The sequence below is a fragment of the Winogradskyella sp. A2 genome (assembly GCF_046762865.1).
Lineage (GTDB): Bacteria > Bacteroidota > Bacteroidia > Flavobacteriales > Flavobacteriaceae > Winogradskyella.
This window is the reverse complement of sequence record NZ_JBKQXM010000004.1, coordinates 341,756-399,426: the sequence shown is the minus strand read 5'-3', so window position 1 is coordinate 399,426 and position 57,671 is coordinate 341,756. Positions and strand designations below refer to the sequence as shown.

General features: G+C 33.4%; 43 protein-coding genes. 18 read left to right on the top strand and 25 right to left on the bottom strand.

Annotated elements, in window-relative coordinates; all coding sequences use genetic code 11:
• Positions 1–1,002 precede the first annotated feature (1,002 nt).
• The 7 genes from ACFWV9_RS10285 (at position 1,003) to ACFWV9_RS10255 (ending at position 10,137) form a co-directional block, all read left to right on the top strand.
• Positions 1,003–1,416 carry an HYC_CC_PP family protein gene (locus tag ACFWV9_RS10285; RefSeq protein ID WP_411895126.1) on the top strand — a complete coding sequence of 138 codons (414 nt, stop codon included), beginning with the start codon at positions 1,003–1,005 and terminating at the stop codon, positions 1,414–1,416.
• Between the two features lie 109 nt (positions 1,417–1,525).
• Positions 1,526–5,233 (top strand): efflux RND transporter permease subunit, encoded by a 3,708-nt coding sequence (locus tag ACFWV9_RS10280; protein ID WP_411895125.1) that lies wholly within the window; start codon positions 1,526–1,528, stop codon positions 5,231–5,233.
• Positions 5,230–6,465, top strand: a complete 1,236-nt coding sequence (locus ACFWV9_RS10275; protein WP_411895124.1) for a TolC family protein — start codon at positions 5,230–5,232, stop codon at positions 6,463–6,465. Before ACFWV9_RS10280 ends, ACFWV9_RS10275 begins: the two co-directional genes overlap by 4 nt.
• A gap of 2 nt (positions 6,466–6,467) precedes the next feature.
• Positions 6,468–7,199, top strand: a complete 732-nt coding sequence (locus ACFWV9_RS10270) for a heavy-metal-associated domain-containing protein (protein WP_411895123.1) — start codon at positions 6,468–6,470, stop codon at positions 7,197–7,199.
• Between the two features lie 4 nt (positions 7,200–7,203).
• Positions 7,204–7,914 (top strand): PepSY domain-containing protein, encoded by a 711-nt coding sequence (locus ACFWV9_RS10265; RefSeq protein ID WP_411895122.1) that lies wholly within the window; start codon positions 7,204–7,206, stop codon positions 7,912–7,914.
• A gap of 6 nt (positions 7,915–7,920) precedes the next feature.
• The gene (locus ACFWV9_RS10260) at positions 7,921–9,693 is read left to right on the top strand and encodes an efflux RND transporter periplasmic adaptor subunit (RefSeq protein ID WP_411895121.1); all 1,773 of its coding nucleotides are present in this window, start codon (positions 7,921–7,923) and stop codon (positions 9,691–9,693) included.
• Between the two features lie 21 nt (positions 9,694–9,714).
• Complete coding sequence (locus tag ACFWV9_RS10255; RefSeq protein ID WP_411895120.1) at positions 9,715–10,137, top strand: heavy-metal-associated domain-containing protein; 423 nt, start codon at positions 9,715–9,717, stop codon at positions 10,135–10,137.
• A 911-nt stretch (positions 10,138–11,048) separates the two neighbouring features.
• On the opposite strand, the gene ACFWV9_RS10250 is transcribed toward ACFWV9_RS10255, so the two are convergent.
• The 4 genes from ACFWV9_RS10250 to ACFWV9_RS10235 all read right to left on the bottom strand — a co-directional run bounded on the left by ACFWV9_RS10250 (position 11,049) and on the right by ACFWV9_RS10235 (position 19,073).
• Positions 11,049–11,684 (bottom strand): hypothetical protein, encoded by a 636-nt coding sequence (locus ACFWV9_RS10250; RefSeq protein ID WP_411895119.1) that lies wholly within the window; start codon positions 11,682–11,684, stop codon positions 11,049–11,051.
• Between the two features lie 183 nt (positions 11,685–11,867).
• The gene (locus tag ACFWV9_RS10245; RefSeq protein ID WP_411895118.1) at positions 11,868–15,050 is read right to left on the bottom strand and encodes an SIR2 family protein; all 3,183 of its coding nucleotides are present in this window, start codon (positions 15,048–15,050) and stop codon (positions 11,868–11,870) included.
• A gap of 457 nt (positions 15,051–15,507) precedes the next feature.
• Positions 15,508–17,079, bottom strand: a complete 1,572-nt coding sequence (locus tag ACFWV9_RS10240) for an alkaline phosphatase PhoX (protein WP_411895117.1) — start codon at positions 17,077–17,079, stop codon at positions 15,508–15,510.
• Between the two features lie 287 nt (positions 17,080–17,366).
• Entirely contained in the window at positions 17,367–19,073 is a 1,707-nt protein-coding gene (locus ACFWV9_RS10235; protein ID WP_411895116.1) for a toll/interleukin-1 receptor domain-containing protein, read from the bottom strand.
• 276 nt (positions 19,074–19,349) lie between these two features.
• On the opposite strand from ACFWV9_RS10235, the gene ACFWV9_RS10230 reads away from it, so the two are divergent.
• The gene (locus ACFWV9_RS10230) at positions 19,350–22,607 is read left to right on the top strand and encodes a WD40/YVTN/BNR-like repeat-containing protein (protein ID WP_411895115.1); all 3,258 of its coding nucleotides are present in this window, start codon (positions 19,350–19,352) and stop codon (positions 22,605–22,607) included.
• A 19-nt stretch (positions 22,608–22,626) separates the two neighbouring features.
• Here the strand turns inward: ACFWV9_RS10230 and ACFWV9_RS10225 are convergent, their stop codons facing one another.
• The 3 genes from ACFWV9_RS10225 to ACFWV9_RS10215 are packed head-to-tail and all read right to left on the bottom strand — an operon-like array spanning position 22,627 to position 25,599.
• The gene (locus tag ACFWV9_RS10225) at positions 22,627–23,385 is read right to left on the bottom strand and encodes a GNAT family N-acetyltransferase (RefSeq protein WP_411895114.1); all 759 of its coding nucleotides are present in this window, start codon (positions 23,383–23,385) and stop codon (positions 22,627–22,629) included.
• Between the two features lie 9 nt (positions 23,386–23,394).
• On the bottom strand, positions 23,395–24,435 hold the full coding sequence (locus ACFWV9_RS10220; protein ID WP_411895113.1) for an NADP-dependent oxidoreductase: 1,041 nt from the start codon (positions 24,433–24,435) through the stop codon (positions 23,395–23,397).
• A gap of 27 nt (positions 24,436–24,462) precedes the next feature.
• The gene (locus ACFWV9_RS10215) at positions 24,463–25,599 is read right to left on the bottom strand and encodes a hypothetical protein (protein WP_411895112.1); all 1,137 of its coding nucleotides are present in this window, start codon (positions 25,597–25,599) and stop codon (positions 24,463–24,465) included.
• A gap of 262 nt (positions 25,600–25,861) precedes the next feature.
• Here ACFWV9_RS10215 and ACFWV9_RS10210 point away from each other — a divergent pair, with 262 nt between their 5' ends.
• Both ACFWV9_RS10210 and ACFWV9_RS10205 read left to right on the top strand, forming a co-directional pair.
• Entirely contained in the window at positions 25,862–28,048 is a 2,187-nt protein-coding gene (locus tag ACFWV9_RS10210; protein WP_411895111.1) for an amino acid permease, read from the top strand.
• 109 nt (positions 28,049–28,157) lie between these two features.
• Positions 28,158–29,246: a serine hydrolase domain-containing protein gene (locus ACFWV9_RS10205; RefSeq protein ID WP_411895110.1), complete on the top strand. Its 1,089-nt coding sequence runs from the start codon at positions 28,158–28,160 to the stop codon at positions 29,244–29,246.
• Here the strand turns inward: ACFWV9_RS10205 and ACFWV9_RS10200 are convergent.
• The 4 genes from ACFWV9_RS10200 to ACFWV9_RS10185 all read right to left on the bottom strand — a co-directional run bounded on the left by ACFWV9_RS10200 (position 29,243) and on the right by ACFWV9_RS10185 (position 32,577).
• A complete protein-coding gene (locus tag ACFWV9_RS10200) occupies positions 29,243–29,974 on the bottom strand; it encodes an NAD(P)-dependent oxidoreductase (protein ID WP_411895109.1) in 732 nt (243 codons plus the stop codon). The genes ACFWV9_RS10205 and ACFWV9_RS10200 overlap by 4 nt on opposite strands.
• Positions 29,975–30,009: 35 nt before the next feature.
• Positions 30,010–30,864: a CPBP family intramembrane glutamic endopeptidase gene (locus ACFWV9_RS10195; protein WP_411895108.1), complete on the bottom strand. Its 855-nt coding sequence runs from the start codon at positions 30,862–30,864 to the stop codon at positions 30,010–30,012.
• 66 nt (positions 30,865–30,930) lie between these two features.
• Positions 30,931–31,986 (bottom strand): serine hydrolase domain-containing protein, encoded by a 1,056-nt coding sequence (locus ACFWV9_RS10190; RefSeq protein WP_411895107.1) that lies wholly within the window; start codon positions 31,984–31,986, stop codon positions 30,931–30,933.
• Positions 31,987–32,385: 399 nt separating this feature from the next.
• The gene (locus ACFWV9_RS10185) at positions 32,386–32,577 is read right to left on the bottom strand and encodes a cold-shock protein (protein WP_411895106.1); all 192 of its coding nucleotides are present in this window, start codon (positions 32,575–32,577) and stop codon (positions 32,386–32,388) included.
• 415 nt (positions 32,578–32,992) lie between these two features.
• Between ACFWV9_RS10185 and ACFWV9_RS10180 the strand changes: the two genes are divergently transcribed.
• Entirely contained in the window at positions 32,993–33,787 is a 795-nt protein-coding gene (locus ACFWV9_RS10180) for a sterol desaturase family protein (protein ID WP_411895199.1), read from the top strand.
• Between the two features lie 119 nt (positions 33,788–33,906).
• On the opposite strand, the gene ACFWV9_RS10175 is transcribed toward ACFWV9_RS10180, so the two are convergent.
• The 7 genes from ACFWV9_RS10175 to ACFWV9_RS10145 form a co-directional block, all read right to left on the bottom strand.
• The gene (locus ACFWV9_RS10175; RefSeq protein ID WP_411895105.1) at positions 33,907–35,391 is read right to left on the bottom strand and encodes a glycoside hydrolase family 30 protein; all 1,485 of its coding nucleotides are present in this window, start codon (positions 35,389–35,391) and stop codon (positions 33,907–33,909) included.
• A 240-nt stretch (positions 35,392–35,631) separates the two neighbouring features.
• Entirely contained in the window at positions 35,632–37,086 is a 1,455-nt protein-coding gene (locus ACFWV9_RS10170; RefSeq protein ID WP_411895104.1) for a transglycosylase SLT domain-containing protein, read from the bottom strand.
• A 130-nt stretch (positions 37,087–37,216) separates the two neighbouring features.
• Positions 37,217–37,828 carry a hypothetical protein gene (locus tag ACFWV9_RS10165; protein WP_411895103.1) on the bottom strand — a complete coding sequence of 204 codons (612 nt, stop codon included), beginning with the start codon at positions 37,826–37,828 and terminating at the stop codon, positions 37,217–37,219.
• A gap of 97 nt (positions 37,829–37,925) precedes the next feature.
• Positions 37,926–38,525, bottom strand: a complete 600-nt coding sequence (locus ACFWV9_RS10160; protein WP_411895102.1) for a hypothetical protein — start codon at positions 38,523–38,525, stop codon at positions 37,926–37,928.
• 80 nt (positions 38,526–38,605) lie between these two features.
• Positions 38,606–39,148: a pyridoxamine 5'-phosphate oxidase family protein gene (locus tag ACFWV9_RS10155; protein ID WP_411895101.1), complete on the bottom strand. Its 543-nt coding sequence runs from the start codon at positions 39,146–39,148 to the stop codon at positions 38,606–38,608.
• Positions 39,149–39,175: 27 nt separating this feature from the next.
• Positions 39,176–40,177: a metal-dependent hydrolase gene (locus ACFWV9_RS10150; protein WP_411895100.1), complete on the bottom strand. Its 1,002-nt coding sequence runs from the start codon at positions 40,175–40,177 to the stop codon at positions 39,176–39,178.
• 29 nt (positions 40,178–40,206) lie between these two features.
• Positions 40,207–40,959: a helix-turn-helix domain-containing protein gene (locus ACFWV9_RS10145; RefSeq protein ID WP_411895099.1), complete on the bottom strand. Its 753-nt coding sequence runs from the start codon at positions 40,957–40,959 to the stop codon at positions 40,207–40,209.
• A 206-nt stretch (positions 40,960–41,165) separates the two neighbouring features.
• Here ACFWV9_RS10145 and ACFWV9_RS10140 point away from each other — a divergent pair, with 206 nt between their 5' ends.
• A complete protein-coding gene (locus ACFWV9_RS10140; protein ID WP_411895098.1) occupies positions 41,166–41,978 on the top strand; it encodes a T9SS type A sorting domain-containing protein in 813 nt (270 codons plus the stop codon).
• 38 nt (positions 41,979–42,016) lie between these two features.
• On the opposite strand, the gene ACFWV9_RS10135 is transcribed toward ACFWV9_RS10140, so the two are convergent.
• The 5 genes from ACFWV9_RS10135 to ACFWV9_RS10115 form a co-directional block, all read right to left on the bottom strand.
• The gene (locus ACFWV9_RS10135) at positions 42,017–42,703 is read right to left on the bottom strand and encodes a protein-L-isoaspartate(D-aspartate) O-methyltransferase (protein ID WP_411895097.1); all 687 of its coding nucleotides are present in this window, start codon (positions 42,701–42,703) and stop codon (positions 42,017–42,019) included.
• Positions 42,704–42,768: 65 nt separating this feature from the next.
• Positions 42,769–43,569, bottom strand: coding sequence for a hypothetical protein (locus ACFWV9_RS10130; protein WP_411895096.1), 801 nt, complete (start codon positions 43,567–43,569; stop codon positions 42,769–42,771).
• Positions 43,566–43,988, bottom strand: coding sequence for an ABA4-like family protein (locus tag ACFWV9_RS10125; protein WP_411895095.1), 423 nt, complete (start codon positions 43,986–43,988; stop codon positions 43,566–43,568). Before ACFWV9_RS10125 ends, ACFWV9_RS10130 begins: the two co-directional genes overlap by 4 nt.
• 140 nt (positions 43,989–44,128) lie before the next feature.
• Positions 44,129–46,621: an ABC transporter permease gene (locus ACFWV9_RS10120; protein ID WP_411895198.1), complete on the bottom strand. Its 2,493-nt coding sequence runs from the start codon at positions 46,619–46,621 to the stop codon at positions 44,129–44,131.
• A gap of 26 nt (positions 46,622–46,647) precedes the next feature.
• The gene (locus tag ACFWV9_RS10115) at positions 46,648–47,337 is read right to left on the bottom strand and encodes an ABC transporter ATP-binding protein (RefSeq protein WP_411895094.1); all 690 of its coding nucleotides are present in this window, start codon (positions 47,335–47,337) and stop codon (positions 46,648–46,650) included.
• Between the two features lie 26 nt (positions 47,338–47,363).
• Here ACFWV9_RS10115 and ACFWV9_RS10110 point away from each other — a divergent pair, with 26 nt between their 5' ends.
• On the top strand, positions 47,364–48,119 hold the full coding sequence (locus ACFWV9_RS10110; RefSeq protein WP_411895093.1) for an arylesterase: 756 nt from the start codon (positions 47,364–47,366) through the stop codon (positions 48,117–48,119).
• Here the strand turns inward: ACFWV9_RS10110 and ACFWV9_RS10105 are convergent, their stop codons facing one another.
• On the bottom strand, positions 48,120–49,172 hold the full coding sequence (locus ACFWV9_RS10105; protein ID WP_411895092.1) for an NAD(P)-dependent alcohol dehydrogenase: 1,053 nt from the start codon (positions 49,170–49,172) through the stop codon (positions 48,120–48,122).
• A 164-nt stretch (positions 49,173–49,336) separates the two neighbouring features.
• On the opposite strand from ACFWV9_RS10105, the gene ACFWV9_RS10100 reads away from it, so the two are divergent.
• Positions 49,337–51,529: an amino acid permease gene (locus ACFWV9_RS10100; RefSeq protein WP_411895091.1), complete on the top strand. Its 2,193-nt coding sequence runs from the start codon at positions 49,337–49,339 to the stop codon at positions 51,527–51,529.
• 93 nt (positions 51,530–51,622) lie between these two features.
• On the opposite strand, the gene ACFWV9_RS10095 is transcribed toward ACFWV9_RS10100, so the two are convergent.
• Positions 51,623–52,219: a hypothetical protein gene (locus tag ACFWV9_RS10095; protein WP_411895090.1), complete on the bottom strand. Its 597-nt coding sequence runs from the start codon at positions 52,217–52,219 to the stop codon at positions 51,623–51,625.
• 414 nt (positions 52,220–52,633) lie between these two features.
• On the opposite strand from ACFWV9_RS10095, the gene ACFWV9_RS10090 reads away from it, so the two are divergent.
• The 4 genes from ACFWV9_RS10090 to ACFWV9_RS10075 form a co-directional block, all read left to right on the top strand.
• A complete protein-coding gene (locus ACFWV9_RS10090) occupies positions 52,634–53,089 on the top strand; it encodes a hypothetical protein (RefSeq protein WP_411895089.1) in 456 nt (151 codons plus the stop codon).
• A gap of 266 nt (positions 53,090–53,355) precedes the next feature.
• Positions 53,356–54,684: a hypothetical protein gene (locus ACFWV9_RS10085; RefSeq protein ID WP_411895088.1), complete on the top strand. Its 1,329-nt coding sequence runs from the start codon at positions 53,356–53,358 to the stop codon at positions 54,682–54,684.
• Between the two features lie 64 nt (positions 54,685–54,748).
• Entirely contained in the window at positions 54,749–56,212 is a 1,464-nt protein-coding gene (locus ACFWV9_RS10080; RefSeq protein ID WP_411895087.1) for a gliding motility-associated C-terminal domain-containing protein, read from the top strand.
• A 1-nt stretch (position 56,213) separates the two neighbouring features.
• The coding region (locus ACFWV9_RS10075) for a PorP/SprF family type IX secretion system membrane protein (protein WP_411895086.1) at positions 56,214–57,671 on the top strand (1,458 nt) is incomplete at its 3' end.

Sequence of the window (57,671 nt, the reverse complement as noted above, 5' to 3'; positions counted from 1 at the left end):
TGGATGATGATATGAAGATACAGAGTGGACGTTACATGACTTGTTCTTTATAAATACTATTTTACATAATATAAATTATAGGACAAATGCTATTATTTGTTATTTGAGAAGAACATACCATTAGTCAACTATAATGATATTATGTAAAATATCCCAGAAGCTTAATTATTAATGGTTTTAATGTGCAGTACTTGGGCATTAAACTAGAAACGGTTTGCTTCGCAGCGTTAAAAAAGCACATGTCCTATAATTTGCCGTTATGTCAAATGTCCGCTGCCAATCGCTCGATTGTTTATATAAATCAAATTGACAATACAATTTATTTATAACTCAATTTCCAGCCGCTTGCCAGCCGCACAATAAAAGCTAACTTTTTACTTCTATTAAAAATCGCGTAAACTACAAAATGTACGTGTTAAAAAATTTTAGACGATTCTCGTGGATTGCCACAAGAGCATAAATTTTGAAAAAAAACAAAATTCTATTCACTTGCTATATTTATAATTTCAAATAATCTTTTTTTAGTTTCTAATATCTTTTGTCTTGAAACACTAATAATTTAAGATGTCTGGTAGACATTTTAAATTATTACTAAAACAAAAATTCTTTATTAGGTATTTTAAAAATTGATAATCAATCAATTCTTTAAAATAGTATATAATTTTGGAAACAATTAACGGCTCATTCGCTATATTTTAGACTATTTGCTGTTAAGAAAATGTACAGTGCACATTTTTAGGTAAATACGATTTGAAACAAGTATTTAATAAAGCGTTGTATCCAATTACAATCATCCTCAGGATAATTGCATTTGTATAGCCTAAAATATGTACGCTCATTTCGCCTATTGTTTTGACCAAAATTTTATGAGGCCAAGCTAAACATTGAGATTCTATTTTACATAATAACAGATTAATAGCACTTGCAAATTGTTGTAATACTATTTAAATTAACAAGATATTGTCATTAAAGCCTAGAATATTTTTACCTTTGTATACAAATATGAAACAAGTATTCCATAAAATAATGTCTTTTGCAATGGCTTTTGTAGTGTTGTTCTCTACAATGTCGTTTACAATTAACATGCATTATTGTGGTGATACTTTAGTTGAAACTGCAATTTTCCAAAAAGCAAAAGGATGTGGAATGGAAATGGAAAAGCCTTCTAGTAAAGGTTGTGCAATTACAAAAAAGGATTGCTGTAAAAACGAACAATCATTAGTTGATGGTCAAGACGAATTACAATTTCAAGTTGACAACATTACTTTTGAGCAGCAACTATTTATAACTTCATTTGTTTACACTTATATTAATCTTTTTGAAGGTTTAGATAAGAATGTAACGTCCTACGAAGTATATGAACCACCACTCGTCATAAGGCAGCTCTACAAGCTAGACGAGACGTATTTAATTTGATTTTTAAACAATAGACTATGTTATCCTATAACTGTAATGTTATAAGGATAATTTGTTGTATTCGGTGTTTTCTTAACGCCAATGTCTAACTGTTTAATAATCAAAGCTAATGCTAAATAAAAGCATCAAATTTTTAATAGAAAACAAACTCGTTGCAGTACTCCTACTCTTTCTTTTTGTAGGATGGGGAACTGTTAATGCACCTTTTAATTGGGATACAGGGTTTTTACCAAGTAATCCTGTGGCAGTAGATGCCATACCAGATATTGGCGAAAATCAACAAATCGTATTTACGAAATGGGATGGCCGTTCTCCTCAGGATATCGAGGATCAAATTACCTATCCTCTAACCACTTCCCTATTGGGAATTCCTGGCGTAAAAACTATTCGTAGTTCTTCTATGTTTGGGTTTTCAAGTATCTATATCATTTTTGAAGAAGATATAGAGTTTTACTGGAGTCGTAGTCGCATCCTAGAAAAACTAAACTCATTACCAAGCGGATTGTTACCTGAAGGTGTTAATTCTGCTTTGGGACCAGATGCCACAGGTTTAGGGCAAATATTTTGGTATACACTTGAAGGTCGTGATGAAAACGGAAATGTTACTGGTGGATGGGATTTACAAGAGTTACGTAGCATTCAAGATTACTATGTAAAATATGCGTTATCGTCTGCAAGTGGTGTATCTGAAGTGGCTTCTATTGGTGGTTACGTTCAAGAATATCAAGTAGATGTTAATCCAGAATTGATGCGTCAATATAATATTGGATTGCATCACGTAGTAAAAGCAGTAAAAGAAAGTAATAATGACATTGGTGCTCAAACCTTAGAAATTAATCAAGCAGAATATTTAGTACGTGGTTTGGGCTATGTGAAATCTATAGAAGATATAGAAAATGCAGTCGTTATTTCTGAAGATTTTACATCAATACGAATTAAAGACATAGGCAAAGTATCGTTAGGTCCCACAGCACGTAGAGGATTATTAGATAAAGAAGGTGCAGAAGTTGTTGGTGCTGTCGTAGTAGCACGTTATGGTGCTAATCCAATGGAAGTCATTAACAATGTAAAAGAAAAAATAAGCGAATTAAGCGCAGGATTACCTTCTAAAGTCTTAGCAGATGGAAGAACTTCTCAAGTTACTATTGTACCTTTTTATGACAGGACAGAACTGATTCAAGAAACATTAGGCACACTAAATGAAGCCTTAACATTAGAGATTTTGATAACCATACTCGTGATTATCATAATGGTATTTAATCTTCGAGCTTCTATACTAATATCGGGCTTATTACCAGTTGCTGTGCTCATGGTATTTATAGCTATGAAGTTGTTTGGTGTAGATGCCAATATTGTAGCACTTTCTGGTATTGCTATTGCTATTGGTACAATGGTCGATGTTGGTGTCATACTTTCCGAAAATATTATTAGGCATTTAGATGAAGATGATGGAAAACTGCCAATAAATTCAGTAGTATATAATGCTACCTCAGAAGTATCTGGTGCTATAGTTACTGCAGTAATGACAACGATTATTAGTTTTATACCAGTCTTTACTATGATTGGTGCAGAAGGGAAATTATTTAGACCATTAGCCTTTACAAAAACCTTTGCTTTAACTGCTTCAATTATTGTGGCGTTGTTTTTAATTCCACCATTTGCAGCGTTTCTATTTAAAAGAAAAAGTATTAAAAAGAGTTTTAGCTACATTTTAAATACAGCTTTAATTGTCGTTGGAATAATCGGTATTATATATGGTTATTGGTTTTCACTAATCTTGATAGGCTTTGGAATTACAGGTGTCTTAAAACTTCAACAAATAGTTAATGAAAAACGTGCTAACCTTATCAATATCATCATTTCCGTAACTGCAATAGTAATTTTGTTAGCTGATTATTGGAGACCTCTAGGAGTTGATAAAAGCATCTTTTGGAATCTCATTTTTGTGAGTGTTATATGTTTTGGTTTATTAGGTGTTTTTACTTTATTTAGAAAATATTACACGCGTATTTTAAGATGGTGTTTAGATAACAACTTGCTATTCTTATCTGTGCCAACTGCCATTGTTATTGCTGGTTTTTTTATTATGAAAAACACAGGTAAAGAATTTATGCCATCTTTAAATGAAGGCTCTTTTCTATTAATGCCAACCTCAATGCCACATTCTGGTGTTGAAGAAAACAAACGTGTTTTGCAGCAATTAGATATGGCTGTTGCTAGTATTCCTGAGATTAAAACTGTTGTTGGAAAAGCTGGTCGTACAGAATCGGCTCTAGATCCTGCTCCACTATCTATGTATGAGAATATGATTCAGTATAAATCTGAATATATGCTGAATACAGATGGAGAACGTCAACGCTACAAAATCAATGAGGATGATTTGTTTGAATTGAAGGATGGCAGATTAATTGCAAATCCGAATAATTCAGAAAATGTCTCTTTAAATGCAGTCGAAAGGTCTCAATTAATAAAAGACGATGATGGCGAGTTCTATCGTAATTGGCGACCAGAAATTAAATCACCTGATGATATTTGGAAAGAAATCATAAGAGTAACCAAATTACCAGGTGTGACGTCAGCACCAAAGTTGCAGCCTATTGAAACCAGACTAGTAATGCTTCAAACAGGAATGCGAGCATCAATGGGAATAAAGGTAAAAGGTCAAGACTTAAATCAAATTGAAGCGTTTGGTGTGCAATTAGAAAACATTATCAAGGAAGCTGAAGGCGTTAAAAAGGAAGCTGTTTTTGCAGACCGAATTGTTGGTAAACCCTATTTGTTAATTGATATTGATAGAGAGAAAATTGCACGTTACGGAATTTCTATACAGGATGTGCAAGACGTATTAAAAGTCGCAGTTGGTGGTATGGTTTTAACACAAACGGTTGAAGGTCGTGAGCGCTATGGTGTTCGTGTGCGATACCCAAGAGAATTAAGAGCAAATCCAACAGACTTACAACAGATTTATGTGCCAGTTGAAAAAGGCAGTCCTGTTCCATTAAGCGAATTGGCAACCATTCGTTACGAACAAGGGCCACAAGTCATTAAAAGTGAAGACACCTTTTTAGTAGGTTATGTTTTGTTTGATAAATTAGATGGTTTTGCAGAAGTAAGCGTTGTTGAAAATGCACAAGCACTGATCCAAGAAAAGATAGATTCTGGTGAGCTAATAGTACCAAAAGGTATCAACTTTGCATTCACAGGAACTTACGAAAATCAATTACGAGCAGAAAAAACCTTATCTGTTGTTGTGCCATTAGCATTGGCAATCATCTTTTTGATACTGTATTTCCAATTCCGTTCTGTGGCAACCTCATTAATGGTATTTACAGGAATAGCAGTTGCTTTTGCTGGTGGATTCATAATGATATGGCTCTACGGTCAAGATTGGTTTTTAAACGTCAATTTCTTTGGCGAAAATCTGCGAGACTTATTCCAAATGCATCCGATTAATTTAAGTGTAGCGGTTTGGGTTGGGTTTATTGCACTCTTTGGTATTGCAACAGACGATGGTGTGGTTATGGCGACCTATTTAACGCAAACATTCGATAGAAATACACCGGAAAACAGGAAAGAGATTAGAGCATCAATAGTTGAAGCAGGTGAAAAACGAATCAGACCCTGTTTAATGACAACAGCTACGACCATATTAGCATTATTACCAATACTCACATCTACAGGACGCGGAAGCGATATTATGATTCCAATGGCAATACCAAGTTTTGGCGGAATGCTCATAGCCTTAATAACCCTATTTGTAGTGCCAGTATTATATAGCTGGAAATCCGAAGTTCAACTTAAAAGAGCAACAAAATGAAATACATAAAAATCAATATAAAAACGGTCTTTGTTCTTTGTGCTTTATGCTTCGTGCTTTCTGCGCAAAGTCAAGAGTTAGAAAAGCTTATTGATGTAGCATTGACTAACAATCCAGAAATTCAAAAATTTGAGTTGCAATACAAAAGAGTTTCTGAAAAGGTAAACGAAGTCAATACAATTCCTAATACCGAATTTGGTGTAGGTTACTTTGTGAGCGAACCAGAAACACGAACAGGAGCGCAACGCTTTAAAGTATCGGCTAATCAAATGTTACCGTGGTTTGGTACAATTACTTCACGAGAAAATTATATCAGTTCATTAGCGGATGCAAGATATGAAGACATTGTTATTGCAAAGCGAAAATTGATGGCTTCTGTATCACAATCCTACTATAATTTATACACCAACAAAGCGAAACAAAGGGTGCTAATAGAAAATATTAAACTATTGGAAACCTATGAGACATTGGCTCTAACATCGGTTGAGGTTGGTAAAGCATCTGCTGTAGATGTGTTGCGATTACAAATGCGTCAAAATGAAATGCAACAATTAAAAGATGTTTTAAGTCAACAGTTTTTAGCAGATCTAACGAATCTTAATAATCTTTTGAATAGAGAAAATGATGTTGCTGTTACTGTGGTAGATAGTTTAATGATGCCTTCAGAAGACTTTGAAATCATAACTGAAAATTTAGCATTACATCCCGAATTGTTGAAGTATGATAAACTATTTCAATCCATAGAACAATCAGAATTACTTAACCAAAAAGAAAGTAGTCCTATGATTGGTTTTGGATTAGACTATATCAATGTTTCTGAAAGACCAAATATGAATTTCTCGGATAACGGTAAAGATATTGTGATGCCAATGGTTTCGGTGTCAATCCCAATTTTTAATAAAAAATATAAATCTCAAACCAAGCAAAATGAGTTAGAACAGCGAGAAATAGCAGCTCAAAAACAAGAACGATTAAACACTTTGGAAACACTTTTAAGCAAGGCAATTAATGAACGTATTTCGGCAAGAATAAGTTATGAGACTCAAACCAAGAATTTAAAACAAGCTAAAGATGCAGAAGACATCTTAATCAAAAGTTACGAAACAGGAACGATAGATTTCAATGATGTTTTGGATATTCAGGAATTGCAACTAAAGTTTCAAATGAACCAAATAGAGTCTATTAAGGGCTACTATGTGCAAAGCACAATTATTAATTATTTAATACAATAGTAATGAAACATACATATAAAATTACAGGAATGACTTGTGGCAGTTGTAAAGCATCTGTAGAAAAAAGTTTAGAAAACATAGAAGATGTAACTAATGTTGAAGTTAATCTCGGAAAAGGTGAAGTAGAAGTAAATATGAATAAACATATTTCAACAGATATATTACAAAAAGCATTACCAGAAAAGTATACCTTATCAGAAAAGCAAGAAAAGAATGTGTTTGCATCTTCAAGTATGACGACAATGCCAATGGAAGAAGAAAAAAGCAAACTACAACAATTAAAGCCCTTACTATTAATCATCTTTTATATAGCAATGGCAAGTGTATTATTACATTATAAAGACTGGAGTTGGGGTAAATTTATGCTCGACTTTATGGGCTTATTCTACATCGTGTTTAGCTTCTTCAAAATGTTAGATTTAAAAGGTTTCCCAGAATCTTTCAAAATGTACGACCCATTTGCAAAAAAGGTTCCTGCTTATGGTTGGATTTATCCATTTATTGAAACTGCTTTGGGTCTAATGTTTTTAATGCGCTTTAAAGTAGAAATTGCTTTAATAGTAACACTTGTTGTTTTAGGTATTACAACTGTTGGAGTTACAAAAACATTATTGGATAAAAAATCTATTAGATGTGCTTGTTTAGGTACAGCTCTGAAACTTCCTATGACAGAAGCCACGTTTATTGAAAATGCCATTATGATTGTAATGGCAGTATTAATGCTAATAAATTAAAACAATGGTAAACAGACATACAGCATTAAAGATTAGAAAAACCCATAGATATTTAGGCTTGTTTTTAGGTATTCAGTTTTTGTTTTGGACAATTAGTGGCTTGTACTTTAGTTGGACGAATATCGATGATATTCACGGCGACCATTTCAAGAATTTAGATTATCGACCACAAGCTTTCAATAATTTAATTAGCCCATCACAACTCAATGTTGCTAATGGCATCAATACTATTGAATTGAGAGACATTAACAATACACCTTACTATTGGGTAAATAAAAAACAATTATACAGTGCTATTGATGGAAGCCCAAAGAATAGCATCACAAAAGATGAAGCACTTTATATAGCAAAAAACTATATGAAAAGTGATTTGGTAGTTGAAAATGTAGAGCAAATTAATGAGACTGGAAAGCACCACGAGTATAGAGAAAAGTTATTGCCAGCTTATGTGATTTCTTATAAATCTGACGAAGCATTAAAAGCTTATGTGTCCGTAAAAGATGGAAAATTTCAAACTGTAAGACATCGTAGTTGGCGTTGGTTCGATTTTTTATGGATGACGCACACAATGGATTATGAAGGTAGAGATAACTTTAATACAGTAGTTTTAAGAGCATTCTCGTTGTTAGGTTTAATAACGGTTTTGAGTGGCTTTTTACTATGGTACACATCGTCACCATCAATCAGAAAAATATTAAAAAAGAAGAAAAAATAATTAGAGATGAAAAAATATATAATTTATATCGGAATATTAGCTGTGGGACTTCTAATGGGATGGTTCCTTTTTGGTGGTTCATCAAATACAGAAACAGAGCACAATCATGATACAGTAACAGAAACTAATCAAATGTGGACGTGCTCTATGCATCCACAGATTATGCAACCAGAAATAGGCGATTGTCCTATTTGTGGTATGGATTTAATTCCTGCTGAAAATAGCTCTGATGGTTTATTAGTAGACCAATTCAAGTTAACAGAAAATGCTATGGCATTGGCAAATATTCAAACAACCATAGTCGGTAAAGGAAATGTTGATGGCAACACAATTAAATTATCTGGTAAAATTGCTGAAAATGAAGAAGCTAATGCAGTACAAGTAAGTTATTTTTCGGGTAGAATAGAACGTTTGAATATCAGTTTTACAGGAGAAGAAGTCCGTAAAGGTCAATTATTAGCAACCATTTATTCGCCAGAATTGTATGCAGCACAACAAGAGTTAATTACAGCATCATCTTTAAAGGAATCACAACCTGCATTGTACAAGGCGGTTCGTAATAAATTGAAGTTGTGGAAGCTATCTGAAAATCAAATCAATCAGATTGAAGAAACTCAAAAAGTAAAAGAAAACTTTCCAGTTTATGCAACCGTTTCAGGAACAGTAACCGAAAAATTAGTAGAACAAGGCGATTACATAAAACAAGGCCAACCATTGCTTAAAATTGCAAATCTCAATACAGTTTGGGCAAACTTTGATGTCTATGAAAATCAAATCGATTTATTTAAAAAGGGACAAGAAGTTTTAGTGACTACAAACGCTTATGCTAATAAGGAATTTAAAGGGAAAGTAGATTTCATTGAACCAATTTTAAATACTAAAACAAGAACAGTAACCTTACGTGTGGTGCTTAATAACAAAAACGATGTATTTAAACCAGGAATGTTTGTAACCGCAAATATTGAACGAGTTTCAAGTAGTAATAATGAGGTATTAACAATTCCAGCATCTGCTGTACTTTGGACAGGTGAACGTTCTGTTGTCTATTTAAAAACCAATCCAGACCAAACCGTTTTTGAAATGCGTGAAGTTGTTTTAGGCAATCAAATCGGTAATGAATATGAAGTTTTAGAAGGATTATTTGTTGGCAATGAAATCGTAACTAACGGTATATTTACGGTTGATGCAGCAGCACAATTACAAGGGAAAAAGTCTATGATGAATAAAGATGGTGGTAAAGTAATGACTGGACACGAAGGTCATTTAGGTATGGATAACAATGCATCTAACAAAGAAAGTGACCATACTAATATGAACCAAAGATTGACAGTATCAGAGAAATTCCAAGAACAATTAAAAGTTGTTTACAATGATTATATCAATTTAAAAGATGCTTTAGTTAAAGAAGATTCAAAAAACACTTCAGTTAATGCAACAAGTTTATTAAACAATTTAAGTAAAGTGGATATGAAATTATTATCAGACAATAATGCTCACACACATTGGATGTCATTAGCAGGCGACATACAATCTTCTGCGACATCTATTTCTAAAACCTCTGTAATAAAGACTCAAAGAGACCATTTCAAGCATTTATCATCACATCTAATCAATGCGGTTCAATTATTTGGTGTCAATGAAAAAGTGTATGTAGAGTTTTGTCCAATGGCAGATAATAACAATGGCGCATACTGGTTGAGTAAAGAAGAAAAAGTAATCAATCCATATTTTGGTGATGCAATGCTTACCTGTGGAGAAGTAAAACAAGTAATAGAATAATAACAATTAAATTTTTAAACAATGAAGAAAGTAATTTTAAGTGTAGCTGTAATAATGGCTATGGGTTTAACAAGTTGTAAAAATGAAAACAAACAAGAAAAAGAAGTGACAACAGAAGCATCTAAAGAAATGGCTATGGCAGACATTTCATTTGGTGTAAGAGGAAATTGTGGAATGTGCAAAAGCACCATTGAAAAAGCGGCGAACAAAATTGAAGGTGTAGCTAATGCAACTTGGGATGTAGACAAAAAGAAAATAGATGTGTCTTTTGATGATACCAAAACAGATGCAATGGCAATTCATAATGCAATCGCAGAATCAGGTTACGATACTGAAAAAGTTGTAGGTGATTTAGAAGCTTATGATGGTTTACCAGGATGTTGTAAATACGATCATGCTATGGAAATGAATCAATCTGGTGAAACGAAAGAAGATGATCATTAAAAACTATAAATTAGAACCTATTGAAATCAAATATTTTGATAGGTTCTTATTTTAAATTACAATAAACATATTCCATTCCACACACATTTTCCACCACTCCTCTGCCCTTTTCTAAAAAGAGTGTTCCATTAACTGAGTAAAGAAACTATTAGATTAAATTTTTCTACAATAAGAAGACTAACATGAGCTTTTAACCAAAGCCCATGTTGTACATAACGCAAGTACATTATAGGACACTTGTATATAAAAGCGTAATACCGCCCTTGGGCGATATTTAACATACTTTCAATATTTAATTATCCATTGGATGATTCAATATTGAAACAAATTGATGCTTGATGAATTAATTTATAACCTAAACACTAACGTGGCTACATATCTATAATCTGCGTAGCTGTTATATATCGAACGTGATTATGATAAGCGTAAATTATAGGACACTTATATATAAAAGCGTAATAGCGCATAATTGCGATATTTGACATAATCTTAGTTCTAGCGACACGCAGTGTCCTATAACGTGAAAGATTATGTACAAGCTAAATGTGGGTTTAAAACTAAAACCACTTTCACTGCGTATTAAAAACTAATCATCCACTGGATAATTAAATTATAATAGTGTTTCAGCCTAATTGTGATATTATAAAAACTATTCATTGTAGCCTTTTAATAATAACCTGATTAGGACAAGCCTTATAAACACAGCTTCTATAATTGCGTAATTCTGCACTAGTCTAAAGAAATTTTGAAATACGCGATTTATAGCGCCTAGCGTTGAAACGTAACATGGTATGTTTAATATTATGTAAAATAGAACTTGTAAAATGAATACAGTTTATAAGCTCCATGAATTCTTATTTAAAAAATAAAAATGAGATGAATAAAATTTATGAGGCCAAGTTTAAATAGGATCAACCATATTTTTTATACAACAAAAAGACACAAATTGATATTAAAACTAAGACTATCAATAGTATGACAATAGTTTTAGTAGAAATAATAGGGTCAGTTTTTATATTATCGTTACTGATATTTTTGCTAGGACTTTTTGTATAATCAATCGCTCTATGATCCAAAAGATGCTGTTCCATACGCTTCTTAAAAACAGTATCTAATGGTGCTTTAAAGGCAACTTCAAATGAATCTATATCTTTGGCTTTTAAAGAATCTATAAGTTCTTTATTAGTCATAGTCTTTTTATTGATACTGTCTATTTTAATTATAGAATCTAATAATTTAGTCAATTCATTCGTGTTCGAATCAATGCTTAAATTTTGATCATTAATGAGTTCAAGTATAAATTTGTAGATTCTTTCCTTTTCTTTTTTGTCTCTATTTTCCCTAAATTTTATAATTTGTGCAAGTCTATCAAAAACCCCCTTTTGCTCTTTACTAAAGGTCAAAGTATCATTAAGATCTACCGGTAAAGGAGTAACTAATTTATCTTGAGCAAAGTTGACGGTTGGACATAGATTGAAAACAATAAGCAATAACATTACGAATTGCATTTTTAAAGAAGAATTCCCTTTGTGTAAATAATGTTTCATATCTAATTCACAAATTTAAAGTAATGTTTACAACATAAAAGAAATCCTCTCTACTATTGTTTGAGCCAAATCGCAAAATGAGATTCGATTGAGCTTGCGAGGTCAAATTTCTCATTTAAGATTCATGAGCTCACTTTATAAAACAGAAATGCTTGTGAATAAAATTTTATGAGGTCGAGAGCTTTAAATTAACTCATTTTCTTTTTCTTTAATAATTTCAGCTTTTATTCCATATAAATAAAAATGCAATTTTATCTTTACATTTGTTCCTAGTTTATAATTTTTATAATTACCTTTTATTAATTGTATAAACTGTTGATATTGATTTATTTTGACAGCCTTATATTTGGTTTTATACCATTGACTAATAGTACCATCAAATATTAATTCTTCTCCATCTGAATCCGACCACACGTAATGAAAAGAGGGATTTAGTCCATAAAATTTACCTTTAATTTGTTTTAAATATTCTATACCATCTCTAAAATGTAAATTATATGACTCAGCTATAAAGTTGAAATAGTAATATCTTAAAGGTATTTCATCTTCTAAAAATGAATTTTTTCTACATAGTCTTAAAAATTTAATTCTATTATTTACATCAAACAAACGTCTACCATAGTATTTAACTAAGAACTTAACGACTTCATTATTTTCTGTGTAGTTTGACATTTCATTAATTAATTCTTCACAATTAACAAACCAATCATCAATTTTCTCCTTATTATCCTCATTATAATTATACAATAAAATGCACGCATACGGTCTTAAATTCTGGTCAGCATAAATTCCATCTAAATATTCTTTATATTCATTTAAATTTACTGAATGTCTAACGGTAGAAACATATTTAGCTTTTAATTCTAAGATTCGATTTATATCATCTGTTACTGTGTTTTCAGCTAATTCGAATAATTCTTCTATTTGTATTCTTTGAGCTATTTTATCTACATCATCAAAGTTTAAGTTTTTCATTTCCCACATCAGCAATACAATATAGCTAGTATAACTATATGGTGAAAATGGATCCATTAACTGTTTAATATTGAAAAGTTCTTTAGCCTCATTTAAATAAATACTAACAAAACTTGTTACTTCTTCATTTTCATCAAACAATAGCTTTGCTAATTCATAATTTATAGACGCTCTGCGGTGTATAAAACGATGATTTCTCCTAGACAATAATGATTCCGCATAAACTAATACTTCAAGTGCCTTTCTTAAAGATTTTTTAGTTCTTCTTCTTTGTAAATTGATAGAGTAATTAAGTAAAAAGTGTGGGTCATCTGATAATCTTGTATATCCTAAATCAAATAATTTTTCTATTTTAGAATCAGAATAATAATCAGACCTTACAAGAGTTTTTAGTAGATTATTTATTAGGTAAGAATTAGATTTTCCAAAGTCGATTGAATTCAACATCTTTTCAAATAACTTAAATTGTTTATCCTTATTTGGTTCTATTTTTTTTATTAATTCTTCTGCTATTACCGAATGTTTTGTTCTAAAAAATAGGTCAGGTTCAGTTCCATAGGAGTTAACATATTCTTGAACCAGTATACCTTTGCCTTCAGCTTGAACTACATTTTTTATAAAATCTTCCCAGTTTTGTGACACTAAATTCTTTAACCAACTAGCAGGCATCATTAATTTAAATTGGTGTAGTAAAGCTGTATAAAGAAATGCTTTTTGGGAATCAGAAGAAAGTTGGTTATAAGCATCCAATAAGTCGTTTATATGTTTACCATTTGTAACTAATTTTAAAAGAGAAACAAACGAATCATTCTTATATATATTCTTAATATTAGATAAAATTTCATTCTTTTGTGAGGCATCACGATAGTTTACTAATCCAACATTTTTTAGTTTAGTTAGTAATTCAGATATCTCATTATCTGAAAAATTTGCGGAAACGGGAATCTCATAAGTTCTTTTAAAATCTCTTTGCAGCTTATATTTTTCAAGAATATTTTCTCGAATAGGAACTAAGAAAAACACATTAAAATCATTAAACTGTTCAATACTCAATTCTCTTCTAAGCTCTATCATCGCCTTAAAAGAACTTTCAACTTCTAATTCATCGCAAAATAGAATAATGTTTTTTGCATTACTGATGTTAAATAAACTAATTAAATCTTCCTTTTTAAGTTTTAAAAAATCTAGAATTTCGAATGCAACCAATTCTAATTCTGAATCATTAGAAAGTTCATTTATTAATCTTAAAGTGAAAGTTGATTTACCAATTCCAAAATCACCTTTTAAGAAAAAAATCGGAAGAAAAGGATCATTAGCACCACTAATATTAGTTTCTATCTGAGTTCTTACCTCTTTATACAAATCCTCTTTTATGACATCTACACCTCTTCTAATTATATCATAATTAGGCTCTTCTCCTTTATAAAAATCAACATCTTTCAAAAAGGCACTAGTGTTTTGAGAATTTAATTGCCTTAATACATTTTCTAAGTCAATTGCAAGTCTATGAGGTATATTAATTCTCGCTTGTTGAGAGTTTGTGAATGATATTCTTTTTCTCTTAACAACAGCTTCTAATTGTGAATTATTCCATTCTTCATATTTCTTAAAAAATTCTTCAAAAGAACATTTGATAATACTTATTCTTTTTTGTTTATAATAATGTAAAGCGTTTTCATTTGGATAAGGGTCTATATTATAAATCCATTTCCTATCTCTAAAATTATAAGAATCATATTTTTCTAATAAATCATTTCCAAAGGAATCACTAAAAGAATATCCAGCTGAGATAAAAGATATTCTATCCGATAAATTTTTTAAATCATTTAAAACTACTTTGTAAAATTTGTTTACTCTGTCAAAATCATCAGTAGAAAAAGCAAATGGATATTTTCTTTTATCTTGTAAACAACCATTAAGTTTCACATATTTAATTTCTGAGTTACTGACTCTATAATTATAATCTTTATGCTCTTTAATTGGAACTAAATCATGAGCATAATTAGTTGAACTTTTAACTTTATCAAAAGCTTGTTCAACTAGTAAATCATAATTTGTGGTAATTATTTCTCTCCAAACTATAGATGCCATTGTCAAATGACCATCTGTAGGCTTATATTTTGAAAGCATATTTACAACTTCTCTATCAAAATGATCTCTATCAAATTCTGGGTCTGCAGATAAAATGTCAACAAATTTTGTGATATCAGGCTGATTATATTCTTTTCCTAAATAACTTTCGTAATTATCAATAATTTCTTTACTAAGATATTTCTTCTCACTTATTGAAGCACCAGCACCAAGAAACAGTATAGAATTACCTTCAGATATTTTTTTGAATAATTTAATAAGTTGTTCACTCTGTTTTTCTAAATCTAAAATATGCTCCATAAAATGACAAATAAAATTGCTGATTAGAGACTATAAGTCATACTAACCTAAATGATTAATAGTATAAAATTAATTAATTATAGGGAGAGCTTAAATTTACAAAATTATGTAGGAAATTAGGTAAGGGAAAACCGTAAATGTTTGAGTAATAGTTTATTTAAATTCATTCCACAAGCATTTACTCACTCAACCCTTCTATTAATTAAATAGGTGTTCGTGAATCTTATTTGAGCTATTTGGTTTCGTTATACTCTAACTTATTAGAAGTAACTAGTCTTATTACACTCAACCGAATCTCAAATTTCGATTTGCCTCCACTACTCTACCCTTTACTCATTTGTTTAATATTTTGGTAAATAGGCATTCGTGAATCTTCAGAAAGATTTGCCTTAAGTCAATCTTTCCTAGATTTCTGAAAAAGAATGTTTACTCGCTCTAATACTATGGTTTTTTAAAATTATTCAATCAATATTTTGCGAGTTGTTTTGTTGTTTACTTTAATAAGATATAAGCCAGAATTCATAGTTTTAAGATCTAATTGAACCTCATTAACCGCATGATAATCAACATCTAATAAGGTTTCTCCTAGTAGCGAATAGAGCTTAATATTGTTAATCTCGCTTCCTTTTATTACCAAATTATTAGAGGGATTCAATGGATTTGGAAACATATTAAATGCGTTTAAGGCTTCATCTTCAACAGATAAAGACGGTCCTAAATTTTCAGCTAAAGCAACTACTAATGTGGTACCTAAATTAAAGTCTACCTCATTACCAGCTATGTCCATCTGATTGGCATTGTTTGTTACACTAGGATGCTGAATTGACATAAATAAATATTTATAATCAGGCGTAAATGTAATACCTGTAGGTTCAGAACCTGTGGGAACAACTCCAAAAATTTCAACATCTGGCGTTGCTTGTGAATGTCCGTTTTTAACAACCCAAATGTAACTGTTGCCACTGTCTTGAAATACCCATAAATTGCCCTGACCATCAAATGCTAGATTGTCATTTCCATTAGCCCATGGTACACTTGTTGTACTGGTTCCATCAAATATATCGTAACTAGCGCCACCTCCTACAAACGTCTCCATAGTTACTGTGGATGCGGTGGTTTCTAATGCATCAGAATCGGTAAATCGATATACTGTACCTTCACCTTTTACGGCAAAATAAATATAGCCATCTGGTCCAATTTCCACATCTTCAATACCATCAAATACAGTGGCATTAACACCTGTTACACCACTTTGAATTAAGGTGCTATTTTGTTCTGCTTGGTTTGAGTTATTCAAAGCAAGCCATGCTCCTGCGCCATTTTTAAGGCCTTGAAAAACATAGAGGCTTCCGCTACTTAAATCTTGAGCATTATCTGCTACAAATTTGTACAGATAACCTGGATCAGAATCTGCACCTTGATAGACTGTGCGATTATTGCTGTGTATGGCTACATTTTCATGAGCAAAGTTGCCCATTTCATAATGTTTTGCCAGGACCGTTTTTGTAGCTGGGTCAATCTCTATATTCCATCCAAGATCATTATAACCATCAAAAGGAGGAAATATATCAGGTACGCTACCTTCTTCACAAGTGATAACCGTTCCCCATGATGTTACTGTACCAGAACAATTTGCGGCTGTACCACCAACACTCGAAAAATCGAGGTCTTCAGAACTTGTAGTGTCCCAAAGTTGCGTTGTTGCATTAAAATTTATATCAAAAACCATAACACCACCACCGCCATCAGTTAGAGCACTGCCTTCTGAATTGATGCTTAAATAACCATTAGTACTACTATTGGCAATTGGCACATAAGCTGTAAAATCTGGTTTGGGTTTAAAAGTTCCTCCTTGAGTGAGTGGGTCACCTACTTCAGCTATCTTTTGAAAAACATGACTCGATGCTATTACAAATTCATCGGTTTGCGCAACTGGAGTAATTGAAGTGAAATCTGCAATATTCTGTGTATGAACAGCAGTAAAGAAGGTTAAGATACAGGGCAGAATAGTAATTTTTAATAGTCTCATAATTTATACTTTTAAAATTAATACTGAAAAGCGTATCCAAATAGTGGTATTATTCTAAAAGTACTAAATACAATTTAAAAAATGTCTTAAAACTATGATTATTAAATGTTTGGAGTAACAATTTCGAAAGTTAAACAAGCATTAAGAACACATAGTGATACAGGTAAATAACCACCATAGTCCTGCAAAGAAGATGAGTATTTCACTTATTTATACATAGATAACTTGGGAATAAGGCCCATGTTTACATATTTCTAGTGCATTATAGGACAAATACATAGTTTCTATTATTCTATTAAAAATCGCTTTTTATCTTCTTCAGTTAACTCAGCCATTTCATCTGGAAGAAACATTGTATTTAGGCGATGAATAATTAATTCTGGGTGAAGCGGAAAAATAAAGCGCCTTTCGAGCTCAGGTATTTCTGGCGCTACAGGGTAAAAATCTACATAAAAGAATTGATTGTCTTCAGAAAACCCAAACCTGTAATTTGATGTTAAATCATCCATGGGCATGTCAAACTTAAATAATCGCTCACCATTCTTTAAGTACACACCTAAATTATTGGCATACATAATACTATCAGTACTATAAAATTTTATGGGGCTCGAAACCCTTGTTTTTATATCTAATGGCCATCTTATATTTAATTTTTCAGGTAAAAGATCACCAAAGAGTAAGGTCTTTAATCCACTATCAGTCATTTGATTCTGAAGGTCCTCTATATAGGGCCAAGCCTCCGTTTTATAGCTATGGTAATAAAACTCGTCATGTCCATCTGACATTGGCCTAAATTCTTCAGGATCCCATGGCCAGTATTGACTTTCGGTTAGGACTTTGTCGCCATTATCAAGAAAGAATAAATTAGTTACCGGATAACGGTTGTTCATAAATGTCTTTCGTTTTCGTACCGATGGAAAAAAATAATTCCAATACTTATACAAAGCAGGTTCAATCAAGACACCACGATTATTTCGGGTTATAAGTGCATATTTTTTATCTAAGGAGTGCAAAATATCATTGTTAGATATTGGGATTCTTGTATTATCATAAACATCTTTATCTAATGGTGGTTCTGCGAATAGTTTTCTATCTGTGGTAGGCTTTTTGTTTTCATCAAAAGTCAAATAAAAATCGTTACCACTATAGAATACTTGAATGAGTTTTGTGGTAATATCTTTTCGAGGTAATTCATTGTTTTTGGCAAACCTATATGCATATTCCGCTAATCTTAACGCTTTAGTAGGGTCCTCACCCATCTCGGTTTGCACTGCTGATATGTAGTTTCCCAACAATGCTTTATTAGCTTGTTTTTTGGCCTCTTGGCGTTGTAATTCTGCTATGTTCATTTGATTAAATGCAAAAACAGCCAGTGCTATCGCTGCAATAAGTAAAGTAGATAATCCGGCGATGACTGAATTTCTAATTCGTAAGGTTTTATTGTGTTGCAGTGTTGCCTCACCAACCATATCGCCAATGGATTTACCATGAAGTGTCGCAGCAAGTAAAATGATATTGTTCTTAAAATTAGGATTTTCGAGTGATAATTGCTCTTCCTTGCCAAAGCCTTCTCTAAAATCTACATAAAGAGGTTCATTATTAAAGGCACCAGATAAGTTTTTAGGTATGGCTGTAGTTCTAGACCAATTAAAATCATTAGTACTTTCGTCCCAAACTAAATCACCTTGAGTGAGAACAACCAAGAAATTATTCATGGATTTCGTTGCCTTCCAGTGCTCTACTTCTTTCTTGCACCATCTTGATTTGGCGGCCCTTTCTGATGCCATGAAAATGAAATATTCAGATTCATCTAGGCCATCTTCAATTTTACCCCATAAATCAGGTGATGCAGACAGATCATTGGCATCACGAAATATTTCGAGCGCTCTTTTCTTGAATAGTGGTTTTGCGAACTTTTCTAGCGCACTTTCTATACGTGGTGCGAGTACTGAATCTTTTGAATGACTATAGGAAATAAAGGCGTTGTATTTCATAAATTAGAAGTAACAATATAGCTCTGCGATTGATTCTTATCGTTTATATCCATGTGTATTATAAACTATTCTAAATATAATGAAATTTAAAACATAGAAGTTTTAAATCCATTCTTGCCTATAGTCTTCAGAAAGCACTTCAACCCAAAAATAAACTGATAGTTTATTTGGCGATTTTTAATATACTATCAATTTATTTAAAAATTAAATACATTTTCACCCTTAATTAGTTATAAGATTTTCTTTAACTTTATAGACTAACCAACCAATCAAAAAATGAAGCTATTATCTCGTATATTTTGCACATGTATCCTATCATTCCTCGTAACTTTTTTGGTTTCAGCCCAAAAAAAGGATGCTACAAAAAAAGATCCATTTAAAGGCCTCGAACTTCGAAGTATTGGTCCTGCATTTATGAGCGGTCGTATTGCAGATATTGCCATTCATCCTCATAACGAAAATATTTGGTATGTAGCCGTTGGTTCTGGTGGCGTATGGAAAACCTTAAATGCTGGAACCACTTGGACACCCATTTTTGATAATGAAACCGTCTACTCTATCGGAGCAGTTTCTATAGACCCTAATAACCCAGATACCATTTGGGTTGGCACTGGTGAAGATGTTGGTGGTCGTCATGTTAGTTTTGGTGATGGTGTTTATCGTAGTGATAATGGTGGTAAAACATGGACTAATATGGGATTGAAGAACTCACAGCATATTTCTAGAGTCATCATCCATCCAGAGAATAGTGACATTATATGGGTTACAGCACAAGGCCCACTTTGGAATAAAGGCGGAGAACGTGGTCTTTACAAAAGTATAGATGGCGGTAAATCGTGGAAAAAAACATTAGGTGATGACCAATGGACAGGTGCAACAGAATTAGTTTATGACCCAACAAATCCAAATCGAATGTATGCGGCGACATGGCAACGTCATAGAACTGTGGCCGCTTATATTGGAAATGGACCAGGATCAGCACTATATCGTAGTGATGATGGTGGCAATACTTGGGAAAAACTCACAAATGGCTTACCCAAAACTGCCTTGGGTAAAACAGGCTTGGCCATTTCACCTCATAATCCAGATGTGTTATATGCGGCTTTAGAGTTGGATCGTAGAAAAGGTGCCATTTACCGTTCAGACGATGGTGGTAGTTCATGGACTAAACAGTCTAATACTATTTCTGGAGGTACAGGACCACATTATTACCAAGAATTATTTGCATCTCCACACCAAAATGATCGTTTGTATTTAATGGATAATACCATGCAGATTTCAGATGATGGCGGGAAAACTTTTTACAGAATGAACAATAAAAATAAGCATGGTGATAACCATGCTATTGCGTTTAAAAAGAATGACCCTAATTACTTATTAGTAGGTACAGATGGTGGTTTATACGAATCCTTTGATCTAACCAAATCTTGGAAATACATAGAAAATTTACCAGTTACACAGTTTTATAAGCTTGCCGTAGATGATGCTGAGCCATTTTATAACATCTACGGAGGAACACAAGACAATAGTACAGAAAGAGGTCCTTCACGTACTGATAACCTTCACGGTATACAAAACAGTGATTGGCGCGTGGTTCTCAATTGGGATGGTCACCAGCCAGCAACAGAACCAGGTAATCCTAATATAGTGTATGCAGAACGACAAGAAGGCACATTGTCTCGTTTAGATATGAAAACTGGAGAGGCTGTTGATATACAACCACAACCAGCTGTCGGTGATGCCATTCAACGTTACAATTGGGATGCACCAATACTAGTAAGTCCACATAAAATTTCTACAATTTATTTTGCATCACAACGTGTTTGGAAATCTGATAATCGTGGCGACTCATGGACACCAATATCTGAGGACTTAACAAAAAACGAAGAACGTATTACCCTACCAATAATGGGAAGACAACAATCTTGGGATAACGCTTGGGATGTCTATGCGATGTCTAATTACAATACCATCACATCACTTTCTGAATCACCTAAACAAAAAGGTTTACTTTATGCAGGTACTGATGATGGCTTCATAAATGTAACCGAAAACGATGGTGAAAGTTGGAGACAGATAAAAGTAAATCAATTACCAGGTGTACCTGAGACCGCTTTTGTTAATGATATTAAAGCAGACTTGCATGATGCGAATACGGTCTATGTAGCTTTAGATAATCATAAATATGGCGATTTTAAGCCTTATTTGTACATGAGTACTAACAAAGGGAAATCATGGGAGTCTTTATCTAGCTCAATTCCAACAAATCATTTGGTTTGGCGATTAGTGCAAGATCATGTCTCCCCTAACCTCTTATTTATTGGTACAGAATTTGGTTTGTTCTTTTCGGTAAATGGCGGAAAGTCATGGACGGCTTTAAAAGGAAATGTCCCGACTATATCTTTTAGGGATTTAGCAATACAAAAACGTGAAAACGATTTAATAGCCGCCTCTTTTGGTCGTGGGTTTTTCATTTTAGATGACTATTCTGCTTTGAGAGAAGTATCTCAAGACCATTTAAATGCTGAAGCTATATTATTTCCGGTACGTGATGCTTGGTGGTATATACAGCAATCTCACTTAAGTTTTGAAGCAAATAAAGGCAGCCAAGGAGATTCTCATTTTGTGGCGCCTAATCCAGATTTTGGTGCTGTATTTACATATTACCTCAAAGAAGTGCCACAATTGAAAAAAGAGAAGCGTAAAACAAAAGAAAAGAATTTTAAAAATCAGAACATCCCTTTCCCAGGATGGGAATCCTTAGAAGCTGAAACCCTAGAACAAAAGCCGCAGTTGGTTTTTGTAATTAAGAACCAAGCTGGTGAAGTGATACGTAATATATTTAAGGACCCTAAATATGGAATAAATAGAACAGCATGGGATTTACGCTATCCTAGTCCAAATCCAATAGACTTAAACGAAAGCAATATTTCAATTGATTTTGAATCACCTAAAGGACTATTAGCGCCTCCAGGAATCTATAGCGTTACCATGTATCTATCTCATAATGGAGATTTAAAACAATTAGACGCTCCTATGGAATTTAATTTAAAGCCACTTTATAAAAACACCCTAGAAGGATCCTCTCCTGAGGTTGCTTCAGCGTTTTGGAGAAGTTACGAGAACGCATCACGTTTGGCATCTACAATTGATAAATCTATAAGCAAAGTTGAGAAAAAGACTAAAGCATTACACAAAGCATTAATGAACAGTACGGCCAATACAGAATCTGGTATAAAGCAATTAAATGAAATAAGAGCTAAAATCAATACTTTAAAATCTTATTATTATGGCAACCAAGCCAAACTAGAAATTGGTGAAAAGAATCCGCCGTCTGTAAGTGATAAGATGTTTACTATTTATTTAAGTTTAGAGCGCTCTACTTATGGTCCAACGGAGACCAACAAAATACAAATGCAGATTATTAATACTATGCTTAATAAAGCTGAAAATGAATTGAAAGCCATTAAAATTTCTATGGACAAATTAGAAGCCTTATTAAAAAATGCAGGAGCTCCATATATTGATGATTAATTGATTTTAATTATTATGTCTATTTACTGCTGAGTTCTTCTCTCAAAATATTCTTAAAGCGGGTAGCACTGAGATAATGATCGTCTAGCAGTTTGCCATTATACAACAGGTTAAAGACACCAAAACCAGATGGTGCCTTTTTAGCCTGTTGTACGGTGTTTATTTTAGAAACTTTTAAATCTATACCATAATCCATGGCCACATTAAGAAGTGCTGATGCAGACTTTTCATTCCAAGGACATTGATCTGCATAGACCAAATGCCAGCCCTTATACTTTTTTTGCTGTTGCGACCAATCATAAAACTGAGGTGGTTTGGCACCTTTTGTCCAGGTTTTGGCTAAGAGCTCAAAGCGATCTTTGGTTGCAATTTCCTTAAACCCATTTTTTTCAAACAAGGATTTATCTGCCAACCAACCACCTTTGCTGGTCATAACACAAATGCCATCCATACCCTGTGCTTTGGCATCTTTTTCGGCATCTTCTATCATCATGGCGCCATAGCCTTTCTGTCGTTCCTTTTTAGAATAGATATAGGTACAATGGATAAACATATAATTTTCAGCATCAATAGGTCGCCAAGCTTTACTGGCTGGCACATATTCTATAAAGCCCAGCATTTTATCATGTTCATTCTTTAGAATTTTAATTCTTAGACCTTCTTTATAACGCTTTTTAAACCAAGCCTCTTTATCCTTAAACCCCTGTATTTTAGTGTTCTTAATACAAAAAAAGGTTTCTTGCAATACATTCTTTGGTGTGACCTCTACAAGTTTCATGTTGCTCTTCTATGTTACTTTTAAGACCAGTTTACCTAATTTCTTGCCTGAGAACAATCTTAAGAAGGCCTCATGGAAATTCTCTATACCTTCTACTACATATTCCTTAGAGCGTAATTTGCCCTCCATCATCCATTGTCCCATATCTCGTCTGGCCGTTGCACTTTCACTAAAGTAATCAATAACAACGAATCCTTCCATCTTGGCTCTGGCCGCCAATATCATATAATAGTTGTCTGGTCCTTTTGGTTTTTTGTTGTACTGCGAAATAGCACCACAAATAACAATTCTCGCATTCCTGTTAAGACGCGTTAAGGCATGGTCTAAAATTTCGCCACCTACATTGTCATAGTACACATCAATTCCCTTAGGGCAAAGTTCCTCTAGACGTGCAAGGATGTCCTCGTTCTTGTAGTCTATAGCACCATCAAAGCCGAGCTGGTTTATAATGTAATCGCATTTTTCCTTGCCACCAGCAATACCTATAACGTGGCAACCCTTAATCTTAGCAATCTGGCCAACTACACTACCTACGGCTCCTGCAGCACCAGATACCAGTACGGTCTCTCCTGCTTTAGGTTTCCCAATTCTAAGTAATCCGAAATATGCTGTTATCCCAGGCATACCCATGACACTGAGATAGGTTGTCAGTGGCGCCATATTAGGGTCTATTTTGAATAGACCATTACCATCAGTAACTACATATTGCTGTGCACTGCTTAAACCTGTATAATATTCGCCTACCTTCATATTTGGGTTCTTGGACTTGATGACTTTACCTACTATGGCAGCTCGCATTGGTTCACCCAGTGGAACTGGTGGTAAGTAGGATTTTGCATCTCTGATCCAACCACGCATCGCAGGATCTAAAGAAATGTATTCTGTTTGTATTAAGGCCTCGCCTACTTTTAATTCAGGAACAGGTAGCTCCTCTAATTTCCACGTTGATTCATCTGGCAAACCTTTTGGTCTTTTTGCCAATAAGACGCGTTTGTTTATAAGTTGAATCTTGCTTGAGGTCTTTTCTTTTACTACTTCTATTGTTTTCATGTCTTTCTATTTATGATGAGATGATATTTATACTACTTCACTGCTTAAGCGTTCTTTCTTGGCTCTGAAAATCTGCAAGGTCAGTGCACCATAGGCAACTGCAAGAACCACGACAGATATTAAGATGCCTAAATAAGGAATCATGGTTAACAAACGCAATACGATTGTAAGTGCCAAGGCCACGAAAGTCACTTGCCAGAAGCCCCAATTCTTGTTGTATTTACCTCTTAAGTAATAGGCTACTAAAATGGAAGCTATGGTATGACCAAATAACAGGCTGAATACAAAAACAGCGGCTGCAAATAGACCAAGCTTAAGGCCTATGAGAATTAGGAAGGTGACGAGGATTAGAAAAGGTATTCCTATCAAGTATATTAAACCAAAACCAAAACTTTTCAAGAGGTTATTCTCCAATCCTTCAACCGCATTGGAGAAGGCATGTTTAAAAAGGGTATGAAATACCAGAATCCCAAAAAGTGCTGAAAGTACATAGAATATCCATGATTTTAATGACTTGGTACCATAGGTAATTATGGACATTTGTGCTTGCTCGTCTGCCAAGTCTTCATTGTATTTTGCTTCGGCATTTACTAAAGCATTATTAAAGTTGATTTCACCATCACTTTCCCAGTACTCTACATTTCCATGGAATTTTGCTTCGTTACCTAATATAATATCATCAGCCAATAGTTTGGAAGTGCCACGAACAATTCCGTTAATTGTTACATCTCCACCACTTGCTTCAAGATTACCCATAACTTCACCATTCATTTGTAATGTGCCTGCGCTACTTTTTAAATTGCCATGTATTTTAGCATTTTCTGTAACAATAACTTCGCCACCAAAAACAACTAGGTCGTCGCCTATTTCAGAATCAACGGTAATTTTACCGCCTGCAACCCTAACATCATCTATTACCTTACCTTCAAGTGAAAGTTCTCCTCCTGCACTTGTTAAGTCACCATAAATGCTGTCATTGACAATGAGCTTCCCTCCTGCCATAATCAAATCACCTTTTATTGTAGCATTTACTATGATAGTTCCTCCAGCATAATAAGAGTCATCTGGTTGTGTGTTATTTACAATAATTTCATTGTTTGCCTCAGACTGGCTGTACGATAGCACAGTAAAGAGGACGAGAATTAAGGTTGATAAATTCTTCATTTGTGCAAAGTTTTAAGATTAAGGTTAAAATTACTGGCTGTCAGCAGTTTATAAAATGATATTGGTCATTCTAGATGTAATAATTTGCCTCATAATTATAAATATTTTAAAAAATATCTCTTCTAAACATGACGTTTGCGACATAATTAATCTTGTAATACCATAAGGAATAACAACCTGTCCTAGATCAAAAACCTTGATAGAATAAAAAGAATAATTATATTGTTGCACTAAATGTCCTTCAACTAGGACGATCGCTTAAATGCCACAAAAAAAGAAATTCGGAACCTTTGCTGGTGTCTTTACACCTTCTATTTTAACCATACTAGGTGTAATCATGTACATGCGATTGGGCTGGGTTGTGGGTAATGCTGGTTTAATTGGTGCTATTATTATAATTGTTATTGCGCATGTCATATCTGTTGCAACAGGATTAAGTGTATCATCTGTAGCTACTGATAAAAAAATTGGTGCTGGTGGAATATATTATGTGCTTTCAAGAAGTATGGGCATACCTATTGGTGGTTCTATTGGTATAGCCTTATTCGTTGGTACAGCATTCTCCATAGCATTATATTTAATAGGTTTTGCCGAAAGTTTTAATGCATACCTAGGGTTTGGTACTGAAATTAATGATCTCAGATTAACAGGAACTATTGCGCTTTTAGGACTTACTGTTTTGGCGCTTATAAGCACCTCAGTGGCACTTAAAACCCAATTTATAATTCTTGCTGCAATTTTGGTGTCTATAGTTTCCATATTTTTTGGTTCAACAGAATTTGCGCCAACCACAATAGATTTGATTCCATCAGAAAATGCCGTGCCTTTAGAGGTGGTATTTGCTGTATTTTTTCCGGCAGTAACAGGTTTTACGGCTGGTATAGCCATGAGTGGTGACCTTAAGGATCCAAAACAATCGATTCCAAGTGGTACGCTTTATGCTATTGGTGTTGGTCTTGTAGTCTATATTATTCTTGCCGTTTTTATGGCATTTACCATTAATTCTGAAGTCCTAAGAACCGATTATAATATCTTAATGAAAATCGCACTCTTTGCACCTGCAGTTGTTGCTGGTATTTGGGGTGCAACCCTCTCCTCTGCCATTGGCGGTATTCTTGGTGGTCCTAGAATATTACAGGCTATGTCTATTGATAAGGTCACACCTACCTTTTTTAGTAAAGGAAAAGGTGCTAATAATGAACCTGTGAACGCCCTATTTCTTGCTTTTATCATTGCAGAATGCGGTATCCTTATTGGTGAACTTGGTATAATTGCACGTGTCGTTTCCATGTTTTATTTAACGGCTTATGGGTTTATAAATATTTCATTCTTTTTAGAAAGCTGGGCTAATCCTGATTTTCAACCTACGTTTAAGGTTAAGCGATGGGTTGGTCTAATTGGGTTCATCGCTTGTTTTGTGGTGATGTTTAAGTTGGATATGATTGCTATGCTGGTGGCTTTAGCGGTTATTAGTGCCATGTATTTTGGGTTGCAGCGGAAAGAAGTGAAATTACAATCTAATGACGTTTGGAAAAGTGTATGGGAAAATGTCGTTAATAAAGGACTGAAAAAAATTGATGCACAAGTTGAAGAAAATACCAATTGGAATCCCAATATAATCTTATTTAGTGGTGAAAGTGATCATCAAGCGTATCTTTTAGAGCTCTGTAAAACCGTTTCAGGTCGTACAGGCATTGTGACTAATTTTAAACTCATTTTAGACAAGAATAACAGCAAGCCACCCTTAAAAAAAATTGATCAAATCGTAAGAGATGAAAAGTTTAAAGAGCTTGGGATTTTTGCAAGACAAATAAAGGTGAGCAATATTTATAGTGGGATTACCAGTATAGCATCGACCTTCGGGTTTTCTGGTGTTGAGCCCAATACCATTATGATGGGTTGGCCAAAGGGATTAGAGAATTCTGAAGAGTATTCTAATATGACCCAAACCCTACTCCATCTCGATTATAATTTATTGTATTTAGATTTTGACATAAAAACAAAATTTGGAAATTATAATACAGTGGATTTTTGGTGGCGTGAAACCGATAGTAAAAATGCAGAAATGATGCTAAACATTGCACGTTTCATTATCGCCTCTCCAAAATGGAATAACACCAGTGTAAGAGTACTTTTTGTAAATAATAATAATGTTGATGTAACTGTAATTCAATCAAAAATCTCAAAACTAGTTGAAGATTTAAGGGTTCTGGTCGCTATAAAAATTATTAATAATGCCGTGGAACAGAAGACCTTTTATAAAATTATTGAAGAAGAATCAATAACTACAGATCTCACTATTGTAGGTATACCGGACTATGATATTGAAAAGCAAGCTGAATTTGTACTGAAAACCAATAAATTATTTGATGCCATAGGAAGTACCCTTTTAGTTAAAGCCGCACATAATTTTAACGAACTCGACTTAGATTTAGGAGATACAAAATAAGACTTCTATAATTTAATTATAAGGGCTCTCATTTTTTGTGCTAAAAAATCCTATCTTATAGGAACAAAGAATATACTATAACCTTGTTAGTGAATATAACGGCAATTAAATGATATTTAATAAATTACAACTAACATTCTACCTTGCCTTGCTTATTGCAATTGGTTCAAATTGTCATGCACAAAAAAGTAATGATAGTATAAATGCTTATTTGGATAGTGTGGTGTTAAGGGATAACATTCCAGGAATTTCAGCAGGTATTTTGGTTGATGGCGAATTGTATTGGACTGGAGCTAGTGGTTATGCTGATGTTGAAAATAAAATTGAAGCCAAACCAGAAACACTTTTTAGAATCGGCTCAATTAACAAAGTACTTACAGCCACTGCAATTCTGAAGCTTTCAGAAAATGGAAGTATAGATTTACAAGCACCTATTCAAACTTACCTACCTGATTATCCAATAAGTAAAAAAGGAGAAATTAAAACTATTCATTTGTTGAACCATACCTCTGGAATTGCACATTATAAGGGTAAGGAAAACCGCTCTTTTGTTAAGTATGACAACCTACGTGATGCTTGTAGAATTTTTGAATCCAGGACGCTTAAATTTAAACCTGGCACACGTTATATGTATACCTCATATGGTTACACTGTACTTGGTGCTATAATGGAATCTGTGACCAAAAAAAGCTACTATGACGCCATGAAGGAACTCATATTTGATCCTGCTGAAATGACCTCTACGTTTTTGGACAACCGCACAAAATCAAATACTGATTTGGCAAAATTGTATACAAAGAAAGGTGACCAGATTAAACCAGATGTTAATAATGATTTGAGCAATATTTATCCTGCTGGAGGATTAGTCTCTACAACAACCGATCTTCTGAAATTTGTAGATGCCTGGAAGAAAAATATTCTTTTGTCAGAAGAAAGTAACAAAATGATGTTAGAAACACCATTATACAATGGGAAAGTCTTGGACGAAAACGCAGGGATTGGATGGAATATATGGCAACATAATAAATACGGATTGGTGTACCATCGTATTGGAGGTCAGTCTGGTACAAGTGCTTTACTGCTATCGTATAGTGAAACTGGTGTGACGGTAATATTGCTCAGTAATCAGGCCGTCTTAGATCCTATCTGGGAAATTACCAATAGATTGATTGGTTTTGGTTTATCATCAAAAAACTAAGCTTGATAGGATTTACTATAGATTACTGGCATTTGTCCTTTCCATTTACGCCATAAATTGTCATCATTAATTAAACTCGCCATAAAGTGCGCTACATTAATGCGACTAACTTTGCCATCGTTAAAAATGGCACTTCTGGTTGGTGATTGATGGATTTCATATTCGGTGACCTCGTCTTCGTTTATTAAACCATCTGGTCTTACTGCAACCCAATCAACCGCACTATTGTTTTGACCAATTTGTGTTCGTAAATAATCCGCCGCTTTTTCATTATCTACATGAGGTGGTAATAACAAACGTAACAGTCCTATCACGCATTTCTGACCAAATGAAATAGGTTCATTTAAATCACGATTGCGATTCCAAGTGGTATTCATTAAAACAAATTTTGTTTTGCTATTACTATTGTTTGATTGTATGGCATTACAAAGTCGTTGCGTCGCATCTGTAACTAGCCGTCGTGGTTTACCATACAAACCTTTAAAAGTCATGTTATGTCCAAGACAAGACGCAACAGCACCAGAATCTTTAACAAGGGCACGCATTTCTTCATCACTAAGATCTAATATACTTGCAGTAATAATCTGTAAGTCAGCATTTGTTGTCCATGATACTGGTAACTTTTCTGGTGATCGTACAATGACTTTTACTTTGTGATTTTTTATTAGAAGTTGCTCTACTAATTTACTACCTGTTTCTCCACTTGCTCCTACTACTAATACTGTCATACTGTTTTATTGATTGATTGATGGTGTTTTTATTTCTATAAATTCTCCTTTACTGCCTTTCTCCAAAAGTATAACCCAAAAACAAATGTTACTATTGCAAACATAATTCCGTTTTCACCGAGCCAATATTCTGTTCCTTCCACTTTAATTGTTAGAGGAGGCATTATTTTTTGAATATATACATTACTTACTGCATGAAAAATGACAGCTGGCCAGAGGCTTTTGGATTTAAACGTGTAATAAGTCATAATAAATGACATAGATACAATTACAATAGTGAAAGTTGTAAATTCTAATAGCACATTATTACTATAGTATACTAACAATGGCCAATGCCAAAAAGACCAAATCAATCCACTAAAAATTGCTACTCCAGTAAAAGACAGTACCTTTCTCAATTCATAGATAAAAAATCCTCGCCATCCAATTTCTTCTCCTAAAGTTGTTGCAGAGGCTCTTATCACTTCAACAGTGCCCAATAAAATAATAGCGATGATTGTTATTGCTGTCGGGTTTAAAGTTCCTATTCCAAACAAACCAAGTTCTTTTCCCCATTCTATAATTGCTTCCTCATTAGCTAAGCTTCCGAATCCAAATATCCAGATTAATATATAAGTGATTACTCCATATAAGGCAGGAACAAAATAAGACCATCTGATATATTTCCAATTTCCCCAATTCCAAGGTAAAGATGAAATTTTACGTCCTTTTATTTTTAAAGTAATAAATGCCGCTATTGCAGGACACCACATGATTGCTCCAACATAAATTCTTGATGGATATAAATTTACTATTGCATAATGAAATGGTGAAGTAAGAGCAATTACAAGCCCGAGAAATATGAAGATTGTTATCCAGGTTTGTTTTTTACTTTCTATTGAATTTGACATAATTTGGTTGGTTATACTATATGCGACGAGATGGATTTAAACTTGTTACAATCTTTAATAACTAGTTTAAAGATCCTTGGCTTTACGTAAGATTTTAACAACTCGACTATGAGTAATTTCCAACAGATTCCATTGGTAACCATTAAAATCAGTAGTATTCATAAATTGAATAACAACAGCATCAATATCTTTATGATATTCTGCCATACATTGGTAACCTGGTGCCAATCCTCCATGGTTAAATTCATAAATAGATGAATAGATTTCCATCTCCTTTTCATTGAGTAATGAACCATCATTTAGAGCTCTTAGAAAGATGCCAACATCTTCTGCTGTAGCTATCATCATTCCATTATTCTCGTTTTTGAAGTCCTTATCAATCCCGACATAATAACCACTCATAACATCGTCTAGATTAACGTCATCAAGAGATCCATATGTGTTTTTCAATCCAAGAGGTATTAAAATTTCTTTTTTGAAATAGTCTTGACGACTGCCACCTGTAACTTGCTCTATGATTCTTGAAAGCAATAAATAATTTGTATTAGAATAGCCATAATCTTCGTTTGGCTCAAACGTTGCTGGTAAATCAAGTGCATAATCCAACACATCTATGTCTTTGTTGGGTTGATTTTTCCAAAAATCAGGATTGTCGGTGAAATTAGGAATACCACTTCTGTGTTGCACCATCATTCGTAAGGTAATTTCTTTTGCATTTTCAATTCTATCTGTGAGTTCTGGAAAATAATCAATGAGCGGTTGATCTAAAGACAATTGATTGTTATGTGCTAATTTGGTGATAGCAACTGCAACATAAAGCTTGCTTATACTTGCTATTTTGAATAAGGCCTTTGGTTTGGCTGGTATCTTCTCTTCTTTGTTATGATAACCAGCGGTATACCATGTTGGTGTTTTGTCAGCTTCATCAACATATACAATAACGCCATCAAAGCCATGGCTCAACGTCTGATCAACCTGTTCTTGTACAGTATCTGGTAAAGGTAGTATCCATGCTTTAACTAGAATCCACGGTACAAACCATAACGAAATGAATGTCCCAGTAAGTAATAGTACTCTAAAAATTTGCTTTCCCTTACTTGCCTTAACCTTTTTAGTTTTCATTAATCTAAGGTATTATAATTATAGTCGTTTTTAAATTGATGGTACAATTATATTTTAGATTGAACTATAAATAAATAGTGAATTACTGAACTGTAGTTTAATATGGATAAATTGTTGTTTTATCTTATAATCCAATAAAACTTTAAAAGCTCTTGAGAACCAAGAGCTTTTAAGTTTGATGAGTACTGAATGTTTCTTTTTAATGATTTTTAAAAATCAATTACTTTATGTTTCATTCAATTGTCTGGTTTCAAGGTAAAAATTATGTCTCCCTAATAAAACAACATATTTAACGCATTGCTATACTATTTTAACATGTTTAGGAACTATTACAAATACCAAACAAAAAAGCCCATCACTATGGATGGGCTTTGGTTTAAAAACTTGAAAATGTATAGGTTAAATAACTTTTACGTTTACTGCGTTTAATCCTTTTTTACCTTCTTGTAAATCAAACTCAACTTTATCGCCTTCGCGAACTTCATCAATCAATCCTGAGATGTGTACAAAATGGTCTTTTTCTTGTCCTTCTTCTGTGATAAAACCGAATCCTTTAGATTCATTGAAGAACTTTACTGTTCCTGTGCTCATTGTATTTTATTAAATATTAGACTGCAAAGATGCGACTACTTATTGAATAAATACCATTTTAAGTACTTTATTTCCAATTTATTACTCTTTTGATTCTATGTTCATTGAGGTTTTCGCCCATTTAAATTGTGTTAGAAATGACAAATGCATTAATAATAGCTTCTACTATCGTTACTATACTATTTCTTCACACAAAACAATAATTCATTCTTATTCACGGTTTGTTTTAATAATGAATACGTAAATTGCAGTTTTTACGTTATAAGAATATCAGCGATGCAGTATTTGTTGCATTAATGCACAATTATTAGATCAATACCCTTAAATTCAAACTAGCATCGAAAACAAGAAACTTACTCTCGACACCCTACTACAATTAGATTTTAATACTATTATTTGGATTGCGGCTCCTGTGATGTTTCTTCTTGTGGCTATTGAATATTATTTATCAACAAAGCAAAACAAGAATCTCTACCACGGTAAAGATTTCTTGGCCTCGGCGACTATAGGATTCGGTAATTTATTTGTTAATGCGCTTACCAAGGTTGGCGTTTTTTATATTGTAGTAATCTGCTATAATATAACACCATGGAGTATACCCCATACTTGGTGGTCTTATTTACTTTGTTTTATATGTCTTGATTTTGTGCGGTATTGGTCGCACAGAATATCTCATTTTCAGCGCTTTTGGTGGTCTACCCATGTAGTGCACCACAGTTCTGAATATTATAACTTCTCAACCTCTTTTAGATTGTCTTGGGTACAGAATCTGAAACTTGTTTTCTTTTTACCTGTAATTATGTTGAGTTTTGATCCGATTGTTTTTATTATAGTACATCAGCTAGAGATTCTTTATCAGTTTTGGATTCATACTGAATTAATAAGAAAATTGCCAAAACCCATTGAGTACATATTCGTAACACCTTCTCATCATCGTGTACATCATGCTGTGAATGAAGATTACATTGATAAAAATTTTGGTTCTACCTTGATTATTTGGGATCGTATGTTTGGCTCTTTTAAAGCAGAAAATGAGCAAGCTATTTATGGTATTACAAAACCTGTAAATTCTTTTAACCCAGTGTATTTGGTATTTCACGCTTGGGGAGATTTATTTGTTGATATTTGGAAACGCCCTAGAAAAACATGGAATATTCTATTTGGTAGTCCTACACTATGGGAACGACAACAAGTTAAAAACAGAAAATAAAAAACGCCTTAACCAAGTGGATAAGACGTTCTGTTTAATTTTCAGTATTACGGTTCTATAGAGTTTCGATTATAATACTTATAGCATTGACATATAGTTTTATGTTTTTACTTATCGTATTAATACAAAATAGATTGCATGGCATGTGCAGGTATATCTAATACCACTTCACTTTCTCCAACAACGAGTTTATAGGCTAATGGCTCGTCAGTTTTGTTCATTACCACAGTTACAATATGCCCATCAGGATTTTGGAATGATGAACTCTCGATGGTACTTCTACTCGCTGTTGTACTAATACGCTTGGCATTTGGTTTTACAAATTTTGAGAAATGACCTATGTAATAATATGTTGGTGTATAAATAAGTTCATTGTTTTGTGTATCTGCATGAATTGGTGCGAAACAAAAATTCTGCACGTGGTTTGGCCCACCGTTTTCATTTAATAGAATATTCCAGTCGGTCCAACCCACAGTACCGCTATTAAAATCGTTAATCATAGAATTGCCATAGCGTTCTGCATTAGACCAACGTTGGTATTGGGTAGGGTCGAATTTCTCTTGACAACCTTCTGTAAACAATAAGTTTTTAGATGGAAAGGATTCTTTAATGTTTTTTAAATTATCATATTTTGGGTCACCACCTGTCCATGTTTCATACCAGTGAAAACCAATTCCCCAAGCATACTTGAAAGCTTCTGGGTCTTCAAAAATAGTATTGGCTCTATGAGAAATTAGGTCCCTGTTATGATCCCAAACTACTATGTTTTTATCTTCAAAGCCATTAGATTCAAATGTTGGACCTAAATAGTTTTTAAGAAAATCGCGTTCTTCTTCAGCTGTATAAATACAAGATTCCCAACGTTGCACTGCCATGGGCTCATTCTGAATAGTCACACCCCAAACTGGAATACCTTCTGCCTCATAGGATTCGATAAACTTCACAAAATAATCTGCCCATGTTTGGTAATACTCTGGTAACAACTTACCGCCTTGTAGCATGTGCTTGTTGGTTTTCATGAATGCTGGTGGACTCCATGGGCTTGCATAGAATACCAAATCATCATTAATAAGAGCTTGCGCACGTTTTATCATAGGAATGCGCTTTACCTTGTCCATCTCAATAGAAAACGTTTTAAGTGCCTTATCACCTTCTTCTATATAGGTATGACTTCCGAGTCCAAAATCGCTACTATGAATACTCGTTCTTATGATATTGTAGTTTATACCTTCATCAGAATAATAGGCATTAAGCAATTCTTCTTGCTTGTCTGCACTTAATTTTGAAAATACCTCAGCTGCCGCATCTGTAATGGCACCACCTATTCCCAAAAACTCTTGAAATTGTTTTTCAGGATTTACGAAAACTGCAATTTCGGTTTCTAATGGTTGCTTTGCTTCAGAAAACTGTTTTTGTGAATCTAGAGACAATCGCATGTCTGTATCCTTAGCGGTAGTATATATCGTTAAATCTTTACCCAAAAAAGTAGTTATATCTTGGGTTTTGGCAGTTTCAGAAATTGCCATTTCATTCTGGGTTTTCTCAGTATTACATGAGAAAACTAATAGTGTTATTGTAGTGAAGTAAATGATTTTCTTTATCATTTTTTATAGTTTTTGGTTAGAAAAATAAGCTCTAATTGCTTAAGTAATAAATATACTAATTATTAGTACTAAGTACTAAAAAAAGCACCATTACTGGTGCCTTTAAAGAGTTACTAATATAAGGGCCATACCTAACTATTAGATTAGTTTGGTTTGTCAAAATCACCCTAACTCATTTTGACATTGTAAAAATAAGAAAATATTAGATTGAGTGTAGGAAAAACTCTTTACTAATTTTGTTTATTCCGGTTTAATTAATTGGGTATATTGATAATAACGCTCAAAAATTTGCTCAATGTAGTTTACTGGTTCTGAGCCGCGTACATAACCATATTTAATAATTGGCTTGTTGTAATTTTTTGGTAATCTTAGATCCAATAGCGCATCTTCAACATTATCTTCCCAGAGCGTCGGATCAAGTCCATTAGCTTCGGCCAATCGCTGTGCATCCAAAACATGTCCATAGCCACAATTATAAGAAGCCATTGTGAATTTAATTCGATTTAGAGAATCTGGTATCTGATCGAAGCGTTTATAAATTTGTTTTAAATATGTAGTACCTCCTCTAATGCTTTGTTCTGGATCCGATACATCTTCAATACCTAATGCTTCAGCTGTAGCAGGCATTACCTGCATTAAGCCCTCTGCTCCTGCCCAAGAATTTGCCCCAGGATCAAAATGTGATTCTTGATATACTTGAGATGCCAATAAACGCCAATCCCAACCCAATTTATTAGCATATGTTTTAATAAGGTTGTCGTATCTGCTTATCTGATTATTATTTAAGCTATAATAGTTACTCTTTAAACGACGTTTAAACGAACGTTTGTTTTTAAAGTATTTATTATAAATGATATTATAGCTTTTCTTCTTACGTTGTGATAATATCCATTTATCTACTTCTGTCCTTAATTTTTTAGATTTTTTCCGTGTAACCCAAGCAATTCGTTGCGAAAGAGAAATTGGAACGTCTATGTCTAAAATAGGACTATAGGAGGCGTTAATCTTGGCGAGGTTTTCATCTGCTATAGTATATTTAATCTTTCCGTCAACTACCATATCAATAATCTCTCCTGTAGAAAGTGTACTTTCTAATGTATCTATAATGATGTTCCCTCCAATTTCATTGGCTAAACTCAAAAGGCGTTCATAATATGCAGAATTTTTTCTAACGGATACGGTATCATTAATGAGTTCTATTGGATTTTTTACCAATTGTTTTTTTAATGATTTATAAGATAATTTGCGGTAATTGTCTGGTTTTTTCTGAACTAATACTTGTCTTGTTAAATAAAGGTATTCAGTGAAATCGACTTCCCATTTGCGTTGATTGGTAATGGTCATACCGTGTGCAATTATATCTACATCACCTCTATTTAAAACTTCAAACTGATTATCTAAATTATTAGAAACAACAATTTCTAATTTGAGGTTAAGATGATCTGCAAGTCGTGTAAGCAGTTCGTATTCAAAACCCATAGCTTGCCCTCTATAAAGAAAATAGCTAGTATTACTATAGACCACTAATGCTCTTAAGACACCTTCTTCCTTTATAGCATCTAAATCACGATCTGAAGAATTTGCGACAATAGGATTAACAAATACATCTCCTTCTCCTGTGTTGTTGCTCTTGCCACTTTCACAGGATAGGGATGATATTGCTATTAATAGAACTAAAAATGATTTAAGTCTCATAATCAAGTTCTATAAATATAGGAATATTTGATTAACGTCAGTTTCACTTAATAAATTGAGTATAACATCGCATCAAAAACCCAACAATATGTCAAAATATTGTTGGGTGTATAAGTTATGTGTTTTTCTACTAATGTGTACCTCTACAATTATCTTGTAATGTTACTGATATACGTTCTAACTCAACTGCACTGTCTGGTATTTCAGAAACTTGCAAGCCTTCATAATCATCTGCCTCTTTCCATTTGGCAATAGTATCACTGAAAAACTTAGAAGCGACCGAATCCGTCTCAACAACAACTAACTCGTATTTCTCGCCAGCATCGCCACCAAACCTTGTCACAACTTGCCATTCGCCATTAAGTTTATAAGAGGTATTTGTATAATCACTTTGTGGATAATATTTATCATCTGTAGGTTTAAGTAGTACCCAAATATCGTCTGTATGAGATTCTGGATAAACTCCCATTGTTAAAATTCGGCATTTAACGGTATCCTTATCTATTGGCGAAATGACCTGTACGCGATCTACAGGGTATTGTACCATTAATTTATTACCTGTATTAAAGGTTTCCATATACGGTATGGGTTGAATAGTACCATATGTGTATCCGCCATACATCAATAGCAGTGCGCCAATACTTGCTATAATAATTCTAAAATTTCTATTTTTTTGATAAATAAATGCAAATAAGACACATACTAAACCTGCAATTACCGTAATTAATACTTCATTTGTCATACGAGAAACTATTTAAATTAAACCTAGGTCAATATATATAGGAGCTATTATAAAGTTACAAATTATCATAAACTTAGTCAAGTAAGCCCTTATCATTTTAATCTTGTTGCATAGACTTAACATGTGCAAAAATTGGAACACCATTAATAACACCCTCTATTTTAGTACTGAGCATTTTTAACCCTTTTACATTATTAACCCTACCTTCAGGAGAGATAGATATAATATTATAAAACAGCCCATAATCTGCTATAGCCCTAATGTGAACAATGTTTCCTGATCTACTTACACCTTTAACATCTAGTATTTCCCCTTCCTCAGTAATAGCCTTGATATCAATAAGGTTACCATCTTTATCTATACCTTTTAAGGGATGAAATGCCTCTCCTTTCATATCAACTAATTTAATTGGAAGGCGCTGTCCATTCATTATTAATTTTACATCTAATAGACTTGTGTCTTCAGAGTATTGAATGGCCTTTACATCGTGCATATTGCCATCTTTATCAATGGCTTTCACCTTTAGCAATTCCGCTTCAGGTCTATAGGCTTTAACATCCCAAAAAATCTCAGGATGCAGTTCAGTTTCTGGTTTGTTGACATTTTCTTTTTGTTCTTGGGCGTTAATACTAAATACAAAAAGTATTAGTAATACACATAAAATTGATTGTTTGAGGTATTGTGCAGTTGTCGTCATCTTATAAAGTATTAGTGACTTAAAAGTAGTATTAAAACTTTAGGATTTTTATGACAAAAATCAGTGTTATACTAATAGTATCAAGGAACGATGAACTGACCTTTCCAGTCTGTACCTTTCCCAGAAAACAGAATACGTAAATGATTAGGTCGTTTTAGTTGAAGATACTCAATAGTATGAGGCACAATATGAATTACACAAAAGTTATGTGCTTCTAAATTATAAGATACATTATCTGGATTTTTAATAATACTACCTGGTTTTAAATACGTGGTGTAATCTTTTTTTGAATTATCATTGATATTTTCCCAGTAGTTGTTTAAAGTTGATTCATCTGAAATAATTTTGGCCTCACCTTCTACTCTGATTTGAAGTAATTTCTTGGGATGATAAAAAAGCGCACTAACACTCTTATTGTTTTTAATATCTATAACCTTTTGTGATCTTGAATCGGTGAAGAAGACAAAAGTAAAATCATCAAGCAATTTTCTAAGTACTACGGTTCGCTGTCTGGATATTCCATTGTTTGTAGTGGCTAAACTAAAATACCGAAACGGATGTCTATTTTTGGCATACCCATTAATAAGTTCTCGTTTGCATGATCGTAAAAAACTTTGTTCCATTTTATTAATTAAATTCGTTTACAAAATCTAGTTACCTTTAAAACGCACCCATAGACTAGATAATAAGAATTTAGCATCACTACGAGTTTTTGCAACCTCGGTGGCAATTATTACACCATCATTATCTTCAAGAAGATAGGAAAAAACAAACATTGGAATTTTATTCTTTCTCGGTATAAGACCAAATCGTAAATCATTAAAAAACCAATTATTGTCTTTTTGTTCTAAAATATACCAGCCTTCACTAATAGTTATAAGGCGCTGCACGTTAGTTTTTGAAAGTAACTCTTTTGATTTCTCCCTGTTCTTTGGGAAAGACCTAAAAGTAATAGGCTGGGTATCAAAAAATGAAAAATCAGCAATTAAATAATTGTCCTTTGCATCTATATTGGCATTCCACAATATTGTATTTAAAGGCGATGGCCGTGTACTTATTTCATTGTAACTAATATTTTGAGCTTTTAAGGCTTGTTCAAATTTCGTTGTAGCATAGGATTTTAAAATAAGGGTTAACAATAAATAACTAGTTGATATGGTAAGACCAATTTGGTTAATCCGTTGTCTTTTTTTAGAACTACGACTATAAAATAATACAAGAATAACACAAATGAGAAAGGGTAAAGTATATAGTGGATCGACGACAAATATAGAATTTAGAGCTACGCGCCAATCAAACGGCCAAAATAGTTGCGTTCCCCAAGTTGTAAATGCATCAAGTAAGGGATGAGTAAATAGTCCCCAAAAAAAGAGCATGGCCCAAGGTTTCCAACCCAGATTTAATTTTCGTTCAAATTTATTAATTAGATAGCCCAGTAAAGGCGCCATAATTATACTAAATACTATCGAATGACTAAAACCACGATGCCATTCCGTAGCGGTGATGGTATCAGTTAGTTTTCCAATAAAAACATCTAAATCTGGAATAGTTCCTGCAATAGCACCATATAGCAGTGCTTTATTACCTACTTTTTTTCCCAAGGTTGTTTCACCTACAGAAGCACCAAGAACTATTTGGGTCAGTGAATCCAATTCAAATACGTTTTTGCAAAAATAAAGATTTAATGCTGTTGCACATATTTTGAAGGTCTAATACCATAGGTTTTCAAAAAGCTATCTGAAAAATGGGTAGTACTTTTAAAGCCAGTTTGCTTTGCCACTTGGGCGATATTACCATGATGCTTATGAAGCAATAACATAGCCTTGTGTAACCTATAATCTTTGATGAAACGTTGTGGTGTAGATCCCGTAAGTTTGTTCAGCCTCCAATATAATTGGGCATAAGTAAGTTTCAAGGCCTTTGTTATTTTACTAATATTTAGTCGATCATTCTGCCAATTGGACTCTAAATAGTCCATAAACTGGGTTAAAAAGGTTTCTTCATTTTGCTTTAAGGTTCTAATTAAAGTTTTATCTATTTCGGCATGCGCATTAACACTTTCATATTGTTCTTTAATTTTTGATGTAATGACCAATTGATCTTTTACATTTTCACAAAATCTAATACAATTCTTCACACTGTTGTCATTATAATTACTGGCATGAACAATGGCAATATTCAGTTTTCTACTAAATGACTTATGCTTTGGAGTAACATACTTAAATTTATATTGAACATCTAATGCGCATTGTATAGCATCAGTTACGGACGTAAATGTGGTGATGTAATTATTATTATCTTTTTTCTTTATTACAGCATTATATTTTGAAAGTGTTTTAGATACACTAGAATGAAATTTCTGAGTGAATATGGTATACTGAGATGCCTCAACTCTAGACATAAAGTCACTTATCTCAATAACCATTATTACCATAATCTCTAATTTGTATGAAGTTAATGAATTATGACCATAAAGCAAAAAACAATTAAAGTATTGATTGATCAATCATATAACGAAATGTATTTGTCAAACTATAATTATAGCGTTTAGATTATAGAAAAAAAATGCATTTGACCGAATAAATAAAAAAAATAAAAATGTATTTTATTAATTCACACAAAAGTTAACAAACGAAAACTATGAAAATTAAATTACCTTCTTCATTACTATTCTTTTTGACGTGTTTAATCACATTTTCTCAAAATTCACTTGAAACCACATTTACTGGTGGTAATTCAGGAAATGGTGCTATATTTGATATTGTAGCCCTTAATGATGTTACTATTGAATCTTTCGGTGTTAGTGTAGCTAGTCAAGTTACTTCAGGAACCATGGAAATATACTATAAAGAAGGTACTTTTGTAGGGTTTACTTCAGATCCGAATGCATGGACGTTATTAACTACAATAACTAATATATCTTCAAGTGGTGATAATGTTGAAACACCTTTAAATTTAGATTTAAACCAAGAAATCCCTGCAGGTACGACAGGAGCGTTTTGGATTACATTTAATGATGGTAGTAATCTAAGGTATACAAATGCAGCCAGTAGTGACGTTGGCAATGTATTTTCAGAAGATAGTAATATTCAATTTTTGTTGGGATCAGGTTCAATTGGTGGATTTGGTGGTTTGGTTTTTAATGGCCGTATTTTTAATGGTGTCATAAACTATAGTGAAGGTTTATTAAATATAAACGAATATGAAAATAGATTGAATCTTGCATTGTCTCCTAATCCATCAGATCGAAGAATTTCTATCAAAAATATTGAAATTGATGAGATAGATCGCGTTCTTATTTATGATTTTACAGGTAAAGTTGTTCGAGAAATTGAATCAAAATATTTAACAAATTTAACAATCGATGTTTCTAAATTGCCTGCCGGTATGTATTTGTTAAAAGTTCAAGGTTTTAATGGACAAGAAGCAGTCAAGACCTTAATTAAAAAATAGTATTGCTATTGTAGTTTTTAAAACTCAATTCCAGATTATTATCCTCTAATAAACGGAACGAAGGAAACTGCTAATCGTTCTTTCTGTTTTATTTTGCCATTCTTTTTAGTGTACAGCATTAGATGCATATTAAATGTTGTACCTAAAGGAATAATTAGCCGTCCTCCTTCAGCCAACTGATCTAATAGAGCTGGAGGTACGTTTTTAATACCTGCAGTAACTATAATCGCGTCAAAAGGTGCATGCTCTAACCAACCTTGGTAACCGTCACCAATTTTTGTTATAATATTATCATAACCTAAACGGTCTAAGCATTCTTTAGCCTTAATTCCGAGAGGTTCAACAATTTCTATGGTATAGACTGTATCTACAATTTCTGCCAATACTGCAGCCTGATAGCCAGAACCTGTTCCAATTTCTAATACTCGATGATGGGGTTTAGGTTTTAATTGTTGCGTCATATAGGCAACGATATAAGGTTGCGAAATTGTTTGTGCGTGCCCAATGGATAATGGACCATCGGTATAAGCTAAATGTTGCACGCGTTTTGGAACAAACTCATGACGCTTTACCGTTCCCATTGCTCTTAAAGTATTACTATCAGTAATGTCTCTGCCTTTTAGCTGAGTGGTTACCATATCTTTACGCAGATAAGCAAAATCAGTCTGTCCACTTGATTGAATGGTCATAAAAACTACAATTATTAGTATTCCTGCTTTTAACATAGAATCAAATTATTGAAACAAAAGCTAATTTGTTTTTTGAACTACACAATGATTAATATCAGTGGTTATAGCTTTATAAACGGTAATCCTTCACTAGCTTGATAAAAGGTGTAAAAAATAAATGAAGCAAAAACTAGAGCAAAACCAGTAACTACTAAAATGAGAGTGTTAGTTTTTATAGTCCATTTTTTTTGAAGTATCCATGCAAACAAGGGCACAATTTGAATACTGTGAAGACCAAAGAAATGTGCCACTCTTAAATCGCCAGCTATTGTACTCCAATTTAATAAAGGAATGCCTTCTCCTCCATCAGCTATACCAACATTATGTGCCATTTGACCAATCATTTGTCCTCCTACCCAACTTCCAAATATTGTAATTAGCCAACCTAAAAATATAGCGTACTGAATAGCCTTTGATAGTTTTAATTTAAGTCTAATAGTTTCGAAGGCAAAAAATACCATAATGACTACATTTATTCCAATTAAAATGCCCATCACACCAAATAAAACACCATCAAAAACGGTAGACATATTATAATGCGACTGTACACCTCTACCTGCTTGAAATGTTACTATGACCATTTCTAAAAACATTGTCCAAGACACTAAGTTTCTAATAATGTGCTTTTTTAATTTAGAGAATGGATAGAAGGTAATTAGATATCCAACAGTGAGGGTATATATACCCGTAGATATAAAGAATTTAAAAGGTTTTATCCAAGCATTGATTCCCATGATTTGCCTACTGTCAATAAACAAAGCAGGAATACATAGCATAGCACCAGCAAAAAGTATTAATACAATATAATATAGTATTGGACTTTCTTTTTTTACTATACCAAAAATAGAGCTTAAATATTTCACTGGTTACGTTTTTTAATGGCTCTAATTATCATAAAAAGTGCAAAACCAATTGGTCCTAACATAAATGTACCTATAAGACAAGGTGCCATTATTAAAGGATAGATCTTTAAGTCTTTATTTTCATCGAGCATCCACATACCAACCACAAGATCAAAAGCTAAATAATGTACCCAACCTGCCAAAACAGCATTTTCAAAAGTGAATAAATGCATAACTGATTCTAAACTACCAAAATCCATTGGAGGTCCACTTAACATTGAGGTAATTATGTAGATTGCGTAGATGATAGATAGAACTAAGGGTATAACTTTATAATCGATTAAAACACGTGTGATTTTCCATTTTGGTAAAACGATCATGAGTAGCCACATTGGCATGGCTACCATATTTGCAATTGAAAATACTTCTGGCGTAGACATAAATATTGATTATGAGTGAAACTTAGCTAAAGGCTTAATAAATAAACACAATAAGTTACATCAATAAATTGAAACAAAAAAAATTTGAATTTCTGCTATCACACTTATAATTCATAGAAGTCAAAACATCCTTGTTACTCTTATACTTCACGTCGCAAAACTTCTAATGGAGAACTACTCAGTACAGACCTTATATTGCTCAAGCCTATAACTAAGACCAATACAGTTATACCTGGTAAAAAGACAACAAAGGGTATTGATGATGGCACAAATGGTTCTTGGAATATAAAAAGTGCTAAACATAAGCCACTGACAAGCGCTAACAAAATACCAACTAAACTTCCTAAGACTCCTAAAAATAGATATTCAAGAGCTGAGATTTTTAATATCTGACGGTTTTTTGCACCTAAGGTTCTAAGTAGAACACTTTCTTTAATGCGCTGGTATTTACTTGTTCTAACAGAACCAATAAGTACAATAAGGCCTGTAATAATACTGAAAAAGGCCATGAAATTTATAACCCAAGCCACTTTGTCTAGAATATCTTCAACAATATTAAATACTTGTCGTAAATCTATAATAGTAACATTTGGGAATTTTTCGACTAAATTCCGTTGTAGGTTCGCAGATACTTGTTCATTTTCAGCAGCGGTGGTAAATACACTGAATTGAGGTGCTTCCTCAAGGACGCCTTTTGGAAAAACTATTGAAAAATTGAGTTGCATACGTCCCCAATCTACTTGTCTAATACTACCAACAGTAGTTTCCATTAAAACGCCTTGTACGTTAAATACAATTTTATCACCAATATCTACTTTAGCATCAGCGGCTAAGTTATCTGAAATAGAAATTACTATGGGTTCGTTTCGTTTTAATTCAGATGTCCACTCACCATCAATAAGTTCTTCAGATGCTATAAGTTCTTCACGATAAGTGGTTCTAAATTCATGATTAAGAATCCAACCTCTCACCTGTCTTGTTGTGTCTTGTCTTAAATCATTTACAAGATTATCCTTAATTTGATGCATTCGCATGGTAACCAGAGGAATATTATCTAGAATTGGTACTTCGCTTGTCTTTAGTTGTTCTGCCATAGCTTTTCGTTGATGGCTCTGCACATCTAAAATGATAATGTTGGCATTTTCAGCGGTTGGACCTACTTCGGTTTTAGATAAAAGAATATCCTTAGTGAAATATAACGTACTTATAAGAAATGTACCTAGACCTATCGCTAATACAAGCACTACGGTTTGATTATTTGGTCTATAAAGATTTAACAAGCCTTGTCTAGCAGTAAAACTCCATGTTTTAGGAAAAAAGCGTCTAACCAATTTCATAAAGAAATTTGCTACAACTGCGATTATTATAAAAGTAATTACAGCTCCTAATACAAATACTAAAGCATAAGTTGCATCTTTTAATAACCAATATGAAAACAGAAAAAGAAACAATAATATTGAGCAGAATATTAAGGTTCGGACTCTTCGTGGTTGCTCAGGTTCCTCACTGACACGCAATACCTTTAAAGGTGAAACATACCATGTATGTAGCAAGGGTATCAAGGCAAATAAAACTGACATAAATAAGCCCAAAAGGATACCAATAATTATTGGTTGAGTAGAAATTGACATTTCAATTTCAAATGGTAAAAATGATTTAAGAATATAAGGAAAAAGTCCTTGTAAGGCCACGCCTATTAATGATCCTATTAAACCACCTAAAATACCAATACCCGAAATTTGTAACAGAAAAATTAGAAAACTCTGTTTACGACTAGCACCTAAACATTTTAAAATAGCAATGGCTTTTAATTTTTCCTTAATATAAATATGAACTGAGCTCGCAATTCCGATACATCCAAGTAGCAATGCAATAAATGCGGCAAGGTTTAAGAACTTACCCACATTATCATAACGTCTACCTAAACGACGACTAGTACTTGTATGTGTGTCTAAATCTGCATTCGCCAAATCTAACATTGGATCAATTTTTTCTTCAAACGCATTTAAATCTAAAGTGTCTGATGCCTTATAAAAGAATTGATATTCCTTACGACTTCCAAATTGAAGTAGCTCAGTAGCTTCGATAGTGCTATATGGAATAATAACAGGTGGTGCCACGGAAGTTGAAACAGCATTACTACCTGGTACTGATTTTAAAGAACCTGCAATTGGAAATGTTACTTTACCAACTTTAATAGAATCACCTGGAACTACATCATATTGCAGCATTAACGTAGCATCAACTAGAGCTCCATTCTTTTGTTGATATTCGTCAGAAGCTATAATTGGTTCTGTTTTCATGGTGCCGTAAAACGGAAAGTCTCCTTGCATACCACGTACATTTACCAATTTTGTACCACCATTCTTCGGGAATGCAATCATAGATACAAAGTTGACCTCCTTAGCATCTGGCTTAAGTGAGTCAATGATTTCTTGGGCACGTTCTGAAGGCTCTTGTCTGGTGTCAATAATATAATCGGCACCCATAAGATTTTTAGACTGTTTCTGTATATTTTCTCTTAGATTTTCGCTGAATAACTGTATAGCTACCACTGCAGAGATTCCTAAAATAATAGAAGACATAAACAGCAATAACCGTACACGACTAGCCTTGGCATCTCGCCAAGCCATTTTAAATAACCATGAGAATTTCGGTTTCAATTTACGGCAGTTCTTTCGTTGGTTAATATTTGGCCTCCTTTAAGTCGTAATATTTGTTGAGTTCTGTTAGCAAGATCTAAGTCGTGAGAGATAATAACCAATGTAGTGCCAGCTTCCTTATTTAAATCAAATAATAATTGAATCACCTTTTCTCCAGTCTCCTCATCCAAGTTACCTGTTGGTTCATCAGCAAATAAAATGGAAGGTGTATTTGAAAATGCTCTCGCCAAGGCCACACGCTGTTGCTCACCACCAGATAGTTGTGATGGATAATGATGCATTCTGTCTCCAAGACCTACTTTTTCTAATAATTCTTTACCCATGGATTTGGCATCTTTAGCTCCTTGGAGTTCTAGTGGAACACTCACATTTTCAAGTGCAGTAAGTGTTGGTAACAATTGAAAATTTTGAAAAATAAAGCCTACTTCCTTATTTCTTAATTGTGCACGTTCATCTTCATCTAGACTTTTTAATTCAAAACCGCACAGCTCAACCATACCAGAATTGGGCTCGTCCAACCCAGCGCATAAACCTAGTAAAGTCGTTTTACCACTTCCTGAAGGTCCAACTATAGAGAATGTCTGACCTGCCTCTACATCGAATGAAATATCTTTTAAAACTGTTAACTGTTTTTGCCCACTTTTATAGGTCTTCTCTAAACCGTTAATCTTTAATATCTTTGTCATAGACTTAACAACTTTTTTTACGCCTTATGTTCGCATTCCAAAATACTCATTTACAATTGATTTCACTAGTTACTAGTAAGCTTAAAATCTTAAAGTTTTGTTATATTATCCTTATAACATTTCTATTAAGTTGTGGTGGTGATAAAACAAAAGAAAAATCAACGGAAACGCAGATGAATACTGAAAAGGAAACGAACGAAGAAGTAACAGAAACCACTAAAACTATCCTTTGTTTTGGTGATAGTATAACTGCAGGTTATGGTTTAGATGATAGCGCTGATGCTTATCCTGCTGTTTTGCAGCAAAAAATAGATACGTTAAATCTTAACTATACCGTTATAAACTCTGGATTGAGTGGTGAAACTTCAGCAGGCGGGAGAAGCAGAATAGATTGGGTAATGCGACAAAATATTGATATTTTTTTATTAGAACTTGGTGGAAATGATGGATTGCGTGGTATACCTCTAAGCGAAACCAAATCTAATCTACAAGCCATTATTAATAATGTTAACAAGAAAAACCCAGACACTAGAATCATTTTAGCCGGTATGGAATTACCACCAAATATGGGACAGGACTACACTTCTCAATTCAGGTCCGTTTTTGCTGAATTGGCAAAGGAAAATGATGTTACTTTCATTCCATTTATCTTAAAAGACGTCGGTGGAATAAAAGAGCTAAACCAGCAAGATGGCATACATCCCACAGTTCAAGGCCATCAAATTGTGGCCAATACAGTATGGGAAGTATTAAAACCTCTGCTTTTTGAGAATTCTCAATAATTAACTGAGAGATTTCATATCAATTACAAAGCGATATTTTACGTCACTTTTAAGCATTCGCTCATAGGCAGTGTTTATATCCTGCATATTTATAACTTCTACGTCCGAAGTGATATTATGTTTTCCACAGAAATCTAATAATTCTTGAGTCTCGGCAATTCCACCAATAAGTGAACCTGCCATACTTTTACGGCCCATAATCATTGGAACCGTGACCAACGGAGAATCAACAGGGCCTAAATAGCCAAGAACCACTAATGTACCATTGGTACTTAGAGTTGCCATATATGGATTAAAGTCATGTTCATAAGGTACTGTGTCAAGGATCAAATCAAATTTACCCATAACCTGTTCCATTTGAGATTCATCTGTTGAAATAACAACATCATCAGCACCCAAAGCTTTTGCATCTTCAATTTTATTAGTAGATCTTGAAAATAAGGTAACATGAGCTCCGAGAGCATGTGCAAGTTTAATAGCCATATGACCTAATCCACCTAAACCAACAACAGCAACTTTACTGTCCTTGCCTACATTCCAGTATCTTAAAGGCGACCATGTGGTAATCCCTGCACAAAGCACAGGTGCAATACCAGCTTGGTCAAGATTTTCCGGTACACGAAGTACAAACTCTTCATCCACCACAATCTTTTGAGAATAACCTCCATGTGTATTGGTTTGTAAATGTTTATCAAACCCACCATATGTACCAACCCATTCAGGACAGTATTGTTCTAAATCGGCTTTACAATTATCACAAGTTCTACAAGAATCCACTAAACATCCTACAGCCACTAAGTCACCAACATTATATTTTGAAACAGCATCGCCAACATTAGTAACTCTACCTACAATTTCGTGTCCAGGAACAACAGGATATTGTGTCATTCCCCAATCATTTCTCGCAAAATGTAAATCTGAGTGACATACACCACAATAAAGAATATCTATTGCGACATCAGTTGATGTCACTGCTCTACGTTCTATTTCTAATTGTTTTAAATCTGCTTCTGGAGAATCAGTTCCATAGGCTTTTACATTTGAAGTATTCATTTAATGAGGTTTTTTTTGGTTGAATCTAAATTTACGAAAAGTTCCTTGATTTTTTAAACTATTCAACATTAATGAAAGATAAACTTGAATAGCAAATTATTTTTCTACTAATAATTTATTTTAAACTAGAATTTACTACATTGAAGTGATTAACTAAATCCATTATGGCAGACCAACCTAAAGCCTTAAAAAAATTCGGAACATTTGGTGGTGTTTTTACACCTACATTACTCACAATTCTTGGTGTGATTATGTATCTGCGTTTGGGTTGGGTAGTTGGTAATGCAGGTTTACTTGGTGCATGGCTTATTATAATAATGTCTTTTTTAATCACATTATGTACAGCACTATCAATGTCTGCAATTACAACGAATATTCGTATTGGTGCTGGAGGAGCTTATGCCATCGTATCACAAGCCTTAGGTCTCGAAGTTGGAGGTAGTTTGGGAATTCCCAGATATGTTTCTCAAGGATTAGCTGTAACTATGTACATCTTCGGTTTTAGAGAAGGATGGTTAGGTATATTCCCAGATCATAATGCCTTTTTGGTAGACGTAATTGTATTTGGTGTACTGTTTACAATAGCATACATAAGTGCCAATCTAGCAATAAAGACACAATTCATAATTATGGGTATTATCATTCTGTCCTTGGTATCAATTGTTGTTGCTGCTTATGAAGGCTCTATGACATTGCCTGTTAGTGATTCTTTAAGTTGGGGTTCATTTAAAGGTTCAATTGAAAACGGATTCAGTGGCAGTTCCTTTTGGATGGTCTTTGCGGTCTTTTTTCCTGCTGCAACTGGCATAATGGCTGGTGCAAATATGTCTGGTGAATTGGAAGACCCTAAAAAAAGTATACCAAATGGTACACTTTGGGCCATTGCAGTTAGCTTTATAATATACATGCTTCTAGCATTTTGGATTAGCAGAAGTGCTACGGAACAGGAGCTCGTTGGTGATTATTATATAATGGTAGAAAAGGCCTATTTCGGACCATTAATTTTAGCAGGAATTTTAGGTGCAACATTCTCATCTGCTTTAGCTTCTATTGTGGGGTCTTCTAGAATTTTATTCGCAATGGGAGAACATAATGTACTACCCTATTCAAAAATATTGGCAGGTCAAAGTAAAACGGGTCAACCTAGAAATGCCATGATGGTAACTGGTATACTTATATTCTTAACCTTATTATTACGAAATCTTAATGCTGTAGCACCTTTAGTTACGCTTTTCTTTTTAATCACTTATGCGATGATAAATATCGTGGTTATAATTGAGCAGAATTTAGGGTTGATAAGTTACAGACCAATTTTTAAAATTAGACGCTGGGTACCATGGCTTGGACTTATTTCTTCAATTTTTGCCATGTTTATCATCAACCCAACAGTGAGTTTAATTTCAATTATGATTGTCCTTACAGTATATTGGTACTTATCTAGACAAAACTTAGAAACACCTTTTGAGGATGTACGTTCTGGGTTATTTGTGTCCTTTGCAGAATGGGCAGCAAAGCATACCTGGGGAATGAAAAAGATGCAACAACGTGCTTGGAAAGCAAATCTTATGGTGCCAGTGAGAGATGTTAACGGTTTAAAAGGAACATTCGAATTTTTAAGAAATATTGCCAAACCCAAGGGTTCAATTAAACTATTGGGTATAGAACCATTTACAGAGCACAGCTCACTTGCAATGAAATTAGATGATATTTCGGCATCATTTAGGCAAAAAGGTGTATTCTCCTCTTCTACTGTGATACATACAGAGGAATTTGCAAATGGAATTAATTATGGTAGTCAAGCTTTACAAGGAGCATTCTTCAGGCCAAATATTTTGTTTTTAAATCTTCAAGATCATGATGATTATGAGAATGAATTGCGTCCTGTAATGAATGAGTCTATTCGCTTAGAGATAGGGATATTATTGTTTTCATTGCATAAAACTGCACTTTTAGGACAACGCAACGTAATAAATGTATGGGTGAGTGATCGAAGAGGAAACTGGGAATTAGGCTGGGATATTGGTAATCTAGACCTATCAATATTAATTGCATACAAGCTTAAAATGAATTGGACGGCACAAATAAGACTGATAACAGTATTAGAAAATCCTCAAGATGAAGCACAGGCCAAAGAGTTTCTTAATAAACTCATTAATTTGGCAAGACTACCTAAAACACTTACCGAGATTCATATTGGTAAATTCAGTGATATTGTCACAAAAGCACCTTCTGCAGATCTCAATATATTCGGAATGGAACCTAATTTAAAGTTTGAGTTTATTAAAGAAATGACTGCAAAAACCAACAGTTCATGCCTGTTTGTTAAAGATTCTGGACATGAAAGTATATTAGCTTAGATTTGAACTAAAAAAAGAAAAAAGTCGTAATAATTAATTACGACTTTTTACAACATGGTTAATTAAGGGACTAAAAATATGCTGACTTATAAATTAAGGGTTTAAAACTATATTTCTTTCTGCAACTAGAATACCATCTATCTTTTTTGGTTTAAGTATTCTTGCTATATTTTTTTTCTTGGATATTTTTTTTCTACATCGTTTTGATAACAATGGGTCTTCTTCAAATAAAAATGTATCAATTTCGTACTCAGCTTTTGTTGGTTCTTTAATAACAGGAAAAATTTGCTGTGGCTGATTGTAACGCCTATCATTTCCAGGTACAAAAGTGTAAAAGGTATATTTACCGTCATTATCTGTTTTTACCCAAGCTCTGTGATGTACATAACGTTTTTCGTCTTCTTCTCTTAAATCGAAGTTTCCGTTTTCATCTGGTTGCTCTATAAACAGAATAACATCCTTAGCCGGTGTAACACCATCACTCAAAAAAATCGTACCTGTTACTTTTAGTTTTTCGTCTTTAGAGTTGAAATCAGGAATTGTATCAGTATTTTTTAATTTTAAATCTGAGTAGTCATAAATAGGATGACGTTTTTGAAAGTCTAATGAGTTAGAATTGTCTTGAGAAAAAATTGGTGTTAATGAGCTAAGACAAAAGAATATACAAAGAAGATTAAATAATCTTTTCATTTGAATTGAATTTGGGGTTCAATCAAAATTCCATCATTTTATCCATAAAACCCTATATATCATATAAATGTCAATTTTTTTCGATAAAACGAAATCCTAAGCAAATTATATCGGTGAATGGGGTGTTAATATGCAAAGAAATGGTAGAACTTAATAAAGTTATACCCTTAGTAAATTCATGATTTTCTATTGTAATACACCTTGCGTTTTATGAAATAAGGCAGTTAATTTAAAGATGAAATAGAGAAAATAAGACTAAGTATTTCGTCGAATAAATATGCTTTTAATCCAGCAATAATGCAGTTTGTCTAAGAAATATGCATTTAAAGTGTTAAAAATAATAGTTAAAAAATCTTGTTTTATTGGAATATTTATATAGATTTGCTTCAGAAAGTCCAAATCAAACCCATAAACATGAAAACTAAAATTACACTTTTTAGTGCTATTTTTTTACTTATGATAAGTATGAGTTTTGCTCAGAAAAAAGATAAAAAATCTCAAAGTATTATCGCAGGCAAAACAAGTATCTCAAAATACCATAGTAGAGCAGATCTAGATAATATGCCAAAAGGAGAATTATTGGTATTATATATAGAGCGTATAGAAGTTATAGTAAACATATTGCCTAATATAGCCTTTGCAACTAAACCTGGCGTAACGATGGCATCCTTAGGTATTCCAGAAACAAAGGAAAACAAAAAGGCATTAGAAGAAAATATAGAGGCGTCTGGAGAATATTTTGAAAGTACAATAGAATTTCAAAAGAAAATCCTACCATATTCAGACACATCAGACCTAATAGCAGCAATATTATTTTATGAAGAGACACTAAAATCACTTCATACATACGAAGATTTCAAAACAAATTAGTTTTTTATTTTGATTTATATTTAGTTAGTAATTGAACCTCGGCATATTGTCGAGGTTTTTTTGTCTTCAAAGCCTTATAATTAATGTTTAAAATGCCTGTTTTAACTATAATTTCATAAAAAACAGGTGTTATTGTAAGAAAAATAAACATTGTAATATAAAATAGTGCATTTCGTCGATAATATTTGTATTTCGTAGGTCTTATTCATAAGTTTGGGTTAATTATTAAAGAAGCCGCCAAAATTTAATAACTGAACTTAACTACTATGAGAAAAATTACACTTGCAATACTTGTTGTTTTTTTATTAATCGGCAATTGTTTTGCTCAACAAGAAAAAGGAATTATTGGCTATGATAATTGGTTAGACACTTGGACTGAGTTTCAACCAAGTAAGATTACGTATGAGGAGCCTACTCAAATATTAAGTGGTAGAATAGCTATTGATACTAAATTGACTAAACGTAATACCTATCTCTTAGTTGGTGATGTATTTATTACTAACAATGCCACACTTTCCATAGAACCCGGTACTGTAATCTTAGGTGATTTTAAAACCAAAGGATCACTTATTATCAGTAAAGGCTCAAAAATCATTGCTGAAGGAAAGCAAACAGACCCAATTATTTTTACTTCAAATAGAAGTGTAAAGAAACCAGGTGATTGGGGAGGTATTTTTGTGTTAGGTGATGCTCCATTAAACTCTTATGGTAATGAGTCTTCAATAAATTACGGATTAAGGCCTACTTCCTTCATGGATATTGTTTATGGTGGTGAAAACTCAGAAAGTGATTCTGGTGTATTAAAATATGTTAGAATTGAGTTTGCAGGAAAAAGAACCAAAGAACATGGCAACTTAAGTGGATTAACACTTGCAGGTGTTGGCAGTGACACTACACTATATAATGTTATGGTAAGTTATTGTCAAGGAAATTCGTTTAATCTTCTTGGTGGTAACCTAGTATTGGTTAAAATGGTTTCATTCCGTTCTAATCAAAACGATTATAATTTCAACTATGGCGCTCAATGTAATTTGGTTAATTCACTAGCTGTAAGATCGCCATATGTTTCGAGTGCCGATGGTTCAAGAGCACTATTTATCACGTCCTATGATTATAAAGAGGATGCTGATCCTACCAAAGAATACACAAACGTAAACGCCGAAAACTTAACTCTATTGAATGTTTCTAATGATTTAGAGTCAGATATTGAAATTGGCTTGGTTCAAGAAGCTATATATGTTGGAAATGATGTTTCTTTTGTAAGTGATAGAAGTGTTATTTCTGGATTTAGTCCAGCAGTAATATTAGACGATCAAATTAAAATGAACGACTCTAACCTTAGAAAAATTGAATTTATAAGAACTTATTTTAACAATTGTAATGGTAATCTTTTTAGAAAAGGCTATACCAATAATGATGACTTAGAAAGTTGGTATGGAAGTAGAGCATTTAACAATGTTTATTCTAAAGGCCCAGATTCAGAAACATTTATAGATGCTATTCATAAGAAATATCCTGATTATAGATTAAGGATAAATGGTATCATAGCATCAAACGACTATTTTGATGATGATGATGATGACGACGAAGACTAAAATGACTAAAGCAAACAATTAACCCCATAACTAAGCTTATAGAGAAAAAATTACAAACCTACTTATGTTTACCCATTCAACATTGAATAAATTTATTTTAAGTCTTTGTGTGTTCTTAACAAGTTTACAAGAACAAGCAAAGGCTCAAGTAGTTTTAGGCACACCAAATTTAGGCTTTACTCAAGCTTGTGCTAATGAGTCATTTAATACTTACAGCTTGTCTTTTGTTTTTTCACCTGAAAGTGCATTAGAATCATCAAATCAATTTAGTATTGAAATGTCTAATGGCGATGGAGATTTTACAGAATCAACCATTATCTATACTTCACAACCTGGAGAATTTACAACGTCACCAGCAACTTTAGAATTTACTTTACCAGAAACAACAGCCGGTGAGAATTATAGACTTAGGGTAAAAAGTAGTGCTCCTGCAGCAAATAGTTCTGGTTCTGCAAATTTTGCGGCTTATTATAAATTACAAGATTCACCTTTTACTATTAATAATTTAGTATCTACTGGAGCATACTGTACTGGTGGTAGCTATCTTTTAACAATTGATAACCCAGGTACAGGAAATAATGACTCTCCATTAAATTATCCATCTCTAACTTTTAATTGGTTTAAGGAAACTAGTCCAACTACAGCTGAATTTATTGCTGAAGGTCCTACTCTATCAGTCAGTACTGAAGGAACTTATTTTGCAGAGACTAACTATGGCACATGCACTTCAGACTCGTTTTCTAATAGGGTAACAATATCAGAAGCTTCATCTGGTGAAGCAGACGCAACAATAGTTTCAAGTTTAGGTAATCCATTTTGTCCTGAGCAAGGAAATACAACTCTAAGTACCATTGGAGGCATTAGTTATCAGTGGTATAAAAATGGAGAGCTTATTGCAGAAGCAGTAGAACAACAATACCAAACCAACGAATCAGGTACATTCTCAGTACAAGTAGATTTAGGTGATTGTTCTGCATCAGGATCTATCGATTTAGTAAGCGAGTTATTTAATAGTGATATTAATGTTGATGAAGTTAATAGTATTGAAGATGGTGAATCAATTACGGTTATAGTGACTACAGATGCCATTGCACCAGAATTTCAATGGTTCTATAATGATCAATTAATGCCTAACGAGACTTCGGATAATATAGAAGCTTCAAACTTTGGTGAGTATAAAGTTATTATCACTGAAACCTCAGGATGTAATAGTTCTAAAGCCTATGAATTTATGGTTGAAGAAGCTTTAGACCCATTTCCAGATGTAGACAAAATTCCAAACTTAATTAGTCCAAACGGAGATAGTATAAATGATACTTGGGTATTACCACAGAAATATGTTAGTGGAACAAATACCGATGTGATGATAATGAATAACAGAGGTGTAGTGGTATTTCAAACACAAGATTATCAGAACAACTGGCCAGAAACAAATTTGAATTTAACCAATATTAACCAGGTTTTTTATTACATCATAACAACAGAAAATGATGAAACCAAAAAAGGATCAATTACAGTAGTTAAATAGTATGAAAGCGACACAAATGATATTTATCTTGCTTGTTTTCTCTTTGCAATTTGCATTTGCACAAGAAGAAGATGGTGTCGTTGCATTAACCTTACCTGTTAGAAATTCATTGACCTTTAATAAGTTTGTCATTAATCCAACTTTTAGTTTCGTTAGAGAGCAGTCTAAATTTATAAGCATCTATAATAAAAGAGAATGGGTTCAATTTGAAGATGCTCCACTTACCTATATGGCGAGTTACTCAGGTAGATTCAGCGAAAATATTGGTGCTGGATTAAGCTTATTTCAGCAAAATTTAGGAGTTTTAACCACCTTTGGTGGAATTCTGAATTTTGCATACAACGCAAGGGTTAGCAGAATGAATAATCTAACATTTGGGTTGAATATAGGAGCTTACAGTAGTGGTGTCAATACCTCTAATGTAGTTACAAACTTTAGTGATCCATCATTGGATAACGTACCTACAAATTTTATTCTAACAACAAGTCCAGGAATTAATTATGGTACTGAGTTTTTAGATTTTGGTTTATCGATTAACAATTTAGTTACCTACAATTTAGAGTCTTCAGAAATGCTCGAAGACAATCCTGAACAAGGCATACAGGCTCATGTTATGTATACAGGATACATGCGCAGTCGAGGTTTCTTTGACAATGCAAAGTTTTCTGGTCTCGTGCGTTCAGAATTTAGAACAGATGAAACAATTATTTCTGGCCTTGCTATGGTTACAGCACCTAAAGGTATTTGGGCCCAAATAGGTTATAATTCAGTTTTTGGTCCTTCAGCAGGATTAGGTTTAAATATTACATCTCAAATAGCCATAGAATATAATTTTGAAACTGCTGTTGGTGATTTAAATAATTTTGGCCCATCACATGATATTACATTGGCATATAGGTTTCAAAACATCAAGAATTATGACTATAGTGGTGATGATGAAATTAGTGGTTTAATATCTACTACACCAAAAAGACGTCGCACAAGAACAGCATCAAATTCTAGAAAACGTAAAACAAATACATCAATTAAAAAACCTACTACAACAACTACAAAGACTGCTGTTGTTGCGAAAACTACAAATGATGTTATTAATAACGATAACACCACTAAGGATTCAAAAGAAGAATCTATGGTACAGGCAGAACAAAAAGCTAAAGAAGAAGCTGAAGCACAAGCAAAAGCAATAGCAGAACAAAAAGCTAATGAAGAAGCCGAAGCACAAGCAAAAGCACTAGCAGAACAAAGAGCTAATGAAGAAGCCGAAGCACAAGCAAAAGCACTAGCAGAACAAAGAGCTAAAGAAGAAGCCGAAGCACAAGCAAAAGCACTGAGAGAACAAAGAGCTAAAGAAGAAGCCGAAGCACAAGCAAAAGCATTGGTAGAACAAAGAGCTAAAGAAGAAGCCGAAGCACAAGCAAAAGCACTGAGAGAACAAAGAGCTAAAGAAGAAGCCGAAGCA

Coding starts and splice junctions, on each gene's coding strand:
- ACFWV9_RS10195 (WP_411895108.1), bottom strand. CDS start 30,864: ATGTCAAATTCAATAGAAAGTAAAAAACAAACCTGGATAACAATCTTC.
- ACFWV9_RS10265 (WP_411895122.1), top strand. CDS start 7,204: ATGGTAAACAGACATACAGCATTAAAGATTAGAAAAACCCATAGATAT.
- ACFWV9_RS10215 (WP_411895112.1), bottom strand. CDS start 25,599: ATGAAGAATTTATCAACCTTAATTCTCGTCCTCTTTACTGTGCTATCG.
- ACFWV9_RS10155 (WP_411895101.1), bottom strand. CDS start 39,148: ATGGAACAAAGTTTTTTACGATCATGCAAACGAGAACTTATTAATGGG.
- ACFWV9_RS10235 (WP_411895116.1), bottom strand. CDS start 19,073: ATGAAATACAACGCCTTTATTTCCTATAGTCATTCAAAAGATTCAGTA.
- ACFWV9_RS10285 (WP_411895126.1), top strand. CDS start 1,003: ATGAAACAAGTATTCCATAAAATAATGTCTTTTGCAATGGCTTTTGTA.
- ACFWV9_RS10115 (WP_411895094.1), bottom strand. CDS start 47,337: ATGACAAAGATATTAAAGATTAACGGTTTAGAGAAGACCTATAAAAGT.
- ACFWV9_RS10085 (WP_411895088.1), top strand. CDS start 53,356: ATGAGAAAAATTACACTTGCAATACTTGTTGTTTTTTTATTAATCGGC.
- ACFWV9_RS10280 (WP_411895125.1), top strand. CDS start 1,526: ATGCTAAATAAAAGCATCAAATTTTTAATAGAAAACAAACTCGTTGCA.
- ACFWV9_RS10080 (WP_411895087.1), top strand. CDS start 54,749: ATGTTTACCCATTCAACATTGAATAAATTTATTTTAAGTCTTTGTGTG.
- ACFWV9_RS10220 (WP_411895113.1), bottom strand. CDS start 24,435: ATGAAAACAATAGAAGTAGTAAAAGAAAAGACCTCAAGCAAGATTCAA.
- ACFWV9_RS10090 (WP_411895089.1), top strand. CDS start 52,634: ATGAAAACTAAAATTACACTTTTTAGTGCTATTTTTTTACTTATGATA.
- ACFWV9_RS10135 (WP_411895097.1), bottom strand. CDS start 42,703: ATGTTAAAAGCAGGAATACTAATAATTGTAGTTTTTATGACCATTCAA.
- ACFWV9_RS10180 (WP_411895199.1), top strand. CDS start 32,993: ATGTTTCTTCTTGTGGCTATTGAATATTATTTATCAACAAAGCAAAAC.
- ACFWV9_RS10260 (WP_411895121.1), top strand. CDS start 7,921: ATGAAAAAATATATAATTTATATCGGAATATTAGCTGTGGGACTTCTA.
- ACFWV9_RS10160 (WP_411895102.1), bottom strand. CDS start 38,525: ATGACGACAACTGCACAATACCTCAAACAATCAATTTTATGTGTATTA.
- ACFWV9_RS10185 (WP_411895106.1), bottom strand. CDS start 32,577: ATGAGCACAGGAACAGTAAAGTTCTTCAATGAATCTAAAGGATTCGGT.
- ACFWV9_RS10100 (WP_411895091.1), top strand. CDS start 49,337: ATGGCAGACCAACCTAAAGCCTTAAAAAAATTCGGAACATTTGGTGGT.
- ACFWV9_RS10200 (WP_411895109.1), bottom strand. CDS start 29,974: ATGACAGTATTAGTAGTAGGAGCAAGTGGAGAAACAGGTAGTAAATTA.
- ACFWV9_RS10175 (WP_411895105.1), bottom strand. CDS start 35,391: ATGATAAAGAAAATCATTTACTTCACTACAATAACACTATTAGTTTTC.
- ACFWV9_RS10125 (WP_411895095.1), bottom strand. CDS start 43,988: ATGTCTACGCCAGAAGTATTTTCAATTGCAAATATGGTAGCCATGCCA.
- ACFWV9_RS10140 (WP_411895098.1), top strand. CDS start 41,166: ATGAAAATTAAATTACCTTCTTCATTACTATTCTTTTTGACGTGTTTA.
- ACFWV9_RS10240 (WP_411895117.1), bottom strand. CDS start 17,079: ATGAGACTATTAAAAATTACTATTCTGCCCTGTATCTTAACCTTCTTT.
- ACFWV9_RS10205 (WP_411895110.1), top strand. CDS start 28,158: ATGATATTTAATAAATTACAACTAACATTCTACCTTGCCTTGCTTATT.
- ACFWV9_RS10270 (WP_411895123.1), top strand. CDS start 6,468: ATGAAACATACATATAAAATTACAGGAATGACTTGTGGCAGTTGTAAA.
- ACFWV9_RS10170 (WP_411895104.1), bottom strand. CDS start 37,086: ATGAGACTTAAATCATTTTTAGTTCTATTAATAGCAATATCATCCCTA.
- ACFWV9_RS10250 (WP_411895119.1), bottom strand. CDS start 11,684: ATGAAACATTATTTACACAAAGGGAATTCTTCTTTAAAAATGCAATTC.
- ACFWV9_RS10225 (WP_411895114.1), bottom strand. CDS start 23,385: ATGAAACTTGTAGAGGTCACACCAAAGAATGTATTGCAAGAAACCTTT.
- ACFWV9_RS10190 (WP_411895107.1), bottom strand. CDS start 31,986: ATGAAAACTAAAAAGGTTAAGGCAAGTAAGGGAAAGCAAATTTTTAGA.
- ACFWV9_RS10165 (WP_411895103.1), bottom strand. CDS start 37,828: ATGACAAATGAAGTATTAATTACGGTAATTGCAGGTTTAGTATGTGTC.
- ACFWV9_RS10110 (WP_411895093.1), top strand. CDS start 47,364: ATGTTCGCATTCCAAAATACTCATTTACAATTGATTTCACTAGTTACT.
- ACFWV9_RS10145 (WP_411895099.1), bottom strand. CDS start 40,959: ATGGTAATAATGGTTATTGAGATAAGTGACTTTATGTCTAGAGTTGAG.
- ACFWV9_RS10210 (WP_411895111.1), top strand. CDS start 25,862: ATGCCACAAAAAAAGAAATTCGGAACCTTTGCTGGTGTCTTTACACCT.
- ACFWV9_RS10105 (WP_411895092.1), bottom strand. CDS start 49,172: ATGAATACTTCAAATGTAAAAGCCTATGGAACTGATTCTCCAGAAGCA.
- ACFWV9_RS10275 (WP_411895124.1), top strand. CDS start 5,230: ATGAAATACATAAAAATCAATATAAAAACGGTCTTTGTTCTTTGTGCT.
- ACFWV9_RS10095 (WP_411895090.1), bottom strand. CDS start 52,219: ATGAAAAGATTATTTAATCTTCTTTGTATATTCTTTTGTCTTAGCTCA.
- ACFWV9_RS10120 (WP_411895198.1), bottom strand. CDS start 46,621: ATGGCTTGGCGAGATGCCAAGGCTAGTCGTGTACGGTTATTGCTGTTT.
- ACFWV9_RS10245 (WP_411895118.1), bottom strand. CDS start 15,050: ATGGAGCATATTTTAGATTTAGAAAAACAGAGTGAACAACTTATTAAA.
- ACFWV9_RS10255 (WP_411895120.1), top strand. CDS start 9,715: ATGAAGAAAGTAATTTTAAGTGTAGCTGTAATAATGGCTATGGGTTTA.
- ACFWV9_RS10230 (WP_411895115.1), top strand. CDS start 19,350: ATGAAGCTATTATCTCGTATATTTTGCACATGTATCCTATCATTCCTC.